At 48.3% G+C, this 57671-nt stretch carries 51 protein-coding genes (2 of these 51 running past the window's edge); 39 read left to right on the forward strand and 12 right to left on the reverse strand.

Annotation, left to right across the window (positions count from 1 at the left end; genetic code table 11):
- Positions 1-35: the 3' end of a conjugal transfer protein TraN gene (gene traN, locus AC0L4K_RS05855; RefSeq protein WP_473268561.1), read on the forward strand. It extends 361 nt beyond the left edge of the window; 35 of the gene's 396 nt are visible here — the last part of the coding sequence; its start codon lies off the left edge, out of view; its stop codon occupies positions 33-35.
- A gap of 107 nt (positions 36-142) precedes the next feature.
- Here the strand turns inward: traN and AC0L4K_RS05860 are convergent, their stop codons facing one another.
- The 3 genes from AC0L4K_RS05860 to AC0L4K_RS05870 form a co-directional block, all read right to left on the reverse strand.
- A complete protein-coding gene (locus AC0L4K_RS05860; protein ID WP_473268562.1) occupies positions 143-1459 on the reverse strand; it encodes a type II toxin-antitoxin system HipA family toxin in 1317 nt (438 codons plus the stop codon).
- On the reverse strand, positions 1453-1776 hold the full coding sequence (locus AC0L4K_RS05865) for a helix-turn-helix transcriptional regulator (RefSeq protein ID WP_417228394.1): 324 nt from the start codon (positions 1774-1776) through the stop codon (positions 1453-1455). The genes AC0L4K_RS05860 and AC0L4K_RS05865 overlap by 7 nt, the downstream gene beginning before the upstream one ends.
- A gap of 211 nt (positions 1777-1987) precedes the next feature.
- Entirely contained in the window at positions 1988-2374 is a 387-nt protein-coding gene (locus AC0L4K_RS05870) for a hypothetical protein (protein WP_473269262.1), read from the reverse strand.
- On the opposite strand from AC0L4K_RS05870, the gene AC0L4K_RS05875 reads away from it, so the two are divergent.
- Positions 2348-2569, forward strand: coding sequence for a DDE-type integrase/transposase/recombinase (locus tag AC0L4K_RS05875; protein ID WP_473268563.1), 222 nt, complete (start codon positions 2348-2350; stop codon positions 2567-2569). The genes AC0L4K_RS05870 and AC0L4K_RS05875 overlap by 27 nt on opposite strands.
- A 238-nt stretch (positions 2570-2807) precedes the next feature.
- Here AC0L4K_RS05875 and AC0L4K_RS05880 read toward each other — a convergent pair whose 3' ends face one another.
- Positions 2808-3446 (reverse strand): response regulator, encoded by a 639-nt coding sequence (locus tag AC0L4K_RS05880; protein ID WP_473268564.1) that lies wholly within the window; start codon positions 3444-3446, stop codon positions 2808-2810.
- Between the two features lie 276 nt (positions 3447-3722).
- Here AC0L4K_RS05880 and AC0L4K_RS05885 point away from each other — a divergent pair, with 276 nt between their 5' ends.
- From AC0L4K_RS05885 to AC0L4K_RS05925, 9 genes are all read left to right on the forward strand, one after another.
- Positions 3723-4886, forward strand: coding sequence for an ABC transporter ATP-binding protein (locus AC0L4K_RS05885; RefSeq protein ID WP_417228391.1), 1164 nt, complete (start codon positions 3723-3725; stop codon positions 4884-4886).
- On the forward strand, positions 4867-5814 hold the full coding sequence (locus AC0L4K_RS05890; RefSeq protein ID WP_417228390.1) for a carbohydrate ABC transporter permease: 948 nt from the start codon (positions 4867-4869) through the stop codon (positions 5812-5814). Before AC0L4K_RS05885 ends, AC0L4K_RS05890 begins: the two co-directional genes overlap by 20 nt.
- Positions 5811-6644, forward strand: a complete 834-nt coding sequence (locus AC0L4K_RS05895) for a carbohydrate ABC transporter permease (protein WP_473268565.1) — start codon at positions 5811-5813, stop codon at positions 6642-6644. The genes AC0L4K_RS05890 and AC0L4K_RS05895 overlap by 4 nt, the downstream gene beginning before the upstream one ends.
- 59 nt (positions 6645-6703) lie before the next feature.
- On the forward strand, positions 6704-7966 hold the full coding sequence (locus tag AC0L4K_RS05900) for an ABC transporter substrate-binding protein (protein ID WP_473268566.1): 1263 nt from the start codon (positions 6704-6706) through the stop codon (positions 7964-7966).
- A 92-nt stretch (positions 7967-8058) separates the two neighbouring features.
- Positions 8059-8868: a phosphodiesterase gene (locus AC0L4K_RS05905; RefSeq protein ID WP_473268567.1), complete on the forward strand. Its 810-nt coding sequence runs from the start codon at positions 8059-8061 to the stop codon at positions 8866-8868.
- Positions 8865-10013: a phosphonoacetaldehyde reductase gene (locus AC0L4K_RS05910; RefSeq protein WP_473268568.1), complete on the forward strand. Its 1149-nt coding sequence runs from the start codon at positions 8865-8867 to the stop codon at positions 10011-10013. Before AC0L4K_RS05905 ends, AC0L4K_RS05910 begins: the two co-directional genes overlap by 4 nt.
- The gene (locus tag AC0L4K_RS05915) at positions 10010-10768 is read left to right on the forward strand and encodes an HAD-IIA family hydrolase (protein WP_417228385.1); all 759 of its coding nucleotides are present in this window, start codon (positions 10010-10012) and stop codon (positions 10766-10768) included. Before AC0L4K_RS05910 ends, AC0L4K_RS05915 begins: the two co-directional genes overlap by 4 nt.
- 71 nt (positions 10769-10839) lie before the next feature.
- On the forward strand, positions 10840-12426 hold the full coding sequence (locus tag AC0L4K_RS05920; protein WP_473268570.1) for a hybrid sensor histidine kinase/response regulator: 1587 nt from the start codon (positions 10840-10842) through the stop codon (positions 12424-12426).
- 1151 nt (positions 12427-13577) lie between these two features.
- On the forward strand, positions 13578-14408 hold the full coding sequence (locus AC0L4K_RS05925; protein ID WP_473268572.1) for a hypothetical protein: 831 nt from the start codon (positions 13578-13580) through the stop codon (positions 14406-14408).
- 331 nt (positions 14409-14739) lie between these two features.
- Here AC0L4K_RS05925 and AC0L4K_RS05930 read toward each other — a convergent pair whose 3' ends face one another.
- Positions 14740-15645, reverse strand: a complete 906-nt coding sequence (locus AC0L4K_RS05930; RefSeq protein WP_473268573.1) for a MurR/RpiR family transcriptional regulator — start codon at positions 15643-15645, stop codon at positions 14740-14742.
- Between the two features lie 201 nt (positions 15646-15846).
- Between AC0L4K_RS05930 and AC0L4K_RS05935 the strand changes: the two genes are divergently transcribed.
- From AC0L4K_RS05935 to AC0L4K_RS05965, 7 genes are all read left to right on the forward strand, one after another.
- Positions 15847-16641 (forward strand): enoyl-CoA hydratase/isomerase family protein, encoded by a 795-nt coding sequence (locus tag AC0L4K_RS05935; RefSeq protein WP_473268574.1) that lies wholly within the window; start codon positions 15847-15849, stop codon positions 16639-16641.
- A gap of 1 nt (position 16642) precedes the next feature.
- Positions 16643-17614, forward strand: coding sequence for a CoA-binding protein (locus AC0L4K_RS05940; RefSeq protein WP_473268575.1), 972 nt, complete (start codon positions 16643-16645; stop codon positions 17612-17614).
- On the forward strand, positions 17562-18785 hold the full coding sequence (locus AC0L4K_RS05945) for an acetate--CoA ligase family protein (protein WP_473268576.1): 1224 nt from the start codon (positions 17562-17564) through the stop codon (positions 18783-18785). The genes AC0L4K_RS05940 and AC0L4K_RS05945 overlap by 53 nt, the downstream gene beginning before the upstream one ends.
- Positions 18782-19600 carry an enoyl-CoA hydratase-related protein gene (locus AC0L4K_RS05950; protein WP_417228294.1) on the forward strand — a complete coding sequence of 273 codons (819 nt, stop codon included), beginning with the start codon at positions 18782-18784 and terminating at the stop codon, positions 19598-19600. Before AC0L4K_RS05945 ends, AC0L4K_RS05950 begins: the two co-directional genes overlap by 4 nt.
- Before the next feature lie 93 nt (positions 19601-19693).
- Positions 19694-20677 carry a TAXI family TRAP transporter solute-binding subunit gene (locus AC0L4K_RS05955; RefSeq protein ID WP_417228293.1) on the forward strand — a complete coding sequence of 328 codons (984 nt, stop codon included), beginning with the start codon at positions 19694-19696 and terminating at the stop codon, positions 20675-20677.
- A gap of 158 nt (positions 20678-20835) precedes the next feature.
- Positions 20836-23463 (forward strand): TRAP transporter permease, encoded by a 2628-nt coding sequence (locus tag AC0L4K_RS05960; protein WP_473268578.1) that lies wholly within the window; start codon positions 20836-20838, stop codon positions 23461-23463.
- A gap of 71 nt (positions 23464-23534) precedes the next feature.
- Positions 23535-23966, forward strand: a complete 432-nt coding sequence (locus tag AC0L4K_RS05965) for a universal stress protein (protein ID WP_417228291.1) — start codon at positions 23535-23537, stop codon at positions 23964-23966.
- 145 nt (positions 23967-24111) lie between these two features.
- Here the strand turns inward: AC0L4K_RS05965 and AC0L4K_RS05970 are convergent, their stop codons facing one another.
- Entirely contained in the window at positions 24112-24819 is a 708-nt protein-coding gene (locus AC0L4K_RS05970) for a FadR/GntR family transcriptional regulator (RefSeq protein WP_473268579.1), read from the reverse strand.
- Positions 24820-25199: 380 nt separating this feature from the next.
- Between AC0L4K_RS05970 and AC0L4K_RS05975 the strand changes: the two genes are divergently transcribed.
- The 5 genes from AC0L4K_RS05975 (at position 25200) to AC0L4K_RS05995 (ending at position 30765) form a co-directional block, all read left to right on the forward strand.
- Positions 25200-25919, forward strand: coding sequence for a ribonuclease activity regulator RraA (locus tag AC0L4K_RS05975; RefSeq protein ID WP_473268580.1), 720 nt, complete (start codon positions 25200-25202; stop codon positions 25917-25919).
- A gap of 116 nt (positions 25920-26035) precedes the next feature.
- The gene (locus AC0L4K_RS05980) at positions 26036-27001 is read left to right on the forward strand and encodes a Bug family tripartite tricarboxylate transporter substrate binding protein (RefSeq protein ID WP_417228288.1); all 966 of its coding nucleotides are present in this window, start codon (positions 26036-26038) and stop codon (positions 26999-27001) included.
- 54 nt (positions 27002-27055) lie between these two features.
- Entirely contained in the window at positions 27056-27535 is a 480-nt protein-coding gene (locus tag AC0L4K_RS05985) for a tripartite tricarboxylate transporter TctB family protein (RefSeq protein WP_473269212.1), read from the forward strand.
- A 3-nt stretch (positions 27536-27538) separates the two neighbouring features.
- A complete protein-coding gene (locus AC0L4K_RS05990) occupies positions 27539-29068 on the forward strand; it encodes a tripartite tricarboxylate transporter permease (protein ID WP_473268581.1) in 1530 nt (509 codons plus the stop codon).
- A gap of 119 nt (positions 29069-29187) precedes the next feature.
- A complete protein-coding gene (locus tag AC0L4K_RS05995; RefSeq protein ID WP_473268582.1) occupies positions 29188-30765 on the forward strand; it encodes an aldehyde dehydrogenase (NADP(+)) in 1578 nt (525 codons plus the stop codon).
- A gap of 196 nt (positions 30766-30961) precedes the next feature.
- Here AC0L4K_RS05995 and AC0L4K_RS06000 read toward each other — a convergent pair whose 3' ends face one another.
- Positions 30962-31555 (reverse strand): class I SAM-dependent methyltransferase, encoded by a 594-nt coding sequence (locus AC0L4K_RS06000; protein ID WP_417228284.1) that lies wholly within the window; start codon positions 31553-31555, stop codon positions 30962-30964.
- A gap of 433 nt (positions 31556-31988) precedes the next feature.
- On the opposite strand from AC0L4K_RS06000, the gene AC0L4K_RS06005 reads away from it, so the two are divergent.
- The 5 genes from AC0L4K_RS06005 (at position 31989) to AC0L4K_RS06025 (ending at position 37205) form a co-directional block, all read left to right on the forward strand.
- Entirely contained in the window at positions 31989-33200 is a 1212-nt protein-coding gene (locus AC0L4K_RS06005; RefSeq protein WP_417228283.1) for a TsoY family (seleno)protein, read from the forward strand.
- Positions 33201-33312: 112 nt separating this feature from the next.
- A complete protein-coding gene (locus AC0L4K_RS06010) occupies positions 33313-34203 on the forward strand; it encodes an MBL fold metallo-hydrolase (protein ID WP_417228282.1) in 891 nt (296 codons plus the stop codon).
- Positions 34204-34216: 13 nt separating this feature from the next.
- Positions 34217-34639, forward strand: coding sequence for a protein tyrosine phosphatase family protein (locus AC0L4K_RS06015; protein WP_417228281.1), 423 nt, complete (start codon positions 34217-34219; stop codon positions 34637-34639).
- 25 nt (positions 34640-34664) lie between these two features.
- Entirely contained in the window at positions 34665-36383 is a 1719-nt protein-coding gene (locus AC0L4K_RS06020) for a SulP family inorganic anion transporter (protein WP_473268584.1), read from the forward strand.
- 168 nt (positions 36384-36551) lie between these two features.
- Positions 36552-37205: a peroxiredoxin gene (locus AC0L4K_RS06025; protein ID WP_417228279.1), complete on the forward strand. Its 654-nt coding sequence runs from the start codon at positions 36552-36554 to the stop codon at positions 37203-37205.
- A 478-nt stretch (positions 37206-37683) separates the two neighbouring features.
- Here the strand turns inward: AC0L4K_RS06025 and AC0L4K_RS06030 are convergent, their stop codons facing one another.
- Positions 37684-39618 (reverse strand): FAD-dependent monooxygenase, encoded by a 1935-nt coding sequence (locus tag AC0L4K_RS06030; protein ID WP_473268585.1) that lies wholly within the window; start codon positions 39616-39618, stop codon positions 37684-37686.
- Positions 39619-40163: 545 nt separating this feature from the next.
- Here AC0L4K_RS06030 and AC0L4K_RS06035 point away from each other — a divergent pair.
- Positions 40164-42068: a sensor domain-containing diguanylate cyclase gene (locus tag AC0L4K_RS06035; RefSeq protein ID WP_473268586.1), complete on the forward strand. Its 1905-nt coding sequence runs from the start codon at positions 40164-40166 to the stop codon at positions 42066-42068.
- A gap of 104 nt (positions 42069-42172) precedes the next feature.
- On the opposite strand, the gene AC0L4K_RS06040 is transcribed toward AC0L4K_RS06035, so the two are convergent.
- Positions 42173-42523 carry a DUF3127 domain-containing protein gene (locus AC0L4K_RS06040; RefSeq protein ID WP_417228276.1) on the reverse strand — a complete coding sequence of 117 codons (351 nt, stop codon included), beginning with the start codon at positions 42521-42523 and terminating at the stop codon, positions 42173-42175.
- Between the two features lie 422 nt (positions 42524-42945).
- Entirely contained in the window at positions 42946-44847 is a 1902-nt protein-coding gene (gene thiC / locus AC0L4K_RS06045) for a phosphomethylpyrimidine synthase ThiC (RefSeq protein ID WP_473268587.1), read from the reverse strand.
- A gap of 308 nt (positions 44848-45155) precedes the next feature.
- Here thiC and AC0L4K_RS06050 point away from each other — a divergent pair, with 308 nt between their 5' ends.
- From AC0L4K_RS06050 to AC0L4K_RS06060, 3 genes are all read left to right on the forward strand, one after another.
- Positions 45156-46187: a YeiH family protein gene (locus AC0L4K_RS06050; RefSeq protein ID WP_417228274.1), complete on the forward strand. Its 1032-nt coding sequence runs from the start codon at positions 45156-45158 to the stop codon at positions 46185-46187.
- 350 nt (positions 46188-46537) lie between these two features.
- Positions 46538-46819, forward strand: a complete 282-nt coding sequence (locus AC0L4K_RS06055) for a hypothetical protein (RefSeq protein WP_473268589.1) — start codon at positions 46538-46540, stop codon at positions 46817-46819.
- Positions 46810-47442: an EamA family transporter gene (locus AC0L4K_RS06060; protein WP_473268590.1), complete on the forward strand. Its 633-nt coding sequence runs from the start codon at positions 46810-46812 to the stop codon at positions 47440-47442. Before AC0L4K_RS06055 ends, AC0L4K_RS06060 begins: the two co-directional genes overlap by 10 nt.
- A 72-nt stretch (positions 47443-47514) precedes the next feature.
- Here AC0L4K_RS06060 and AC0L4K_RS06065 read toward each other — a convergent pair whose 3' ends face one another.
- The gene (locus AC0L4K_RS06065; RefSeq protein ID WP_473268591.1) at positions 47515-48312 is read right to left on the reverse strand and encodes a thiazole synthase; all 798 of its coding nucleotides are present in this window, start codon (positions 48310-48312) and stop codon (positions 47515-47517) included.
- 51 nt (positions 48313-48363) lie between these two features.
- Positions 48364-48567: a sulfur carrier protein ThiS gene (thiS, locus tag AC0L4K_RS06070; RefSeq protein ID WP_417228271.1), complete on the reverse strand. Its 204-nt coding sequence runs from the start codon at positions 48565-48567 to the stop codon at positions 48364-48366.
- Positions 48568-48917: 350 nt separating this feature from the next.
- Here thiS and AC0L4K_RS06075 point away from each other — a divergent pair, with 350 nt between their 5' ends.
- The 7 genes from AC0L4K_RS06075 to thiM all read left to right on the forward strand — a co-directional run.
- Positions 48918-50309, forward strand: coding sequence for an aminotransferase family protein (locus tag AC0L4K_RS06075; RefSeq protein ID WP_473268592.1), 1392 nt, complete (start codon positions 48918-48920; stop codon positions 50307-50309).
- Positions 50310-50675: 366 nt separating this feature from the next.
- A complete protein-coding gene (gene pdxR / locus AC0L4K_RS06080) occupies positions 50676-52151 on the forward strand; it encodes a MocR-like pyridoxine biosynthesis transcription factor PdxR (RefSeq protein ID WP_417228269.1) in 1476 nt (491 codons plus the stop codon).
- 338 nt (positions 52152-52489) lie between these two features.
- On the forward strand, positions 52490-54253 hold the full coding sequence (gene xsc / locus AC0L4K_RS06085; RefSeq protein ID WP_473268593.1) for a sulfoacetaldehyde acetyltransferase: 1764 nt from the start codon (positions 52490-52492) through the stop codon (positions 54251-54253).
- Between the two features lie 238 nt (positions 54254-54491).
- A complete protein-coding gene (pta, locus tag AC0L4K_RS06090; protein WP_473268594.1) occupies positions 54492-55490 on the forward strand; it encodes a phosphate acetyltransferase in 999 nt (332 codons plus the stop codon).
- A 436-nt stretch (positions 55491-55926) separates the two neighbouring features.
- Positions 55927-56226 carry a DUF6506 family protein gene (locus tag AC0L4K_RS06095; RefSeq protein WP_417228265.1) on the forward strand — a complete coding sequence of 100 codons (300 nt, stop codon included), beginning with the start codon at positions 55927-55929 and terminating at the stop codon, positions 56224-56226.
- A 10-nt stretch (positions 56227-56236) separates the two neighbouring features.
- A complete protein-coding gene (locus tag AC0L4K_RS06100) occupies positions 56237-56881 on the forward strand; it encodes a LuxR C-terminal-related transcriptional regulator (protein ID WP_473268595.1) in 645 nt (214 codons plus the stop codon).
- Positions 56882-56901: 20 nt separating this feature from the next.
- On the forward strand, positions 56902-57671 hold the 5' portion of the coding sequence (gene thiM / locus AC0L4K_RS06105; RefSeq protein ID WP_473268596.1) for a hydroxyethylthiazole kinase. It continues 49 nt past the right edge of the window; only the first 770 of its 819 coding nucleotides appear in the window; the start codon lies at positions 56902-56904; its stop codon lies beyond the right edge, outside the window.

The raw sequence follows: 57671 nt of genomic DNA on the forward strand, positions 1-57671 counted from the left end.
AGGATGCGACGGAAGAAACTTTGGGGAATAATTGATTTGATAATTCACCGTATCCGTGTGTGTTAAATTGTTGTTTGGTTCGGGATGTCCTGAAATCAGAGACCATCCTTTTTGCTCACAGGAATAGTCACTTTACTACTAACTAAATATCGAGCCGCAAGTTTTCTTGTATTTCATCTATCAGTGTTTTTGGTACATCCCATTCCTCAGCAAGCTGACGCCAAGTTGATACGTGCTCAATCGTTGCATCAATAATATTGTCGATCTTTTTCTTGTTAAAAACAGGGCTAAGTTTCTCTAAACTATAGAAATCACTTCGTGTAAAGTTATCTCTTTTACCATTCAAGCTCATCCAATGGCTGTTCACCCATTTGCTGCCTGGTTTATAGCTATAAGCTAAATCATAAGCTGGTGCGAGAGACCATTTGTCTTTTTTCAGAATAAAGGCAAAGTTCTTTGAGTGGTCGTCATGATTTCGAGCAATGATATTGAACGTCATGCGCTTGAATAGCTGCTCAGCTTCAACAGCAGAAAGCTTCAACTGTCTGGCAATGCCAAATAACTCTGCGTAAGAAAATGACCCCGGCTTTTTATAATCAACGTGGGCAAGCCCGTTTAGCGTTTGTACGTGTACCTTGCTGTTTTTAATTCGATCAAACCGTTGTGTAATAAAGTGGCGTCGATTGCCTTCATGGAGTAAGCGGCATGGCATCATATCGACACCGCATTTGTTAGCCATTAAATGATAAACAAACTCCATTGCTCCATAGCCTAATGGGTCACCGAAGGTTTCTTGATTTTTGTTATGTTCACTAACGCCGTCAAATTTCATCAAATAATGAGTAAAACCACTTGGCGCTTTAGCTTGGCCGGAGCGAACTTGAGTAAAATCTTCATTAAATGCTAATACGGCTTTCGGTCGTGCTCCTCCCGCACTCATGCCAACAGATAATAAAGACATCATTGCCTCTTTATCGTCTTGGTCATTTTGTTTGAGTTCTACTTCAAAACTACCTCGTGAATCTAAGATTTCTTGTGCAATTGAAACGAGCGACTGGATTTCTACTTGTTGTGAAGCATTTAAACTTCGTAACTTTGTAGCTGGCGCATACTCAAGAGCTCCCATGCCTCGCTTTCCCGTATATTGGAGGCGTTGCAGTGGTGTAATGTCACTCGGTGAACGGCCTTGACCTGCAACCCATGCGTTGAGAACTGCGTTACCAAAATCATCAGGTAAGGAGTCAGCTATTAAACCTGGTAGTCCTTTAAAGGTATTGAAATCCAGTTCGGGAAAGCTATAAATGCGATTCGATAATGGCATTTTGATCGGGGACAGCTCGACACCTTTTTTTGTGAAGCCTGGATCATATTCAAATGACCCAAGTCCCTTTTCAGTGTCAAAACTCACTGCGCCAACAGCATCGTCTTGGTATGTTATTGTAATGACTTCCATTACCATTCTAGTGTTTCCTCATCTTTGTTACTGCGCTGGCCTGAGGCTCTCTGCCTTTTCTTTCCTTGCAGTTTGGCCAGCTGTAAGGGCGAAATTTCTTGTTTAGGGAGAAATAGATCAATCTGCTGCGTGAGGTCTAATGCCATTAATATAGCAATCATGATGTCGAGCTGAACTTTTCCCTTTTCTGCATTCAAAACCGTTTTGCGCGCAATGCCAGCAAGCTCGGCAACTTCAGATTGTGTTAGGTCTCGATTTAGTCGAGCTTGCTTCAATCTGTCGCCGATCTCTTCTGCTAATGCTGTAGCTGTCACGTCTTTCACTATAAAGCCCTATTTTGGTTACATTAAGTGAGTTATTCTTACTTAATGTTCTTAATTTAGGACTTTAAGGTGATATTGTAAAGTGGTGCTTTTAGTGTCCTTCTTTGATTACATTAAGTGGCTTTTAATCTGTTAGAGTAACCAATTTTGGACTTTATGTGGTTTTCAGGAGGCCCCTTCGAGAGGGGTTGGTTGATGGGAGCCTAGCTGGCTAGTTGGAGGGAGTATCTGTTTCTTCTTCAGTGATATCGTCATCGGTTGAAGGCACCGCTTGTTCAACTTCTGCTTCTTTACCCTTAGCTTGAGCAGATTTCCGTGCTCGAATTTCGATATCAATAATGCGTCGAGCAAGTTTGATAATGCGCTGTTGCCATCTACACGTTGTTTGTTGATAAGCACGCTGGATAACACAGAGTGTGTCCATTGAGATCATTAACGCATCGAGTTTGCGAACTAAGCCGGCAAACTGGCCAACCTGAAGCGAGCTGATTCTGGCATTGAAGGTAATCGGGTCGGTGTAGTCAGGTACTTCATCGATGCCGTTGGACTCCATCAGTTTGTCCGAACGAGTTTGTTCGCTGTCTACCGCCTTAGACATCGGGACGGCAAGACGGCTAAGCGGTTCTTTAGACGGTTACTGCAAAGCCACGTTAGTGATTTGAGGAAAATAGTAACGGATAAATTGCGAAGTTATGGTGTTGCTCATCGAGAATTGATCTTTGAGACGATTACCACTACACGGGATAGTTTGCCCACAATAGAGCAGAGCTGTCACATCAACTGCCCCGGATGAGAGGGCGGGTAGTGCGGCGGATCAAGTCACCCAGGCTGGCTCAGCATTTTGTCAGTGTCCACGCTGCTGTTTACAACCTGTTCAATCTCGGGCGGCATTTTGTTGCGGTTAAGTACATCCGAAATCTTAGGGTAAACGGGGATTCATATAATAAGTGCGACATTTTTGGCTAAAGGTCGTGGGTTGATACTCTTCAGAAGGCCTTCCTGTCGGGTGCTATTTAATCGTAGTCGCGCTGTCATTGAATTTGCATAAGCGCTAGCTTCGCCGCTAATGCCGCTCGATTTTCTAATTGTGTGGTACGCAAAATACTACTTACTTGATTCTTAATGGTTTGTAGAGCAAAGCCAGTTTCATTCGCAATCTCTTGATTGCTCAGGCCTGCACTCAAGAGTGTAGCGATGCGTTGCTGGGTGTGATTGAGTTTGTCAAACAATGGAAAAGCCTTGGCGGGGCTCGCGGATAAAGTAGAGGCCACACTGCCTAATAATAACTGCTGTGGAATATACACCCCGCCAGAGATGACCAAATCTAGAGCCTTAGCCATTACCTCATTGCTGGTCGATTTAGGGATATAACCAGAGGCGCCGTTTTGCATTGCCGCGGCAACAATCTCAGGGGTTTCTGCCGATGAGATAATCACCACGGCGGTGCCGGGAAACTGCTGTTTAAGTTGTATTAACCCCTCCACACCGGTAGCTCCGGGTAGGTAAAGATCTAATAACACTAGTTCTACTTCATGATCACCGGCCAGCGCGGTCATGGCCGCGGGTAAAGAGGCCACCTCAGCGATCTGCCAAGTGGCATTGAGTGCCGAAATAATCTCTTTTAGCCCCTTTCGAATCAGTTCGTGATCATCTGCCAGAAGAATTTTCATAAATAGGTTACTCAATTAATTTCAAATCTAGGTACACCGCCAAAGTACTAAAGTACCTCGCTGCTGTGACAGTGACGTTGCAATAAGTCTTTTAAGTCATACACCTGCAATCGAATTGTTATTTAGCGAGTACTTAAAAGGCTCTGTTACTCGGTACTCGAGTACTTGTTTTTTATGTAGGTACTTGAAAAATAAAGATTTTATTATAACAAAACAGTCATAATTGCCTTCTATTATCCTCAGCCATTAGCAACATTTGAAAACGAGGCATAGGTTTTGGCTGAAATTGCGATACGCAAACTGAACAAGTCGTTCGGTGAAACACAGATTCTGGATCAGATCGATCTAACGGTCAGGGACGGTGAGTTTATGACCCTAGTTGGCCCATCCGGATGTGGTAAATCGACACTGCTGCGCATTATTGCCGGTTTAGAGTCCCAGACGAATGGCCAGATCAATATCAGCGGACAGCCGGTGGATCAGCTGCGACCGAAAGATCGTAACCTGTCTATGGTGTTTCAGTCCTATGCGTTATACCCACATCTTACGGTTAAAGAGAATATTGCCACCCCTATTCGTATGCGCAGCTATCGCTGGTATCAACGTCTGCCGCTATTAGCGCAGCTGTTACCCGGTGCGGCTGAACGGCAAGCCGGTATTGATAGCAAGGTGGCCGCGGTGGCTGAGTTATTACAGATAGAACACTTATTAGATCGCCGTCCGGGTGAGCTTTCCGGTGGCCAGCGGCAGCGTGTGGCATTGGGCCGCGCAATGGTAAGAGATCCCGCGGCCTTTCTGATGGATGAACCTCTCTCCAATCTGGATGCCAAGTTACGTGTTCATATGCGTACTGAAATCGCTCAGCTACATAAGCAGCTCGGTACGACATTTATCTATGTCACCCATGATCAGGCCGAAGCGATGACGATGTCAGACCGAATCGCTCTGATGATGGATGGCGAGCTGTTGCAGGTGGCGACCCCAGAGGAGATCTACCGTAACCCAGTGGATGTGCGGGTGGCGGAATTTATTGGCAGCCCCAAAATCAATCTACTGCCAGGGGAGGTCAACAATGCTGGTCGTGTGGTGGTTTGTGGATGCCCTCTGCGTGTTGCCACTTTGCCTGGACTGGCAAACATCAGGGTAGGGGTGCGCCCCGAGAACGCTACTGTTTGTCGCGCCGAGCAGGGTGATATTCAGGGACGGCTGATCTATTTAGAGAACATGGGCGCTGAGTTTTTTGCCCATATCACGATCGATACTCTCGCCGAGCCGATGCTGGTGCGTTGCGATGTTGAACAAGGGCAGCAATTGCTCTTGGGGGCCACCGTTGGTATCCGTATTAAACCGAAACATACCCTAGTGTTTGATCAACAGGGCCGTCGGGTTGTCTCAGAAAAAGTCGCTGCGGAGGTGCATCATGAATCTGTCACAGCCTGAAACATCGCCGAGTTTGCCTCGCCGTCCTCGCCGCTGGCGTCTCTATCGAGGAGCCGAACAATATGAACGCTTGCTAGGTTGGTTTCTCTCGCTGCCCGCCGCTGGGCTTATGTTGCTGTTTCTGATCGGACCGATTGCTGCGGTATTGCTGCTCTCCTTTACGGATTGGCAACTGGGCATGAGTGCTTTTGAATGGATTGGCTTGGATAACTATGCTGAGCTGTTTAGCGATTCGACCTTCTGGCAATCGTTAAAAAATACCATGATCTATGTTGCCATCGTGGTGCCCGGTTCTGTTTTTCTAGGATTGGGGGCTGCCATGCTGATCGAAGCAGGTAAGCAGGGTAAATCGTTTTATAGGGCGGTCTATTTTTTACCGGTAATGGCTACGCTTATCGCTATGTCGATTGTCTGGCAGGTGATACTTCATCCTGATTTTGGGTTATTGAACCTGATACTAAAAGAGCTTGGCATCACTGGACCTAACTGGTTACAAGACGGTGACTTGGTGCTGTATGTGCTCTGCGGAATTGGTATTTGGCAGCAAGTGGGATTCAATTTAGTGCTGTTCCTCTCCGGCTTAATGACCATCCCATCACATCTTTATGAGGCTGCTGAGATGGATGGAGCAAGCTCTGCATGGGATCGTTTTCGGCTGGTCACCTGGCCACTGCTCGGCCCGATCACTCTATTTGTTGTGGTGATCACTTCTAGCAAGGCATTTCAGGTGTTTGATACGGTGCAGGTGTTAACGAAAGGGGGCCCTAATAAAGCCTCGGAAGTGTTGCTATACACCATGTATACCGAAGCATTTGAGTATTTTCGCACTAGTTATGCTGCGGCCATCACCGTCGTTTTCCTATTCTTTGTGCTGCTGCTAACCCTGCTTAAAACCCGTTTCCTTGAACGTAAGGTGCACTACTCATGAATCGTCAACCTTCCTTGTTGTTTCGTTTGTTCCGGCATTTAGTGCTTATGAGTGGAGCGGTGGTCATGCTGATGCCGTTTATCTGGATGTTGCTGACTTCGGTTAAGCCACCAGATGAGATTTTTAGTTCAGAGCTGACATTGTGGCCACAACACTGGTATTTCATTGAAAACTATAGCGAAGCTCTGACGCGTATACCATTAATGAAGTTTTTGCTAAACGGTATTGTGGTCACCGTGGCTATCTTTTTATGCCAAGTCAGCATCGCCGTGCCAGTGGCATATGCCTTAGCAAAGTTGCGTTTTAAAGGAAAGAAAACCCTGTTTGCGGCGGTGCTGTTTTGTTTGCTTATTCCACCACAGGCGGTCTCTATTCCGTGGTATCTGCTGATGTATCAGTTTGGTTGGCTCGATAGCTATATGGCGTTAATCGCGCCGTTTAGTATCTCGGTATTCGGCATCTTCTTGATGCGGCAGTTTTTTATGACCATTCCTAATGACCTGATTTATGCCGCTCGTATGGATGGTTTTAGTGAGCTAGCCATTGTTTGGAAAGTCATGCTGCCTACAGCGATGCCAGCGTTGGTGTCATTCGGCATCTTCTCGGTCGTGGCTCACTGGAACGATTATTTCTGGCCACTCATCGTGCTGAACTCACCGGATTATTACACTCCACCGCTTGGTTTGGTGAATTTTAGGAATGACGATACCGGCAACGATTATGGCCCATTGATGGCCGCGGCCACCATCGTTATCACCCCGCTGGTCGGCGCATTTTTATTGGCTCAAAAACGTTTTATCGAGGGCATCACGCTCTCGGGCATGAAATAAATATCGACTAAAAAAGCATCCATTAAACAGTCTCTTTATATCTATTTAGGAATATAACAATGACACGTAAATCTCTTCAGCGCTTAATCGCGGCCTGTACGCTAACCCTTACCGGCAGCACCTTTGCCGCCACCGAACTGGTAGTGCAATATCCCTATGGCGGTACCTTTAAAGAAACCTTTGCCGAGATAAAAACCGGATTTGAAGCCCAGTATCCCGATATTAAACTGAATTTTCGGGCTCCTTATGAAAACTACGAAGACGCCACTCAAAAGGTAATGCGCGAGGCGATCACCAAGCGTTTGCCCGATATCTCATTTCAGGGCCTCAACCGAGTCAGACCTCTCGTCGATCGAGATATTGCGGTTTCATTAGAGCCTTTTATTGCCAAAGAGCAGGGCTTTGATAAAGAGGGCTATCACAAGGCGATGCTGGATATAGGCACTTACAATAATGAAGTCTATGGTCTGCCATTTGCCGTGTCTCTGCCGATCGCTTATTACAATATGGATTTAGTACGGCAAGCGGGTTGGGATGAACATAACCTGCCGAAAACCTGGGATGAGGTGATTCAGTTAGCGCAGGAAATCGATGCCCTGGGTGATGATGTCACTGGGATGGTTTATGGCTGGCAGATCACTGGCAACTGGTTATGGCAAGCACCGGTATTCTCGCAAGGTGGTTCGATGCTGAGCGCCGATGAAAAAACCGTGAGCTTTGGTGGAGAAGAGGGACAGTGGGCATTAGAGACCTTCGCCCGCTTCTTTAAAGAGGGCGGCATGAAAAATTACTCTAGCGCAGATGGCCGACAGTCTTTTATTTCGGGTAAAACCGGTATTTGGTTCTGGTCAACCTCGAACGTGACCAAAGCTGAACAGCTTATTGGTGACAAATTTGAGATGAAAACGAATTCCTTTCCCAGCGTGAAATCGGAAGGCAGCCTGCCAGCTGGGGGCAACGCCATCGTCATGTTAACCAAAGATGCAGCCAAACAGGATGCTGCCTGGAAATTTATCAAGTATTCAACATCGGGTAAGGGGGCAGCCATCGTAGCGCAAACCACCGGTTATATGCCGCCAAACAAGAAAGCCAATGAGGAGTATCTTACCGATTTTTATCGTAACCACCCCAACCATTACACTGCAGTGAAACAACTGCCATTAATGACCGATTGGTATGCTTTTCCCGGCAAAAACGGTCTGAAGATTACCCAGATTATTCATGATCATATGCAATCGATCGCCAGCGGCGACCGGGTGAATGAGTCTGGCGCGGTGCTTAACGATATGGTTACCGACGTTCAAAAATATTTGCCGCGTTAATAACATTATTCATCGAGCCGCCATCCTTTTAGGGTGTGCGGCATCGCCTCACCGAGCTTCCGGCTCAGGTATACAGATAACGAGAATATACCATGAAACTGATCCACCTAACCGATACACATTTAACATTGCCGGGACTGGCATTGTATGGCTCCTTTCCTGCCGAACGGTTACGAGCCTGTATCGCCTCTATTAATGCTGACCATGCCGATGCTGATCTCTGTGTGATTACCGGTGATTTAGCCCACGCCGGTGAGCCAGAAGCTTATGCTGAGTTCGCAGAGATTATTGCCGAGCTGAAAGTGCCTGTGCAATTAGTGGTGGGTAATCATGACCATCGTGGCCGCCTCGCGGCACAGTTCCCAACGCTGCAACAGGATGAACATGGGTTTGTGCAATCGGTTATCCATAACAATAGTGGCAGTTTTATCTTTATGGATTCGGTTAAAGAGGGCACCCATGCCGGTGCCTATTGCGAGAAACGGCAGCATTGGCTGGCGCAGCAATTGGCACAAGCAAGTGGCGATGTTTACCTGTTTATGCACCATGCCCCCTTTAAAACAGGCATTAAACCGATGGATAAAATCGGTCTCGATCGGCAAGATGCAGCCAACTTACAAAGCCTGTTACATCACCATGGCCGGGTAAAACACCTCTTCTTTGGCCATTACCATCGGCCTATGCATGGTTCTTGGGCGGGTATTGGTTTTTCGACACTGAGAGGCTTAAACCATCAGGTGGTATTGGATTTTCAGGAGGAAGATCAATACCTGTTCAACCATGAACCGCCGGCCTATGCGATCGTCTTTATCGATGACGACAATGTGGTTGTTCATAATCATGATTTTCTAGATCCATCAACACCGTTTAATGCCTTAACCGAGCCGGAGTGGAATGCATGAAAACAGTGGCATCAAAGTCTTGGCAGTTTGCTAACCCGGTGCGTATTCAGTGCGCTAATGGCGCTATCGATCAATTATCAAACCTCATTAATGGGCGGCCCTATATTCTGGTTACCTATGCTGAGCCGGTGTTTCAACAGTGGGCCGAGCGTATTGCGCGGCAGGCACAGCCATTAATGGTGATCGATTCTATCCGTGCCAACCCCGATTTAGATGATATTAAGCTGCAGTGCGAGGCGCTGGCTAGCTTAACCCAAGCGCCGCAGCTGGTTATCGCTTTAGGCGGTGGATCGGTGCTGGATACAGCGAAGGCCTTAGCCGCTTCGCGGGGAGACTTCGACCATTTTCATCAAGGCCTGCTCGAAGCGGAAGATGTCACCGCAAGCTGGCCGATTATTGCGCTCCCCACCACGGCGGGTACCGGCTCTGAAGTGACCTGTTGGGGGACCATTTGGCATAGACGTAGCGGTAAAAAATATTCGGTGAAAGGGCCGTCACTCTATCCAGAATGGGCAGTGATCGACCCCGAGCTTAGCTTAAATCTACCCTTCGAACTGACTCGGCAAACCGGTTTGGATGCCCTCAGCCATGCGTTAGAAAGTATCTGGAATGTTAACCGAAATCCGGTTAGCAATACTTTTGCCATTAAAGCCGCTAATACAATTCTTAATGTATTACCTAAACTATTAGATGATCTGACTAACCGTGACTTACGGCGGCAGATGGCCGAAGCGGCACTCTTGGCGGGGTTAGCGTTTTCTAATACTCAAACAGCCATTGCTCATGCATTATCCTATCCGCTGACATTGAAATATGACGTGCCCCACGGGATTGCATGTTCATTTACTCTGCCGCAGATTTTAACCGCCTCCAGCGGTATTCATCCTGATATCGATCAGGTGTTGATGACTATTTTTGGCAATCTCAATACCGCCGAAGCGACCTTAAGTGCGTGGCTGAAACGGCTAGGTGTTGCTACTGATCCAGAGCACTATGGTGTTGATCCTGTACGTTGGCCCGGTTTGGTGAATGAGGCGTGTTATAACCCTCGGGGACAAAACTGGAACGGTGATGCCAGCGCTTTAGAACTGTTGTTAATTCGTCATGCGCAACAAATGGATCAACCACAAGGGTTATCTCGATGAAGCCATTTAGTGCGTTAATCGCCGAATCTGATGCGGTATTGGTTGATATGGATGGTTGCCTGATTGCCGGTCAGCAGGTGTTACCCGGCGCAGCCGACTTGATTGAACAGGCGGCGGATAAGTTCTGGTTAGTGTCGAATAATTCCAGTCATAGTGCCGTTGAACTCAGTCGTCGCTTAGTAGAGTTAGGGTTGCCGATTGCACCACAGCAGATGTTGTTAGCCGGAGAGGCGGTGCTAGCCGAGGCTTATCAGTGCTATCCGGCGCAGGGGGCGATGTTGCTCGCCCGTCAAGCACTAAGAACCTATGCTGCTAGTTTAGGCATTATTGAAGATGATGAGCAGCCAGCGGTGATTGTATTAACCCGTGATACCGATCTTTGTTATCAGCGTTTAAGCTTGGCCATTAAGCACCTCAGCCGTGGTGTGCCCTTATTAGTGGCCAATCCGGATTTTTCACACCCCGACCCCGACGGTGATCCGGTGCCTGAAACCGGCAGCTTACTGGCTTTATTAATCAGCATTATTCCGCAACTGCAATATCGAGTGATGGGCAAACCCGAAGCGGGGTTGTTTCAGATGGCACTGGCCAAAGCCAACGCAGATCCGCATAACTGCGTTATGATTGGCGATAACCCTCGCACTGATCGTGATGGTGCCGAAGCGCTGGGTATTCGGGCGTTTTTAGTGGGTCAACATCCCGAGGCGGACGCCATCAATTTGAACGCCTTACTCGACAAAACCTTGAGCCATTAGCGGGCAGGGGGATTAGCCTATTTGTCATAAGACTGACATACCATAGTGAAAAAACATGATGGAACTCTACGATGCATACCAGCCCCCTTAGCCCGGCCATTAAAACCGCTCATCCTGATTTAGTCGACCCCGAGGTTAGGACACTGCTCAGCAGCGAGGCTAGTTGGTTGTTGGATGCTATTGAGAATATTGCCGAAGCCTTTGTTTATTGGGGGCCGGATGATCGACTGGTGATGTGTAACAGCCAATATCCTTCACAATTTATGGAGCCGGATAAAGTCAGGCCTGGGGTGCATTTTTCTGAGTTGGTAGAACAGAATATTCGAACCGGTCGAGTGGTGCGCTTTAATGATATTAATGATGTGCCAGCATCCCCCGAGGCCTATCGTGAAAAACGGATGGCGATGCATCACAGTGGTCACGGCACCTTCGAAGTCGAGAATTATTCTGGTAAATGGCTGCAAGCCAGAGAGCGTAAAACCCGGGATGGCGGCACGGTGGGCATCTACACCGATATCACCGGGATTAAACAGGCAGAGCAGCGAGAACATCAGGCAGCCATCGCTGAAGCCCAAGCTAATCAGGGAAAATCACGCTTTCTGGCCGCAGCTAGCCATGATCTACGCCAGCCGTTGCATGCGATGGGGATACTTGTCAGCGCGCTGTCTGGGCGATTAAAAGCCCCGGAAGAGCGTGATCTGCTCGCCGGTATCGATACGTGCCTAAATACCATGCAAAGCCTGTTTGATTCATTATTAGATATCTCTCGATTGGATGCGGGTGTTATCGAGCCAGAACAACAGCCTCTTGATTTGAGCCAACTGTTAAAACATGTCGAACAGGAGTTTTCACCGCAAGCGCAGAGCAAAGGGTTAACCTTAACCGTGCGTGGCACCGCGCACTATAGTTACAGTGATACTTCGATGCTGGGGCGCATATTACGCAACTTAATGGCCAATGCGATTAAATATACGGATGCTGGACGGGTGCTGGTTGCCGTCAGACCCCATGCGGATGCATTAGCGCTGGAAGTGTGGGATACCGGTATTGGTTTTCCAACAGCCCAGATCGATACCATGTTAGGTGAGTTTAAACAGCTTGAGGTGGGCAAGGTCAGAAGGCAAGGTTTAGGGCTAGGATTATCGATCGCTAGTAGGCTCTGTAATATGTTGCAACACCCGCTAGAGATTCGCTCGATAGAGGGCCGTGGTTCGATGTTTAGGGTGGTTATCCCGCTACATCAACCTAGCCAAACGGTTGCGGTCACCGCCACCGCTCAGCCTAGGTGTTACTCCGATATGAGCCAGCGCTATATCGTTGTATTAGATGATGATCAGGATAACCTTAAAGCAACCGCTCTGTTATTACGCGATTGGGGTTGCCGAGTGGAGACAGCGGCGAACCTCACCGAGATTGAGCAGATCAAATACTGCCCAGACCTTATGTTAGTCGATCACCACCTAAGTGATAATGAAAAGGGTACCGACGCCATTGATCTATTAAGCGCCAAATTCGGTAAAAAAATAGCGGGCTTAGTGATCACCGGCGATACCGAGCCAGAGCAACTGCAACAGATTAAAGCTCAAGGCTATCCGGTGGTGCATAAACCACTTAAACCGATGAAATTAAGAGCGTTATTGCAGCAGCGATTTTCTTAGTCGCTCGGGGATTTATATAATAAGCGCGCCACTTTTTAATTAAAGGGAGAGGGGCGTGAATTCAATTCAAAGTCTAAGTGCCAGCCAGCCAAGCAAGCTTGTTGTTTGAAATGAGGCTATGCATTCTATTTCACAGTAAATTGCTCATCATTTAAACGGATATTTCATGCCTTCAAGAGCCTGAGGCTCTGTACGAAGTTCGTTATCGAAAGCTTCAAAGGTTATTGCTACAAGAACAAAATCCCGCTGTTCGGCCAGGCACGTTATGTGCTTCATTGAGAATGAAAACGATCCTAGTGACCTTTATCAGGCTTGTTGCGGCATCGATAATGTCTCTCACCGATGACAGTACACTGATGTTGATTGGGTCTGTTTTTGTGGCCATAACACTATCCCGTATATCAATTTAATACACAGTCACAGTGATAGGCACCCTAGCAAGACGGAAATAGGGGGACGGTTAAGCAAATATAAGAATCGATTCAGACTCCGGTGCGTATCCTTTCAGTTGATCACGATCTACAAATGCCGTTAGCTGCGATAAAGGGGTGGTGATTATGGCAGTTTTGAGTGTGTGCTGCTCATCGAAAAAGGGGCCGTGTTACTGACAAATAAGACGCTTTATTGGCCAAAAAATGACACCGATTAGTTGAGCAAAAGATGTCTATTTATAGGGGTGTAAATTGCTCATTTGTGGCACAAAAAATCTTGATTTGTAGCACAAAAGTGCTACACTTTTGTCTTAGCGTATTTTTAACTTGTTGATAAATAAGTGGTTTCATTTCTGTGGGAGCCCCCGCTAGGCTCCACCAATTCCTTCGTAGATCCGTTATACATAAAATGAAGTGGAGAAATGCCCGCTAGTATTGATGCGAAACTCGATAAAATAATTAAGCGGTATGCTACCTCCTTTGGGCTTGTCGTATAAACCTCTCCTTTTGAGGCAATCTTGACCTGTAATATTTTCAACAGCAAGGCAGAGAACATCAACTCAATTTCGCCGACCGTCTTATTTGAAGCCCCAAATCTCGGTATACTTTCGGGTAGAGATATATAGAAAATCGCCACAGTGCTCGTTTATTGCGAGCAGAATAACAGAAGCAATATGACGCACCATAAAAAGGTCTTCACTGCATTTCAAGGATTCATATATGTTTAAACTGGTAAATTCAACATCAGAAGGGGCTGTGCTTAGAATTGTCTGCTTTTCTTCCGAGTTTAAGACGCTTCCTGTGATCGTTGGGTGCCATTATCTCGTTATTGATGATGTGACAGGGGAAATGGTTGATTGGCGTTGGGTTGGGGCTGAAAATGGTGATGAAAGCGGTACGTATAAAGCATCTGATAGTGTGGCGGTTACGGATGATGTGCTTAATAGCCTGTTGGAAAACACGGATCTAGCTGTCTTTTTATGTAGTGATACCCACTCATGGCGTAAGAAGGTGATTGAGCAATTAGGGCGCTATGATGCGGATATCTTATTTATCGCGGTTCATTGGTCTGCAGATAAAATTGATGATGTGCGAAGCTTCATAACGTCTGAATATAAGGCCTTGTCTTATGATGGAAATCTTATCTGTGGATCTCTTGAGGATGCCGTTAGCGCCGTGCGTGGCATCATTGAATTGATCATGGATTCGAGTTTGGTTGCTATTGATTTTGCTGATATTCGTTCCGTGTTAAAGAGCAATGATACCTTGCAATTGCAGGCGTCTGTTGGGCGCTCAACCGGTGAAGGAGCAGCCTTACGTGCCATAACAAACGCGTTAAATCAGATTTCACTATCGCCGTTAGAAGTGATGCTCGTTACTATTTATGGAGGGCCCGATATAAACCTTCAGGCGTTTTCAGTTGTAACCGAGGCTGTTGAAAATTTTGTAATACCCGAAGGAATGGTTGTTGTTGGTATGGTTCGTCGCCAGGAATTTGCAGATAACAACGGCATAGAAGTTAGTCTCGTAGCTGGTTGTACTGGTATGTAGTCATGAACGTTTTGCCAAGCCATCGGCTTTACCAACAGAGCTATTCCTGTTTTCGATCATATGGCAGAAATTAAGCAGGAAAGTGTTGGGGATGGCATGGATTATTACTCTATCAATTCAAAGTGGATGCAGAGGATACTCAGCCATTTTGCCCTGTGGCTCTGGATAGCAACAGTTTGCGTTAGGTCCAGGTTAGAGGCGGTTTTTCATAAATGGGCTCTTAAGTAGGTGTTAGGTGGCCAAATTCACTATGCCGCTACAATGATGACTGAAAAATTCAGAGGTGTAACCAGTCACTTTTTATGATTCAGGCTGTCGGACGTTACAGTCATCAAGGCGTGTAATAACCACCTAAACGGCGAAGGTTTTCTTCAAATTGATCAATATTACGCACTATCTCACTTCCTCCCAACGAGACACAAACAGATAGTAACGCTTCAATGAGTGCTATCACGGGCACGAGTGTGCCGAAAAAATGGGGTGTTTCATTGTTCAGGGTGAAAACGATCTCGGCCTCGGCGGCGAGGGGAGATCGCAGACTGTCGGTCACGGCAATGATTTTCGCGCTGGCTTCCCGCACGATCTTGATCGCATTAACCGTGTCGATGGCATAGGGATCTGAACCAAACACGACCACTACATCTTGCGCATTAATCTCGGCCAGTTCACTTAATAATGTGCCCTGATAGCCGCGGATGAGATTGATATGCGGGAATGCGATTTTGCCAACATAGGCAAAGTGGTGGGCGCAAGCAAAGGTATCTCTAAAACCTATCACGAAGACTTTACGGGCATTAACAATCATAGGTGCCGCGAGTTCTAATTTAGCTAAGGTCTCTTCCTGAAAGCAGTGCTCTAGATTGTTGAAGGTGGTGGTGGAAAATTCGGATAACACATTGTTTTCAGTGTTATTACTTGCGAGGTTTTGTAACGACTCCGCACGCTGGCTGAACGAAGAAGGCGCTTTAGCGTGTATCGCTTCTTGGAACAACTGTCTGAAACTATCGTAACGCTCAAAGCCTAACGTTTTCGCCAGCCGTGTCATGGTTGAGGGGGTGACGGATGCGGTTTCGGCACTTTTACGGATAGACAGCAACGCGATTTCCACCGGATGCTCTAGGACAAAATCAGCCGCTTTTTTCAGTTGTGGTGTCAGTGTTGGGTAAAGCGAAGAGAGTTCTTTTAATACTCGATCGGCATCACTTATGTGCTGTGGCTGGCTGGTTTCTGTCGTCATCGTTTTACTTCGATCTCTGCATTATTCACGTTTAGCTATGCACCTCATTTTAACGAGATCACACAGATAAAACACATAAATATTTTTTTGATACGTTTGTATTGACATAATACATATGTATTCTATTATTCAAATATAAACACATATGTATTATTGTGGGTTTTGTAACAATCACAATAATAAATTAGACAGGTACTACTGATGACTACACCCCGCTATGAAACGCTGATCTACATGAAGCAACAGAATTATGCAGAGATTCGTTTCAATCGACCGCATCGTCTAAATGCTGTTGTTGAACAGTTCTATAAAGAACTGCTCAGTGCTTTGGCTCAAGCTGAAGCTGATGCTGATGTGCGGGCGATTTTATTGACCGGTGAAGGCCGTGCCTTCTGTGTCGGCGCTGATATGAAAGAGCATGGGGCGGGTGAGCGTACCCAGTACCAACGCCGTGAATATCTGCAATTAGGTAATGATGTATGCGAAGCGATTTTTCGCGCCACTAAACCGGTGGTTGCAGCAATCAATGGTTATGCTTTAGGCGCGGGTGCCGAAATGGCGTGTTCATGTGATTTTGTGATCATGGCTGAAAGCGCAAAAATTGGTTTCCCTGAAGTCAGTATTGGCACCTGTGTCGGCGGTGGTGTTACGCAGTTTTTAACCCGGTTGGTGGGGCTAGCAAAAGCTCGCGAACTTATTTTCCTCGGCACTAAGATCGATGGCAATGAAGCGCTGGCTATTGGTCTGGTGACTCTTTCAGTGCCAGCAGATGATTTACAGCAACAAGCCGAAGCCTTTATCGCAGAGCTGGCGACGAAAGCGCCGATCTCGATGCGGTTTGTTAAAAAGTTATTAAACAATGCTTCGCATACCGATTTAGATGCTCAACTGCAGCAGGAGTTAGATGGGGTGTTCACCTGTACAACCACGAAAGATTGGCAAGAGGGCGTTGATGCTTTTGCTGAAAAACGTTCGCCCGCGTTTAAGGGGCACTAAAATGAAAAGTTCACTACATGATTTTCTAGCCCCTAACTCAATCGCAATTGTTGGCGCATCAGCAGACCCCACTAAACGGGGTTATAAGGCGATGGTTGGTCTATTGAATGATGGTTATCAGGGCACGATCTATCCGATCAACCCGAAAGTCGATGAGATCATGGGCGTCAAAGCTTATGCTTCGCTCACAGATCTGCCGGCTGCCGCGGATATGGCGTTGATCTGTACTCCGGCGAAAACACTCCCCGCTTTGTTAAAACAGTGCGGCGAGAATGGTGTTAAAGGCGCCATTATTCTGGCCAGTGGTTTTGCTGAGGTGGATGCAGCGGGTGCCGAGCTGGAACAACAGGTTCTTGAAGCGGCTCAGCAAGCCGGTGTGCGTATTGTCGGCCCAAATACGTCGGGTATTTTCAACCTTCATAAGAAAGTTAATTTGCTGGCGTTGGATAACGTTAAACCCGGCGATATCGGCATTATCTCTCAATCGGGCAATATGTTGTTGTCGCTGGCGCTGGAAGCACAGCATAACGGTTATATCGGCTTCAGCACCTATGCAGGGCCGGGCAATCAAACCGATGTCGACTTTGCTGATTATCTTCAGTATCTGGGTGAAGAAGAAAACACCCGTGTGGCTACCTTTTATGTCGAAGGCTTTAAAAATGGCCGTGCCTTTTTAGATGTCGCGCGACAAACATCGAAATACAAACCTGTGGTTGTGTATAAATCGGGTAGTACAGAAGCCGGGCAGAAAGCTGCGAGTTCCCACACCGGTGCCCTTGCGGGCAGCTATCAGATGACAGTCGATCTATTGCGACAGGTCGGCGTCAATGTGGTCGAAAATTCAGATGAAATTTTACCGGTTGCTGAAGGTTTAGGTCTGTTGCAGCAAGCGGCGGGTAAACGGGTTGCAGTGTTGGCGGATGGGGGGGCAGGCGACTATTGCGTCCGATCGAATTTCAGAAGCCGGACTTGAACTGGCGGAACTTACCGAGTCAACACGTCAAGCATTGGCCAGTATTCTGTTTCCTCAGGCATCCCTAGCAAACCCCATTGATGTCGCGGGGAGTACCGATGCACATCCGGCGTTGTTAGCCGACTGCATGGAGATTCTAGCCGCCGACGACAATGTTGATATGGTCTTTTTAGTAGGTATGTTCGGTGGCTACGGTATTCGTTTCGCTGAAGAACTGAAAGAAGAAGAGTTGGCTGGTGCGGATGCGATTATCGAGTTATCCAAGCGCACGAGCAAACCTTTAATTATTGATAGCCTCTACGCGCATATCAAACCGGCACCCTTGCAACGTCTGCGTGAAGCTGGACTGCCGATCTATGCTTCGATTGAGCATGCGGTAAAGATCATGGCGGCGCTGGGCGAGCGGGGAGCTTATATTGAAAGCAGTCAGCAGGCTGAAAATAACGTGCCATTAGTAATTAATGACGATTGTTCAGCCAGCTTTCGTAAAGCTCGCGCCGAAGGGCGTGATCTATTTGAGTTTGAGGCAAAGTCTTTGCTGCGTGGTTACGGCGTCGATGTGCCTTTGGATATGATTGTTCGCAGCGAGGCTGAATTGGTTGACGTAATCAATGAGTTTGGCAATACGCCATTGGCGATGAAAGTGGTTTCCAAAGATATCTTACATAAGTCCGATGCCGGCGGCGTTAAATTGAATGTCGTGGGTGAAGCGGCACTTAACGTCGCCCGCGATGAGATTCTGGCCTCCTGTCAGCATTATAAAACCGATGCCGAGATAGAAGGTGTGCTAGTCACGCCGATGGCCCGCAAAGGCACTGAAGTCATTATTGGTATGAGCCAAGATCCGATCTTTGGTCCGGTATTGATGTTTGGTCTGGGTGGCATCTTTGTCGAGATTCTTAAGGATGTCACGTTCCGAGCGATTCCCCTGAGCCGTCATGATGCACGTTCGATGATCGATCAGATCAAGGCTCGTAAGATTCTCGACGGCGCTCGTGGAGAAGCGGCGGTTGATAAAGAAGCATTGGTTGATTTGTTAATGAAAGTGTCTGCCATTGTTGAGGCTCATCCCGAGATTGCTGAGCTCGATCTTAACCCCGTTATTGCTTATGACGATGGTTATGCGGTGGTCGATGCCCGCGTCATTGTTAATCAGGAGACACACTCATGAGCTCGATAAATACGAATAACTTGCCACAACTGACCGATGCTTTGATTACGCTGGACAATCGTGTCGCGATCCTAACCCTCAATCGCCATGATCTGCGTAATGCCCTCACAGGGTCACATTTAATCGAAGATATTATCGCAGTGGCCGAGTGGGTGAATCATTGTGATGAAGTTTCCGTACTCGTGATAACGGGGGCTGGATCAGCCTTTAGTGCCGGTGGTAATATCCGCGACATGGCAGAGCGTGGGGGTGATTTTGCGGGTGACGTCGCAGAATGCGCTGACCGCTATCGCAAGGGGATACAGCGTATTCCTTTGGCTCTGCAAGCTGTTGAAGTGCCCATTATCGCTGCCGTGAACGGTGCGGCCATCGGTGCGGGTTTCGATCTGGCGAATATGGCGGATGTTCGGTTTGCTTCCGAGAAAGCCAAATTCGGTGAAACCTTTCTTAATCTTGGGATCATTCCCGGCGATGGCGGTGCTTGGCTAATGCAACGTTTGATCGGTTACCAGCGAGCGTTTGAACTGACGCTATCTGGTCGGGTTATCGACGCTGCGGAGGCCAAAGAGCTGGGGATCGTGATGGAAGTGGTATCTGCCGATGAGTTGCTGCCAACGGCGATGAAACTGGCTACCCGTATAGCGAGTCAACCACCTAAAGCGACTCGTTTGACCAAGCGGTTAATGAAGATGGCACAGCGGATGGAGTTAAAAGATTTCCTCGATGTCTGTGCGGTATTTCAGGGTATGTGCCACAATGAACCTGAGCATTTGACGGCAGTGAATAAAATGTTGGCATCAATGGCGAAAAATTAATAGCAAGGGTTTCACCTTGCTTAACGAGAAGTAGAAAGTAAGTAAGAATGTAGCCGGTTATACCGGCTCGATATAACAATAAGGATGCAAATAATGAAATTAAAGAAACTATTTACTAATACCGTGGTTGCTGCTGGCATCGCGATAGGGATTCAAAGTGGTGCCGCATTTGCTGCGCCACCGTCATCCTATGTAACGATTGGTACAGGCGGCCAAACGGGCGTCTATTACGTGGTAGGGCAGTCTATCTGTCGTTTGGTTAACCGTGGTAATAAAGATCATGGTATTAAATGTACTGCACCGTCTACGGGTGGTTCAGTGGCTAACCTGAATGCCATTCGTGCGGGCAACCAAGATATGGGTGTGGCCCAGTCTGACTGGCAGTACCACGCTTATAACGGCACTAGTAAATTTGCCGACCAGGGTGCTAACAAAGAACTCCGTGCGGTCTTTTCTGTTCACCCTGAACCCTTTACCGTGATTGCTCGAGCTGATGCTGGCATTAAGAGCTTTGACGATCTGAAGGGCAAACGGGTCAATATCGGTAACCCCGGTTCTGGCCAGCGTGGCACCATGGAAGTGGTCATGGAGCGTAAGGGTTGGACTAAAGATGATTTCAAACTGGCTTCCGAGCTAAAAGCATCTGAACAATCCCAAGCACTGTGTGACAATAAGGTTGATGCCATCATCTACACTGTTGGGCACCCTAATGGTTCGATCAAAGAAGCAACAACATCATGTGATGCAGTATTGGTACCGGTAACCGGCCCAGAGATCACTAAGTTGATCGATGATAATGCGTTCTACGCTGAAGCGATTGTTCCCGGTGGTATGTATAACGGTAATGAGGCTGATACTACTACCTTTGGTGTGGGTGCGACTTTCGTATCTTCAACTAAAGCTGATCCTGAAGTGATCTATCAAGTTGTTAAGGCCGTGTTTGATAACTTTGACCGCTTCAAGCGTTTGCACCCAGCCTTTGCCAATCTTGAACCTGCGAATATGATCAAAAATGGTCTGTCTGCTCCGTTGCATGAAGGCGCGATACGTTACTACAAAGAACGTGGCTGGATGTAATAATACACTCCTGACCGGCGGCTCCGCCGTCTATCTCGACTATCCCAGAGTACCCCTGGGATAGTCCTTTCTCAGTTCTGGCGTGACCTTTTGGGCCTTGCTGGAGCGTACTAATATTTACCGGCGGTAACGCTGGGAGTGTTGGATCGGAGAGTATTATGACTGAACTGAATTCAAAAGAACCTACTAAACTCAGCGAAGCAGAGCTCCAAGATTTAGTCGCGTCGACGGATAGTGGTGCCCGCGACCCTAAAGGTGCTCAACGTCTTTTACTGTTAGCCGCTGCGCTGTGTTGGTCACTATTCCAGCTGTGGATCGCCTCGCCGCTACCGTTTTATGATTGGCCGTTGATCGGCAGTTTTGGTGTATTTAACGATACCGAAGCTCGTTCAATCCACCTTGCCTTTGCTGTATTCCTCTCTTTTATGGCTTATCCCGCTTTGGGCGGCTCTCCTCGTGAACGAGTGCCTTTGCCGGATATGATCATGGCGGTATTAGGTGCTTTTTGCGCCGGTTACCTGTTTATCTTCTATGTACAAATATCTGACCGTCCGGGTTTACCGACGACGTTAGATATCGTCGTTGCTATTGCTGGCGGGATTCTCTTGTTAGAAGCAACCCGGCGTGCACTCGGGCCACCGCTCGTGGTCGTTGCGTCACTCTTTTTGTTTTATACCTTTGCCGGCCCCTATATGCCGGAAATTATTGCCCATAAGGGCGCCAGTCTAAAAGAAGTGGTTAATCACCAGTGGATCACCACCGAAGGTGTGTTTGGTATCGCACTGGGCGTATCGACGAGTTTCGTGTTTCTGTTTGTCTTGTTTGGTGCTTTGCTGGATAAAGCCGGTGCCGGTAACTATTTCATTAAAGTCGCTTTTTCACTCTTGGGGCACCTGCGTGGCGGCCCCGCTAAAGCGGCTGTTGTTGCGTCGGGTATGACCGGGCTGATCTCCGGCTCTTCCATCGCTAACGTGGTCACCACCGGTACTTTTACCATTCCAATGATGCGCCGCGTGGGTTTCAGCGCGGAAAAAGCCGGCGCGGTCGAAGTAGCCTCGTCGGTGAATGGCCAGATTATGCCACCGGTCATGGGCGCTGCTGCGTTTTTGATGGTTGAGTATGTGGGTATCTCCTATGTTGAGGTGATCAAACATGCCTTTCTGCCGGCATTGATCTCTTATATCGCGCTGGTTTACATCGTTCATCTCGAAGCACTTAAACAGAATATGTATGGTCTGCCTCGGCGTAGCGCAGCTAAGCCTTGGATGGCGCGCTTGATGGGCGTGTTGATTGGCTTTTTTGCCACCGCCGCCGTGTCGATGGTGGTCTATTACGGTATTGGCTGGATCAAACCATTGTTTGGTCAATACGCCAGCCTAGTGATTGGCGTCTTGTTGTTGATTGTCTATGTTTTGCTGGTGCGTTTTTCTGCAGGTTATCCCGACCTTGAATTGGATGATCCTAACTCTGATGTGGTAGAACTGCCGGAAGTTGGGCCAACCGTTAAGTCTGGATTGCATTTTATTCTGCCGGTCATTGTGCTGGTGTGGTGTCTGATGATTGAGCGCTTGTCGCCTGGGCTCTCGGCGTTCTGGGCAACCATGTTGATGGTCTTTATCCTACTGACCCAAAAATCTTTATTTGCGTATTTCCGTAATGAGGGAGGTCTGGGTCGACAGTTTAGGAAGGGCTTTAATCAGTTGATTGATGGCCTAATCGTCGGTGCCCGTAATATGATCGGCATCGGTATCGCGACGGCGACCGCCGGTATTATCGTCGGTGTGGTATCGCAAACCGGGGTAGGTTCAGTGCTGGCCGATCTGGTTGAAGTGTTGTCGATGGGTAACCTGTTGTTGATGCTTGTTCTGACCGCTGTACTCAGCTTGATACTGGGCATGGGCTTGCCGACGACCGCCAACTATATTGTGGTGTCATCTTTACTCGCACCGGTGATCGTGACCTTGGGTCAAGAGTCTGGCCTGATCGTCCCCTTGATTGCCGTGCATCTGTTCGTGTTCTACTTCGGCATCATGGCCGATGTGACACCGCCGGTGGGACTCGCATCCTTTGCCGCGGCGGCGGTATCTGGTGGTGATCCCATCCGTACCGGGTTTGTCGCATTTTTCTACAGTTTGCGAACCGCTATTTTGCCGTTCCTGTTTATCTTCAACACCGATCTGCTATTGATCGATGTGACCTGGTGGCAGGGCATTATGGTATTCGTGGTATCGACGGCGGCGATTTTGTTGTTTACCGCTGCGACCCAAGGACATTTTCTGGTGCGTAACCGTTTATACGAAACGGCGCTACTGATTCTGATTGCCTTCTCACTATTCCGTCCCGGTTTTTGGATGGACATGGTATCACCGCCATTTAAAACGGTCGCCGCCAGTGAGCTGATGGGTAATAACTTGGATCTTCCTGCTGGCGCTGAATTGCGGCTGCATCTGATTGGTGAGGATGATGTCGGTAATCCCCGTGATTTTGTCGCGCTCTTTGAGCTGTCTGATGGGGCGAATACTCAGGAACGCTTGGTCAATGCCGGCTTAGAACTGGCTGATCTTGATGGCAAGGTGGTGGTCGATATGGTGGGCTTTGACAGTCATGCAGAGAAAGCGGGTTTGATGTTTGATCAGCAAATAGGGCAGGTGGAAGTACCACAGGGTCAGCCGCCTAAAGAGTTGATGTTTATCCCTGCGTTGTTACTGCTGATACCTGTTGTGCTGTTCCAGCGTCGTCGCCGTCGGGTTGACGATGATCAGGCGCCGATCCCAGCAAATACTTAAGCTAAAACCGAGGTGGCTTTTGTTAGGCACCTCGGTTTCGATTGCTATATTTTGTGGTAAAGGAAGGATTTATGTTTAAGCAAATTATTGTTCCGGTTGATATTGAAGAACCGTCTTTTTCGGATCAGGCGATTGAACTGGCGTTGCGGGAAGTGGATAGCGCGGGGGGCACCATCCACCTGATGACGGTTATCCCTGGGTTTAATTCACCGCTGGTTGCCTCCTACTTTAAAAAATCAGTGGTTGAGAAGGCGCACGAAGCGGTCGAAAAGCAGCTGCAAGCACTGGCTCAGAAAATGTTACCGGCGGAGGTTAATCGCACCCTTTCAGTTCATCAGGGTAATCCGGCTGAGCGCATTATCAAACAGGCCAAGCGCTGCAATGCTGATCTGATTATTATGACGGCACATCACCGTGGCAAAGTTGATCACGTTTTGCTGGGGTCTAACTCCTCGCGAGTGGTTGAGCGTGCGGGTTGCTCGGTATTGGTGTTGCGTCCTTAAGGCTAACTTATTGCTGCTAGGCTAGACTTTTCGACCAGAGGCGCTGGTGCAAAACCAGCCCTGAATTGACGAGTGAGAACTCTGTGTCGTGTTAAGTGATAATCTTAGATCGAGTAGAGTAGGCGCATTAATTATAAGGTTAAATTTAGCCTTCAAACATGCGGATACGCGCACTGTCTAAATGGTTTTTCATTGCGGCTCTGGCAGCGGCTGAATCGCCCTCTTTAATGGCGGTGACGATGGCGTGATGCTCTTGTTGCACTAGCTGTAAGCGCGAGGCAGGTTTTAACAACGATAGATTTCGGGTGATATTAATGCCGCCCCTAATGCTATCTTCGAGCAATTCCAACACCGTATTATAGAAATGGTTATTAGCCGCCTCAGTAATGGCTAAGTGAAAAGCAAAGTCTTCATCGGTCGCTAGCTTACTTGATGCATTGGCATCATTCATTTTTTCATACGCTTTTTCAATGGCTTCTAACTGGGCACTGGTTCTTCGTTTTGCCGCAAGTGCCGCCGCTTCTGCTTCAAGGTTGGAGCGGAATTCAAAACAGCGTTGTATATCGGCAATACTGGATATCGGAGAGAACTGTAGTACTCGATTATCCGGCTTTTTGATTACATAGCTGCCAGACCCCCGTCGCGAGGTGATCAATTCATCCTCGCGTAACCGCGCTAGGGCTTCACGTAAAATAGGCCGAGAGACGTTGAACTCTTTACATAACTGGGCCTCTGACGGCAGTTTTGTATTGAGTGCGTAGGTACCGTCCATGATAACGGCCAGTATTTGCTCATAAACCATGGCGCCAAGTGATTGCTGGGTCTTTTTTTGAGTAGTTACCTTACTCATCATCTGTTCACCGATATTTAATAAATGTTGTGATAAAGCCGCTGAGGTTACGCTTTCAGCTTGGCTTTTTATTCAGTCAGTCTGGCGGCGATAGGCGCTAACAATGCTGTGGGCTGGCAACAACGTATCCCTGATTTACCCTTGGCTTTAACCGCTACCAATGCAATACAAACCCGACTGGCTACTTAACTTATTTTTACAACTTTATCCTCTCTATCTTGAAAATACAAACAAAGCTTTAAAAACAAGGCATTAATAGAGGTGAAAAGTGTTGTTAGAATCGATAATTAGTAAATAGTTGTAAAAATTAGTTTGATTTGTAATTTTTGTGAAGGTATTGTTGTTCGGCGTTGTAAAAAAATAAGAGATCAAGGTGAAGAACGATGACGGAAAAATATCAAAAGCTGGCTAGTGATGTACTCGAGCGACTAGAAGCCGTGTCAACGGCCACGTTGCATACAGCCCTCTTTAAAAAAGGTTTGCGCAATACCTACATTCAAGGGATCAGCCGAGTTAACAGCCAGAAAGTGAAAATGGTAGGGCAAGCATTTACGTTACGTTATATCCCCGCGCGAGAAGATTTAGATACCGTAGCGGCGTTTAAAGATCCTGAGCATCCACAGAGGCTGGCGGTTGAAACCGTGCCTGCAGGGATGATTATGGTGTCGGATTGTCGGCAAGACGCATCGGCAGCGAGTGCCGGCAGTATTCTGTTAGCACGACTTGAAACGCGTCAGTGTGGTGGTTTTGTCTCCGATGCCGGCATTCGTGATTTTGATACGGCGATGGATATGGCGATGCCTATCTTTTGTACTAAGCCTAGCGCGCCAACCAACCTTACCAAGCACCATGGTGTTGATCTTGAAGTGCCAATCGGTTGTGGCGGTGTTGCGGTCTATCCTGGTGATGTGCTGGTCGGTGACGGTGACGGCGTGATTGTGATTCCATTAGCGTTAGCTGATGAAATTTCACAAGAGGCGTTAAGAATGGAACGCTTTGAAGATTACGTTATCGGTAAAGTGCGCACAGGTAGCCCTGTTATCGGCCTTTATCCGCCAAATGAGACGGCTCAAGACGAGTATAATAAATTTATTGCAGGCTAAGGTGAATCTAGCGAGTACGTATGAATACGGATTATTTTTTGTATTCAATCTGTTCAAATAACAGATAATTTTTTACCCATATCGACCCTAATAATAAGTAAAAAAAAGAGATTATTATGTTAACTAAAAAAATAAAAAAAGCGCTGCTTTGTGCTGTTAGTGCGTGCGTTCTCAGTTCTACTGTTTCTGCTGCAGACTTTCCCTCAAAAGATATTCGTCTGATTGTGCCTTGGCCTGCAGGTGGTGGAGCCGATGCGATTTCACGTAAAATCAGTAGTATTGCGGAACAAGAGCTGACGCAATCGATCTACGTAGAGAATATAGGTGGTGCGGTCACTGCTACCGGGTTAATGCAAATGACCCGTGCTCGCCCAGATGGGCATACTATCGGCGTGTTAACCTATGACAGTGTTATCACTCTGCCACGCGGTAAAATGGTGCCGGGCTATTCGCTAGAAAAAATGCAACCGATCGCCCGCATTACCCGTGAGGCAGATGCCTTAGTGGTGTCTAAACGCTCGGGCTATAACAGCTTTGATGAACTGATTAGTGCGGCAAAAGCAAACCCTAATACTGTGCGTGTTGGTGTTGCACCTCGAGGATCAGGCCCCTATCTTGCGGTACGCCGCTTAGAAAAAGAAGCCGGTGTTCGCTTTAATGTGATTACCTATCCTGGCTCATCGAGTGCTGAAGCAGAGGCTTTACTCTCCGGTGAACTTGATGCTGCAATCTCAAGCCTAGGTGATTTCAGTGGCATCATTCAGTCTGGGGATGCCAAAGGGGTGGTTGAATTAACCTCTGAACAAAACCCATCGTTTCCTGATGTCCCCCCTGTTAGTACCTTCGGCTATCATTTAGAAACCGGTAGTTTTATCCTACTCGCCGCGCCTAAAAACACTCCAGAGGCATCACTGGCTAAGCTTGAATCTGCCTTTAAAACCGCTTTTGACAGCTCAGAATTCCAAGTGTGGGTGGCAACCGTTGGTGTGACCCCAAGTTGGTTAGGTTCTGTTGATGTTCAACATTGGATTGATGAACTGCAAACCAGCACGTTTAAAGTAATGGATGATCTAAACCTGTAGGGATTAACGATATCAGTCCCGGCTTATGTCGGGGCACTTATAAGGTAGATTATGATGTTATTAAACAAAAGGTTTGCGTTTCAATTTTTGGTTTTTTTGTTTTCTGTTGGCTATTTGTTAACGGCGGTGAACTTAGGGATGCCACTGTCTAATAATAGACTTGAACCTTCGTTTTTTCCGTTATTGGTTGGTTTTTTTGCGGTTATCTTTAGTACTGTTTTATTGTTTAAAGAAATCGTTTTAATCAAGCAGAAAATCAAATTTTCTCAGTCGGGAAAAGAAGAGAAGAAGATGAGTAATAAGACGGAGTATGCTCCTCTTCTTATCATACTATCGATCTTTGTGTACATTCTTGCGTTTTCGATAGCTGGATATTTTATTTCATCTTTTCTGTTTGTACTTTCTATTATTGTTATTTTCTCATCGTTAGAAAAGATAATACAGAAACTACTGATATCAATAACTATAGTCTTTGTCGGGTATCTGCTTTTTGAACAGATATTCGGTGTTAGACTCCCAGCGTTGTGGGGGTAGGTGATGGAATTTATGAATCTGGTGGTGGGCAGCTTTGGCACGCTGTTCGAACCGTTAAATCTTGCTTATATTGTTGCCGGTTTTTTAATCGGAACAATTTTTGCTGCGATTCCTGGTTTAACGGCAACTTTGGCGTTAGCGCTGTTATTACCGCTAACTTATAGCTTAGATGTGACTACCGCGCTGATGGCTTGCGCCAGTATCTATATGGCGGGTATGTGTGGCGGTAGTATTACGGCAACAACCATTAATATTCCCGGTGCTCCGTCATCGATGATGACCGCGCTCGATGGCTATCCTATGCAGCAGCGGGGCAAAGGGGCATTGGCTTTGGGGCATGCGTCGGTTGGCTCGATGATTGGTGGTGCACTGGGTGCAATATTGCTAATTGCGGTGGCCCCGTTTGTTGCTGAAGCTTCATTATTGGTTAAAACCACGGGTAAGTTCTCGTTACTTGCCTTTGCTATCGTCATTATTATCATTGCGCAACGTGGCAAGATGATTAAAGCGGCCATGGCCGCTTGTATTGGCTTGATGTTAGCAACGGTTGGCTTGGATGCGATGGAGCCCGTCACGCGTTTTACCTTCGGATTGAGTGAATTAACTGCCGGTATTGATCTGATGCCAGTGATTATCGGTACCTTTGCGATTAGCGAAATTTTGATTCAAGCGAACTCGTCGGTCGATACAAAAAAAGCCGCTGAAGCCTTTAGCAAAGTGAAGATTCGACGTCGTGATTTTCTTCCACCGCTGTCTTCCATCCGTGAAATTGGCGTGATGTGCTATATCAAGTCGAGTTTAATTGGCTATTTTGTTGGTACTCTACCCGGTGCGGGTGGTTCGATGGGCAGCTTCCTTGCCTATGCTGAAGCCGTACGCACCTCGACTAACCCCGATAGCTTTGGTAAAGGCAACCCGAAAGGTATTGCGGCATCAGAAAGTGCTAATAATGCGGTGTGCGGTGGTGCCTTAGTACCTATGTTAACCTTTGGTATTCCGGGTGATCCGATTACGGCAATCATGTTGGGCGTATTAGTTATTAATGGTATTCAGCCAGGCCCTCAGCTGATGTCTGGCCAAGCGGAGTTAATTGCTCCAATGCTGGCTTCGTTGTTATTCAGCGCGGTTGTTTTGATTCCCTTAACCCTATTTTTACTGGGTCCTTACTTTATTAAAATTGTCTCAATTCGCAAAGATGTACTGTATGGCATGATCGCTTTGCTTGCGGTCGTGGGCAGCTATGTCGCCACTTACTCTAGCTTTCAGATGATGATGGCATTGGCATTAGGGGTATTAACCTATTACCTCAGGAAAAATGATTTTCCGATTATCACTTTACTATTGGGTTTTATTCTTGGTCCAAATCTAGAGGAGTTTTTACGTCGCTCTTTAGCGCTGTCAAATGGCAATCCAATGACTTTTTTCACTAACCTAGATAGCTTGTTCTTTATTGTTCTGACGCTGGTATTTGTTTATTTCCTAGCGATTAAAAAACCACTGAAAAGCCCTATAAAAAAAGCCGCCGTTAATTAACCTTAGGGCTAGCTTATTAATCCATTTCGTACCGATTTTTGGTTAGGCGTCTGCGCACGCCTAGTCGATAAGTTATAACGATCGAAAGGTCATCTTTATTAAGTATTTAGGAGTAGAACATGAATTTAACGGGCCAATTACTGATAGGTCAGAATAACCTTGTTGCAACCGGCGATAAAGTTTGGGCGACTAATCCCGCGACCGGTGAAAAACTTGAACCCGGTTATCATGGTGGTGGTCTTCCAGAGGTCGACCAAGCTTGTGCATTGGCCGAGGCGGCCAGCGTTGCTTTTCGTCATACCTCTTTAGAGCAACGGGCGATCTTTTTAGAAACGATCGCTGTTGAAATTGAAGCGATCGGTGCGCCTCTGGTTGAGCGCTGCATGTTAGAAACGGGTTTGCCGCAGGCCCGTATTGAGGGTGAACGTGGCCGAACCTGTGGTCAGTTACGCTTGTTTGCATCGGTGGTGCGTGCGGGTGAATGGCTTGATCGACGTATCGAACCTGCGATGCCTGAAAGACAACCGTTACCACGCGCCGATTTACGGCAGCAAAATATAGCGCTGGGTCCCGTTGCTGTGTTTGGTGCGAGCAACTTTCCGCTGGCCTTTAGTGTTGCAGGTGGTGATACAGCATCGGCTTTAGCAGCGGGCTGCCCCGTGGTTGTTAAAGCGCATTCGGCTCATCCGGGTACCTCTGAGTTGATTGGGCGTGCGGTCCAAACGGCGGTGGCGAAGTGTCATCTGCCCGAAGGTGTTTTTTCTTTATTGTATGGTTCCGGCACTGTACTGGGGCAAGCGTTGGTATCGGATGCTCGCATTAAAGCGGTAGGCTTTACGGGATCTCGCTCGGGCGGTTTGGCATTAATGGCAACGGCTCAGGCGCGTCCGCAGCCGATTCCGGTGTATGCCGAAATGAGTAGTATCAATCCGGTGTTTTTATTGCCCCAGGCGATGGCCAGTCGTGGCGCTGAGCTTGCCGAAGGTTTTATCGGTTCGCTATCGATGGGGGCAGGGCAGTTTTGTACTAACCCAGGTTTGCTTTTGGCTGTGCGCGGCGAAGCGCTGGATAATTTTTTGCAGGCGGCCAGTAAAGCGATTGTTAATGTTGCGGCACAAACGATGCTGACACCCGGTATTCATAAGGCGTACCTGCAGGGAGTCAGTGCGTTAGCGAATAATGCTAAGGTTAAGCTGCAGGGCTGTGGTGAAATCCGCCTTGCGCCAAACCTGTGTCAAACCCATCTGTTTACCACCACCGCGAATGATTTTTTAGCGGATAAAAGTCTAACCGATGAGGTTTTTGGTGCATGTTCTTTGCTTGTCGTTTGTGATGATTTGGCACAAATGGCACAGGTTGCAACGCAGTTAGAAGGGCAGTTAACCGCTACATTACAAATGGATGATGACGATCTGGAGGCGGCTAAAAAGTTACTGCCAGTGTTGGAGGAAAAAGCGGGCCGTGTGATGGTGAATGGCTGGCCAACCGGTGTTGAAGTGTGTCATGCGATGGTGCATGGCGGGCCTTTCCCGGCAACCTCTGATGCACGAACAAGTTCGGTGGGTAGTGTTGCCATCCAGCGTTTTTTACGTCCTGTTTGTTATCAAAACCTACCTCAGGGATTGTTGCCAGAAACACTACGTGAAGAGAATCTCGTGGCAAGTTCCTATTTGATGGACGGTAAACGGGTGGGTTGAAGCATGGATTGAAGCATGGATTGAAGCATGGATTGAAGTTAGGGAGGCATGAGTTGAGCATCATCGTTTAGTGAGCATCCACTGTTTACCAAGCGGTGATGTTGCATCGCCCCTTCATCTAATTTGTGCAACGACCGTGCGATTGCTGCTTTAACGCTTCTATTTTAACCCCTCTATTTTTACATTTTTAGCTTTATCAGTCTGGTTTGATGCCGACTAGCTGAATGACACTGCATTCGCCACGATGAAGCTCGCCTTCGTTGACGGGTCTAAGACACTCACGGGCAATTATGAGTTCTAGTTCGGCGAGTTCTTGTTTCAAATCGTGCAGTGCCATCAGCATATCGGGGTCTTTGGGGCCACCTAAACCGCGGCTATTCAGTTGATTGGGACTAAAAGCCTCGAGAATGAATACCCCTCCAGGTTGCAGGCCTGAAACAACCTTTTGATGTAGCTCTCGCCGTAAAGGCGAAGGGCTATGGGCAAAAATTGAAACAATCCCGCTCCAGTTTTCTGGGGCAATCTGAAGGTGGGTCAAATCGCCGACATCGTAGTGTATCTTCATGCCTGTTTTTGTCGCCAAGCTCATTGCTTTATCGCGAGCAACTGCTGATTGGTCGATGGCATACACGTCATAGCCTTGTTGTGCTAAGTAAACCGCATTGCGTCCTTCACCCTCTGCTAGGCAAAGGACAGCTCCTCGTGGTATTCGGTAGGCTTGCTCTACTAGGAACTCATTCGGCTCGGTGCCATATACAAAACTATTACCACTGTAACGTTGATCCCACATAGGTGCCTCTTTAGTGCGTTAAACGTGCATGTTTGAACGTGAATTTTGCCTCAATAGCGTCAACCACTGATAGTGGTCGATCCTCATCGGGAGTCAGTCTCAAGATAGGTCTTATTGTTGGTTGCTATGTTGAATACGTAAACCTACTTTTACCGTGTGAAAATTGAAGATATTCACTGATCAATATCACCGTATTGTCATACAGTGATTTGGTATTAAGATAATCTAATATACTATGTTTTATAGCAACGCTTGCGTAATGTATTCGTCTGCGTTTGGTCCATTACAGGCTTAAGTTGATAACCGCTGACTCAACCATGATTGGATGTTATTAGCCCGTAAGCTTCGACCTATGGAGTCCGATGATTGTGGCTGAACCCTCAATGACTTCTGACTCTTGTTCGGCACAACTTCAAGGATAAGGAGATTGCTGATGTTAAGACGAGATCTGGACCAACCCTGGCACCCTAGCTACTGGCTAGCAGCGCTAGGAGCTGGTGGACTTTCTATCTCATTTTTTATGTATCTGATGTGGCTAGTCCCTCATCAGGGGTTTCCTATGCCAACGTGGCAGCATCTTGACGCATTGCTAGCGGGGGATACATCACTGCCAGCAGGGGTGCGATCAGTCGCTATAGTGGCGACGTTGTTAATGCTGTTACTGGCCTTGTTGCACTTTACGCTGCTGATCTGGAATATTCGTGAGTACCGAGCGGCCCGGACAACCGATGCATATCAACGGTTACTGGATTCTCCGAGCGAAGTGCAACTGATGACTCAACCGCTGACGTTTGCGATGACCGTCAATGTTTGCTTTGCATTGGGTGCGCTGTGTGTACCGGATTTATGGGCAATTGTGGAATACCTGTTTCCTATCGCTTTGTTAGCTTTTGCGGCTATCGGTGTTTGGTCGCTTAAACTCTATGGCCGTTACCTGAGTCGGATGCTAGTTAATGGCGGTTACCGACAGGAAGAGCACAATCACCTTTCTCCGTTAATGGCTGTTTTTACCTTTTCCATGTTATCTGTTGGTTTTGCTGCACCCGCAGCCATGTCCCACTCCGTGTTGGTGGCCGCGTTAGCGGCGACGCTATCGATTTTATTTCTAGTGATCGCGGTGGTTTCCGGTGTGCTGATTTTGATCTCCGGCCTACAAGCGATGCTACAGTATGGTTTACAAACGCAGGCGACTCCTAGTATCTGGATGTTGATTCCTATCATGACATTGCTTGGGATTGAGTGGGTTCGAGTACAGCACGGTTTGAGTCATCACTTTGCGGCACCCGTAGAACAGGGGAAATTGTTTGTCGTGCTAACGGCCATTTTCATGTTGCAGCTAGGCGTTATGTTGTTGGGTTATCGTGTTATGCAATTGAATGGTTATTTGACCGCCCACCTTTTAGGTGGGCAGCGTCATCCCGTTAGTTTCGGGCTGATCTGCCCCGGTGTCGCGCTGTTTGTAATGGGCATGTTCTGGTGGCATTTGGTCTGGGTGCAAGGGGGAATCGTTACTGCTTTTGGGGTGGTCTACTGGTTAGGTATTGCGGTGTTAGCGGTAGTGCAATTTTTAACGCTGGCGGCATTACTACGCCTCAGCCATCGCTTGCTGAGACATAAATCTATTCAGATCGCATCGATGGAGTAGATGTACTGTAGCTATTAGGGTCATAGTTAAATTTAAATGGTGCAAAGCAGACAGCTTCCACTATTTCATTTAATATTAGCATTATCTAATATTAAGCAGCAGGAGATATACCATGAGTGAAGTACAAGTTTCCTCGTGTGTGCCTCAGGTGAAAGCCTTTTTCGATGAGCCTACGAATACATTCAGTTACGTGGTGCGGGATCCTGATTCTCATGCCTGTGCCATTATCGATTCGGTGCTGGATTTTGATTATGCCAGTGGCTGTACTGATGTGCGCTCGGCAGATGAGATCATTGCTTATGTGCGTGATAACGATCTCTCGGTTGAGTGGATTTTGGAAACCCATGTGCATGCAGATCATCTGTCGGCAGCGCCTTATTTGCATCAAGCGCTGGGTGGTAAGACAGGTATCGGGGCTATGATTACTCTGGTGCAGGATACCTTTGGCAAGGCATTCAATGCCGGTACTGAGTTTGCGCGTGATGGTAGTCAATTTGATCACCTGTTTGAGGAGGGTGACGGTTTCCGTATTGGCCAGCTCGAAGGGTATGTGTTGCATACACCGGGACATACGCCAGCTTGCTTGACCTATGTGATCGGTGATGCGGCATTTGTGGGCGATACTTTGTTTATGCCGGATTACGGCACCGCCCGTTGTGATTTTCCCGGTGGTGATGCCCGTACGCTGTTTCACTCGATTAAAAAAGTGCTCAGTTTGCCGGGTGAAACGCGGATCTTCCTCTGTCATGACTATAAAGCGCCGGGACGTGAAGAGTACTGTCATGAAACAAGTGTGACTGAACAGCGCCAGCATAATGTGCATGTGCATGAAGGCATTACCGAGGCTGAGTTTGTGCGCATGCGCACCGAGCGTGATGCAACGTTGGACATGCCAACACTGATCTTGCCATCGGTACAGGTCAATATGCGAGCGGGTGAAATGCCACCGGCAGACGATAACGGCCAAGTGTATCTAAAAATACCGCTTAACCTATTTAAATAACACCGAGGAATTTATGGATATAAAGTTACTTGAGCCTGGTTTTTCCATCTGCCATGCGATTTACCCAAGTGATATGAAAGCGCTGAAAGCACAAGGCTTTCGGGCGATTATTTGTCATCGTCAACCGGGTGAAGCGGATGATCATATTGACGATTCTGCACTACGCCAAGCAGCAGAGGCTGAGGGTATTGAATGGGTCGAGATTCCTGTGACGCCGGGTGAATATACACCGGCAGCGATTGAGGCCTTTGGTGCCGCTATTGATCGGCTGCCGACGCCTATTCTGGGATTTTGTCGCAGTGGCCGCCGCGCGGTGTCCCTCTGGGTTCATAATCAAGTGCAGCAGGAAAACTGTGATATTGGGCAATTACTGCAGGCGGCCCATGCTGCCGGTCATGATTTACATGCAGAAAAGGATAGCTTTATTAAGGGCTGATCTTGAGTGCTCGTAAGGGGTTTAAGTGAATATTAAAAAATACCTGCCGATTTTGGCATGGCTACCGAACTACCGCTTGGCCATCTTTAATCAGGATTTGATGGCGGCCATGATTGTGACGGTAATGCTAGTTCCGCAGTCATTGGCTTACGCCATGTTGGCAGGTCTACCGCCCGAAGTGGGGCTATATGCGAGTATTGCCCCCTTACTGATCTATGCCGTTTTAGGCACCAGTAGTGCCTTATCGGTGGGGCCGGTGGCGGTTATTGCCTTGATGACGTTCACGACCGCGAGCAGTATTGTTTCGCCAGAGGGTGATGCTTATCTGACCACCGTTATTTTGCTGACCTTTATCTCCGGTATTATGTTGACCTTGATGGGGTTATTTCGTCTGGGGTTTCTTGCCAACTTTCTCAGTCATCCGGTGATTTCTGGCTTTATCACGGCTTCTGCAATCATCATTGCTGTCAGTCAGTTCAAGCATCTGTTAGGTGTCTCGGTGAGTGGTCATAGCCTTCCGGAGTTGTTGCTCGCGTTGGTTAAGGCGTTACCAGAGCTGAATATGATAACGCTCTTACTGGGCAGCGGTACTTTGTTGTTTCTATATGCAAGTCGGCGTTGGCTAGGACCGCTTTTGACTCAATTAGGTTTTAGCCGAACCATCGCCAGCAGTGTCGGACGCTTAGCGCCGATCCTAGCGGTGGTTGCGACCACGGGAATCGCCGCTTATTTTTCGTTAAATGAGCAGGGGGTTGCGGTGGTCGGCAATGTGCCGGCAGGCTTGCCGCCCTTGGCGATACCGTCTTCCGATATCAACCTCTGGCAGCAGCTCTGGGTTGGGGCGTTGTTGATCAGTATTGTTGGCTTTGTCGAGTCGGTGTCAGTAGGGCAGACATTGGCTGCCAAACGGCGCGAACGTATCGATCCAGATCAGGAATTGATCGGTCTTGGTTGCGCCAACCTTGGTGCGGCCGTTAGTACGGGTATGCCGGTAACAGGCGGCTTTTCTCGCTCGGTGGTCAACTTTGATGCTGGCGCACGTACTCCCGCCGCAGGTGCTTTTACCGCCTTGGGTATTCTGGTGGTTATTCTCTGGTTAACGCCCTTACTGCAGACACTGCCTATCGCCACCTTGGCGGCGACGATTATTATCGCGGTACTTTCTTTAATTGATATCCATGCGATCAAGCACACTTGGCGTTATTCCAAGGCTGACTTCTCAGCGATGCTGCTAACGGTCGTGATCACGCTGCTGCAAGGGGTTGAAGCAGGTATTCTCTCCGGTGTGGGGTTATCGCTAGCGTTACACATTTATCGTACCAGTCGTCCGCATACGGCGGTCGTAGGACGGGTTGCTGGTAGTGAGCACTTTCGTAATATCGAGAGACATGCGGTGGAAACCAGCCCAAACATGCTGATCATCCGGGTCGATGAAAGTCTTTATTTTGCTAACGCTCGTTATCTGGAGGATCAGATACAGGCGCTGGTGAGTCAAAACCCAGCCCTTAAACATCTGGTAATCAGTTGTCAGGCGGTCAATCTGATCGATGCATCAGCACTCGATAGCTTAGAGTCAATCAATGCTCGCTTGAAAGATACCGGGATTCAATTGCACTTAGCTGAAGTGAAGGGGCCGGTTATGGATCGTTTGGCGTTGGTTGAATTCCCCGAGCGGCTTAGTGGTGAAATATTTATCAGTACGTTTGCTGCTTGGGAACGTCTGAAGAGCGGCGGTAAGGATTAACCGTCGCGTTTAGTTAGAGGCTTTAAGGATGCATAGCAATCAGATGATAAGTTTCGACTATGGTGTGTATTGCTAGACTTAATTTCCTTGAGTTATAAGCTTATATTATTATGTTATTAATCAAGGGCAAATATGCCCACTAAAGTAACACTACTGGAGAAATGAAAGATGGCACTTCGAATCAATGACATCGTACCTAACCTCGATTTGAAAACCGATCTAGGCGACTTCAAATTACATGATTTCATCGGCGACAGCTGGGCTATTTTATTCAGCCACCCGAAAGACTTCACACCTGTTTGTACAACTGAGTTTGGCGCAGTAGCTCAGCTAGCGGCTGAGTGGGAAAAGCGCGGCACTAAAGTGATCGGCCTGTCGGTAGACGGCGTTGATGAGCACGTTAAGTGGAAAGCGGATATTGAGAAATACTCTGGCGCACCGGCGAAATTCCCAATCATTGCGGATGACGATATGGCGGTTGCCAAAGCATTAGATATGTTACCAGCGGATGCTTATCTGCCGGATGGCCGCACCGCTGCTGACTCTGCCAGTGTACGTGTAGTCTTTATCTTCAGCCCAGATAAAAAGCTGCAGCTGTCGATGACCTATCCAATGTCTGTTGGGCGTAACTTTGCTGAAGTCCTGCGTGCTCTGGATGCACTTCAAGCAACCGCTAAAGGACCGATCGCGACACCGGCTAACTGGCAATCAGGCGAAGATGTGATCGTAGGTCTGTCGCTGAATGATGATGAAGCGAAGGCTAAGTTCGGTAATATCGATGTAAAACTGCCTTACCTGCGTACGACTAAACAGCCATCATAATGGCTTAGTTAGCATGGCAAAATTGAACGCCCTGTCTGCCGCTTCGGTTTGCTGACAGGGCGTTTTTGTATCTGTGGGTTACTCGTACTGTCCTTTCTTTAGTCGGGCCTTTCTTCAGTCGTGACAGTGTTGAGCTCACAACTCGTAGACAAACCAGTGTGTCGGTGTCAATGTCAGTTACTTTAATACGTATTAGTCCCTTCCTACGCTTTCCTCGGGTTAGTTAATGATCTTCTTAGCGTCTTAATCACCGTTGGCTCTTAAAAGTCCTCAGCCTTTATGTCGAGTAGAGGGGTTACTGGCAAATTTTGAAGTTAAGGCATTTGTAGAAAGGTGGCCGCTTTAATAAGCAATTTGATAATGCCAATCGCTGTATTCGATAGTGTTGTAGTGGAAGTTTGCGCCTACTGGAAAATAAAAAGCCCACAAGATTCTACCTGGTGGGCTTAGATGTGCATTTTATGTCAGGATGGTTGGGTTATTTCTGTTCAATCATAAAGACATCAAAGAACTGCTTAAGCTCCTGATGTGCCGTCAAGGGTAGGATAGACGCGATATGCTGGTCAGGTCTGACAATGACTATGCAGCCAGCGGAGCGGTCAATTTCGCGAAGGTCATAGATGTCATTGCTTGGTTCAGCTCGGAATACTTTTTCATAGTCACGCAGTCCATATTTTCCTTTGGCTGGCCATAGGAAGTCATGTAGGTCGTGCATCGACAAATCCTGTTGCTGGAATACCGCGTAGGTATCAATGACTGAGTCGACATCAGCGTTCTTTGGTGTGTATTTCTGCACCGGTGAAGATTCATCATTGGCTAAAAAGTCGACGAATTGGTAGGCCGCTGATGAAGGCTCTCTCGGGTCTTGCGCATCGCCAAACAGGAAGATCCTCCAGCGACCATCCGCTTTGACCAAGTGGCCCAAGTGCTGGCTTCTACCGTCAGCGACACGTGTCGCTTCAGCCGAGTGGATGCGTTGGCCAATGTGGAAGCCCTTGGCTAAATGTTGGTTTTCCTGGTCCGTGCAAATGTATGACGGGAAGTATTCAATCGATGTGCCAGAGACAAAGCCGCTTTGTCGTTTCATGAAGGCTTCGATTTTGGCCGTATCAACAGTTGATTGCTGAGAGTCATCGCCTGCGGTTGGTCGTGTCGCCACCAGTCTAGACAGTTCGCGGTCAGCGTCGATCAACTGTTGCGCTACTTTGCGTCGCTCCGTGCTGTAGGTGCTCAGCAACTTGGGATGGCTTTTCCCTTGGAGTACAGCAGCCATCTTCCAACCTAGGTTAAAGGTGTCAGGCAGAGAGGTGTTCAACCCCCAGCCGCCTTTAGGGCTGTGCGTATGACAGGCATCACCGGCGACAAATGCACGGGGGATAATATCGTCTGAACTGCCGACTGGGCGATTATCGAAGCGCTCTGCCAGGCGTTGGCCAACCTCGTAGATCGACCACCAAGCCACTTCTTTTACATCCAGCGTATAGGGATGAAAAATCTTTTGAGCTTTGGCGATAAGGTCTTGTTCGGTCAGGTTGGTATCCTTAACGCGTTTGTCTTTGCCAAGCAGATCCATCTCAACATAGAAACGGCAAAGATAGCCGCCCTCACGTGGGATGGTCATAACGGCGCCGTGGTCTTTGGATTGGATAAAACTTTTGACGCGGATGTCCGGGAAGTCTGTGTTCAACAGAATATCCATAACGCCCCAGGCTTTGTTGGCCGAGTCGCCTTCTAGAGGGATATCCATGCTTCTGCGAACGTTACTTCTGGCACCATCGCAACCCACGATGTAGCGGGCTTTAACCGTTTCTGTTTTACCTTCGCCTGCTTCGTCGGCTCTTTTGAAGGTCGCCGTAATCGGGTAAGCATCGAGATCTTGAGTGAGGCTTTCGTCAATGTTCATCTCAACCAGTTGACGGCTGTAATGGGGAAGGAGATGGGTAACCGATCTTTCCATACCATCAAGCAGTAGCTCATGCAGACGTGCTTGGTTGACAATACCGTGGACAAACTCGGAAAGCCCCGCGCGAGCATCGGCAATCTTATGCGTCAGTTTGATGTTCTCTGGGTTGGCCTCATCCGGCTCCCAAAAGGTATTTTGTTTCAGTTGGTAGGTCTCTTTAACCACCATTTCGCTGCTATTAAAGGCTTCCATGATCTCCATGGTGCGGCAAGATATACCGTCTGCGCGGCCAAACAGTAGAGGACCCGGAGCCATATCAACAATACATGTTTTGATGTCGCAGAACTCAGATAACTGTCGAGCCATGGTCAAACCAGCAGGTCCGGTACCGATGATCAGCACATCAACTTCATTAGGCAGATCCACAATCGGCGGTTCAGGGTAAGGCTTTCTAGCCTCATCGGGAACCTGATAATTACCGGGTTTGAACCCGTTCAGATGATATTGCATGATGCGATCCTCCTTGTTGATGGCCTTATTATTAATGTATTGACCAATAGTTAATATGTTAATGATATTCAGAGAGTGCTACACAATGCAAGTACATTATGAGCAGTGGCGTATCATAAAGTGTAGTTCATCGCCGGGTGCGGGGCCGTCGGAGCGTTACCAGTAAGCGTTTTCGGAGTATCAAAGAGACTATCTATTGTTTCAAACCCTCAAGCATCTTAGCTATAGGTTGATGAACAAGTGCAGTTGATCCGATCGATTAGCCTGGATTGCGCTTCGAATTTTACCTTTGTCACACCTCAGCGAGGCGTTGGCTAAATAGTGATGCGCCAGCCAAGAGGCCCATGAACTAGGTTCGGTTAAATCGATCCAGTAAATAGAGTACCCAAAATGGAGAGACTAAATGCATGAAGGGGCTAATCAGTACTAAGTCAGTGATAGTCTACCAGAGAGTCTCAATAGGCTGAGGGTAATATGATGCTACTTGTTGGTTATTCATAGTTATACCCATCCGAACCGCACTTTTAGGCATTTTGATTATAATCATGGGTATTCCAGATTTTAGTATTATCAATGGCCGCCGGGAGATGAGTAACCGACTTCGTGTGGGTCTTTTGGCTGAGCATCTAACGCACGTTTGCGTGCTATTCATGTTACTTATGCTCAGTGCTGTTTGTCAGGCTCAGTCGCCAATCAATTTGTCATCGAATATGGCAGGGGTTGGCACCCGTATGAATGTGTTTTATCTCCAAGATGCCAGCCAAGCTTATACCTTCGAGCAAGTGCAGAGCGAGCCACTGGCATCACATTTTGCGCCGTTGCCGAATAATAAAAGTAATTTTGGTATCACAGGTGCCAATTACTGGTTGCGTATTGATTTGAAAAATAGCGGTCAGGAACCGTTATCATGGTTGTTGGAAGTGGTTCACCCCAACTGGGATTTCGTCACCTTTTATAGGCAAGGTGTTGCGCCCCAAATAGGCGGCGATCATATCCCATTTGTCGAACGTGCGGTCGCTGCCGAAAGCAATCTTTATCCTGTAAACACTCCCGCCGGTGCGGTACAGCGAATATGGGTTAAGCTTTCCTACGTACAACCCGGCAAGGCTGAGACGCAGCTATTACTATGGACCCCTGATGCCTTTTCGCAACACTACGCCAATCGTTATTTCGTTATTGGCACTTTTATCGGCATCGGTCTGCTGCTGGTGTTCTCTAATTTCTTGATTGGTTATTCCACACGTCTGCCGGAATATAAATGGTATACCTTATACATTATCTCGGCGATGCTGGTGTTGCTGACCAACACTGGCCTTGGCTATCGTTATTTGTGGCAAGAGTATCATTGGTTTGCCGATTTTGCTCCGATCATTTTTGCCGTGTTGACGCTGGTGTTGGCAACGCAGTTTACACGTTGTTTTCTGAACACCCGAGAGTCAGTGGTCGTTGATCGGCTACTGCAATCCCTTCTGGTTTTAGGCGGCCTCTGCGTGCTCTGTTATCTTTTGGGTGGTCGAGAAAATGCGTTAAAGCTTACCCTGCTATATGCGTTGTTGACGGTGTTATTTCCATTGATTGGAATATGGCAATATAAAAAGGGCAGGGGGGATGCTCGGTTTTATGTGCTGGGTTGGAGTGTTTGGAGTTTGGCCGTTTTTATTGCCGTGACGCGTAATGTTGGTCTCATTCCTGCTGAGTTTAGTACCAACTTTTCCCCGCCGCTGGGATTGTGTATTGAGGGGGTGCTGCTCTCCTTGGCGTTAGCGGATCGTATTAACCATCTGACACAAGAGAAAGAGACGGCAGAGCTGCAGCATATTGAGCACCTACAGCAGGAGCAGGTGATGCTTGAGCGATTGGTGTCGGAGCGAACGGTAGAGCTCGAAAAGGCGATGAAGCATGCCGAGTTGCTGGCGCAGACTGACTCGTTAACCGGAGTCTTTAATCGCCGAGCTTTCTATGAATTTAGTGAGCGAGAAGTCAGCAGGGCCCAGCGGTTTAATACGTCGCTGGCGGTGGTTATGATTGACTTAGATATGTTCAAGCGGGTCAATGATAACTACGGCCATGCGACAGGGGATATGGTGTTGATGGCGGCAATCAATGCACTACAAACGATCATGCGCGACGTCGATATTATTGGGCGTATTGGTGGTGAAGAGTTTGCCGTGCTTCTGCCGCAGACGAGTTTGAATGATGCAACCGAGCTAGCTGAACGCCTCAGGCTGGCGCTAGCGCAGATGGAGGTCAGTGTCGGTGAACTGACACTTAACGTCACCGCCAGTTTCGGTGTGGCGGCAGTTGATGTCGCCAACGAATCGCTAGCTGATTCAATGCGTCGAGCAGATGCCGCGCTTTATCGTGCTAAATCCCATGGCCGCAATCGTGTTGAGCAAGCGGATGCCTCCGAGCAGGTATCTAACGTCGGTCATTTAGAAAAGAAAGCTTAAGGTTGTGATAATAGATAGCTTGATAACTACTTACGCGTACTAATGTACGATTGTATTGCTGTGATGATGCCCTCCCAGCGCTAGGCGGGCATCTGCACTATCGGTCAGAACGGCACGTCGTCATCGAAGGTGACATCGGGCACACTTTGATCATAGGCGGGTTGCTGATCAATGTGTTGACCGCCAGAGGTTTCAGTTTGAATTTTCCAAGCCTGAAGGTTGTTGAAATAGCGGCCGTTATACTCGCGCCCGCGGATATCAAAGGTTACGGTGACACTTTGTCCTATCTGCAGTGAATCAAGTAAGCTTACCTTATCTTGAACAAACTCAAGGTTTATGTCCTGCGGATATTTACCATCCTCGACGGTCACCACCATTTCCCGTTTTGTGAAGCCGCTGTTAAACGTTTGGGGGTCTTGAATTACTTTAACTTTGCCTGACAATTCGTAAGCCATTATTACTTGCACCCTACTTTTAATAAGTCTCTTTCGAGGATGAATTAAACCAGAAAGTGACGCATATTGCTTCTGCTTTATCCCTGTTTTAAGGGCGAGGGTTTAACTCGCTATGTCAGCCTGCTCACTAGGTTGAGAGGGCTATATGCTTGATAGATGGTGTTTGGATGTATCAACAGTGATGATGAAAGAGAGGGGATTTAGGCCGCCGAGATAAAACTTAAGGGCTCTAAACGGTGTTGTAGGTTTGGTGGTAAGCATCTGTTGGCATTAAAAAAAACACTCTCACGACGCACGTTGGGAAGTGATGCGGCGTGAGGGTGTGGCCAGAATGGCTAAGGGCGGAAGAGAATGAAGCGGGTCTTTATAAGCCCGTTTTCATCTACGGGCTCCGCTATGGTGGATTTGATTCGGCGGTTGCGTCAGACCTTATGATAGATTTCAGCGCCGGTTTCTTTGAACTCCTGCGATTTTTCCTGCATCCCTTTATCGGCCGCGGCCTCTAGTGTTGCGATCTGGCTAGCATCGAGATTACGAACCTCTTGGGATATTTTCATGGAGCAGAACTTTGGCCCACACATGGAGCAAAAATGCGCCACCTTCGCGGATTCCTTCGGCAAGGTTTCATCGTGGTAGGCGCGGGCGGTATCCGGGTCTAGACCAATATTAAATTGATCTTCCCAGCGGAACTCGAAACGTGCTTTGGACATTGCATTATCACGGATCTGTGCACCGGGATGGCCTTTGGCCAGATCGGCAGCATGAGCGGCGATCTTATAGGTGATAATGCCGGTTTTAACATCGTCCTTATTCGGCAACCCAAGATGCTCTTTTGGTGTTACATAGCAAAGCATGGCACAGCCATACCAGCCGATCATCGCTGCACCAATCCCTGAGGTGATATGATCATAGCCGGGTGCAATATCGGTAGTCAGGGGCCCAAGTGTATAGAAGGGCGCTTCTTGGCACTCGGTCAGCTGTTTATCCATGTTCTCTTTGATCATGTGCATCGGCACATGACCTGGGCCTTCAATCATCACCTGCACGTCATGTTTCCAGGCTACTTTGGTCAGTTCGCCTAGTGTTTCGAGTTCGGCAAATTGAGCTTCGTCGTTGGCGTCGTAAACAGAACCCGGACGTAGGCCATCCCCGAGTGAGAACGAGACATCATAGGCTTTGCAGATCTCGCAGATATCTTCAAAGTGCGTGTAAAGGAAGTTCTCTTCGTGGTGCGCCAAACACCATTTAGCCATGATAGAGCCACCGCGGGAGACGATGCCGGTCATCCGTTTCGCTGTCATCGGTACATAGCGCAGCAAGACACCAGCATGAATGGTAAAGTAATCCACCCCCTGTTCAGCTTGTTCAATCAGGGTGTCGCGGAATACTTCCCAGGTCAGGTCTTCGGCTACGCCACTAACTTTTTCCAGTGCTTGATAGATCGGTACTGTGCCGATAGGCACGGGTGAGTTGCGCAAAATCCATTCTCGAGTCTCATGGATGTTCTTACCGGTGGACAGATCCATAATGGTGTCAGAACCCCAGCGGATTCCCCAGGTCATCTTCTCGACCTCCTCTTCAATAGAAGAACTCAGTGCCGAGTTGCCGATGTTACCATTAATTTTCACCAAGAAGTTGCGGCCAATAATCATCGGCTCCAGTTCCGGATGGTTAATGTTGGCAGGAATAATCGCTCGGCCTTCGGCCACTTCTTGGCGAACAAATTCAGGGGTGATTTGATCGGGCAGTTTCGCGCCAAAGCTATGGCCTGGGTGCTGCTGCGCGACAATATTGCCTTCAGCTTGGGATTTAGCCAGTTTCATGTTTTCGCGGATGGCGATGAACTCCATCTCTGGGGTAATAATCCCTTGGCGGGCATAGTGTAGCTGGGTGACGTTTTCACCGGGCTTAGCTTTGAGCGGTTTGCGGGTCAGCTCAAAGCGTAAATGATCAAGGCGTAGGTCTTGCTCACGACCACGGCCATATTCCGAGCTTAGCCCCGCGAGTTGTTGGGTATCGTCACGCTCTTTAATCCAAGCGGTTCGCAGCGTCGGTAGACCTTTACGCACATCGATTTCAGTTTGCGGGTCAGTGTATGGGCCGGAGGTATCATAAACGTATAAGGGCTCGTTTTTCTCGCCGCCCATATCCGTAGGGGTGTCATCGAGGCTTATTGCACGCATCGGTACACGGATATCGGGACGGCTGCCTTCAATAAACACTTTACGCGAGCAGGGGAAAGGCTGCACGGATGCTTCGTCGACCTGTGCGCTGCGGCTAAGCGCGAGGGTGCTATGGTTTTGGCTTGTAGCGTTATCGGACATAGTACAACCACCTTATTTGTTTGTTGTTATTGATGAAGCTAGCCAGAGATTAACTGGCCTTTAGGTAAATGTGTCGCTCTTGCGAATCACTATAACGACACCGGCAGCCCTCTGATTAGTGCCAGAAATGGTTGCCGCTCAGGGCCAGTCACTAGCAGTATCGATTGAGCAGCCGGTCTTATGGTAGTCGGCATGACTGGCACTATATGCGACTGGGTTCTGTCTCTATGGCTTTTGGCGCAGCTCCATATACTGGGATGCGAATCAGAATCAATTTATTGATTCCCCCCAACGTTTAGGAGGTACCTATGTCGGCTATACAGAAGGCGCTGCCGTTTTCTAATACAGCAGTAAAACAGTGGCTCGCTTTAATTATGCCGGGCTTGATGCTTTGTCTTGTCGTGGGAATGGCTGGGAAATTTGTCTCGGAACACTACGGCGGCCCGATTATTTTGTATGCCTTGCTGATGGGGATGTCGCTTAATTATCTGTCGCAGGAAGGTCGCTGCATGGCGGGAATTCAGTTTGCGGCGAAGTCAGTTCTTCGTTTTGGCATCGCCTTACTCGGCGCTCGTATTACCTTTGAACAGTTGCTCGGCCTTGGTTTTACGCCGATCGCTATTGTCATGGTGGGGGTGCCTGCGACGATTCTCTTTGGTTATGTTTGTGGCCGTTGGTTAAAACTGAGTAAGTCGCAAAGTATTTTATCAGGCGCATCGGTCGGTATCTGTGGCGCGTCGGCGGCCTTGGCGGTTTCTGCCGTATTACCCGAGAATAAAGACTCTGAGCGTAATCTGATTTTTACGGTGATTGGCGTCACTGCCCTGAGTACGGTCGCGATGATTGCTTATCCGCTGATCGTTACTGGGTTGAATCTCTCCGAGACGGAGAGTGGTATTTTCCTTGGTGCAACGATTCATGATGTTGCTCAGGTGGTCGGTGCCGGGTATATGATGTCTGACGGTGTTGGTGATGTGGCGACCTTTACCAAACTGCTACGGGTGGCCGCCTTGGTGCCGGTGGTGATTGTGATCTCGCTGCTTGTATCCCGCCGGGGTGGGGCGCAAAAAGAGGGCGCATCGAAGCTGCCATTACCGGGCTTTTTAGTTGCCTTTATTATTATCGTATCGGTCAACAGTACTGGCTATATTCCTCAGCCAGTGTTGGATGGTATGACTGAATTATCACGCTGGTGTTTAGTAACGGCGATGGTAGGGCTGGGTATGAAGGCGTCTTTCAAAGAGTTGTCAGAACTCGGCTGGAAACCCATCGCACTGCTGATTTCTGAAACCGTCTTTCTTGCGGTGCTGGTCACCATCTGGTTGTTCGCGGCGCGTTAAGTACCGCCCATTTGCCCCTGCGGCAGAGTGGATGTGTCTGTCACTCTGTCAAAAGGGCTGTCGTTTCTAATACCGTTGCTGATGCAGCCCTGCCAATGGCCGTTTCTTGCGGCCTTTTATTCATCCCGCAAAAGACTAAAGCTGTGTTTTATCGGTATTAGATTAGCCTTGCCAATATTTTAATACGCTACTGACGAGTCGTTAACCATTGTGTCGTGATGAGAGGTACCCTTTCATGGGGATATAGGTCGGTTTTATGGCGAATACACGGTTGTTGAATTGACTCTGACGGCAGTACTCGGATAATGCCGTCCTCGTTTAGTTTTAACCTCATCAATGGTAGCCCCTGAATGTCACAGCAGAATGATCAAAACGGTATGTTTTGGACGACCTTAGCTTATATCGTTTGGGGGCTGATGCCGCTGTTTTATCAATACCTGCGAGGTGTTGAGGCGATGGAAATCTTTGCGTTTCGGGTGCTCTGGTCGGTGCCGTTGATGATCTTATTATTGTGGCTAACGGTGACGCCGGTACGGGTGTTTATGTTACTACGGGAGCCCCGCACATTTTTCTGGTTGTTCTTATCGACAGGGTGTATCTCAACGAGTTGGTTTTTAAACACTTGGGGGTAACCCACGGGCAGGTATTGCTGGTAAGTCTCGCTTTTTTTCTCACGCCGTTGATCAGTATTCTGATTGGCGTATTTTATCTGCGAGAGCGGTTAACGCCGTTTCAGTTATTGGCACTACTGTTTTGCTTAGGCGGCTTTCTCTATGCCTGTGTCAGCCTGGATTCGTTTCCTTGGTTAACCATCGGGATTGCGCTGTCATTCGGTAGTTATGGCTTGATTAAAAAGCAGGTAAAGATCGATACGCTCAATGGTTTGGCGGCAGAAGCAATTTTGATGGTGCCTTTTGCACTGTTCTATCTGGTCGGCGTGGCGGGCAGCAGTAGTTATGCTGAGAACCAGGGAGATGTAAGAATCTTATTGATGCTCACGGCACCGATGACCATTCTGCCGCTGGGGTTGTTTGCGTTTGGCGTTAAGCGGATGCAGAGTCTAACCAGTATCGCGATACTGCAATACCTTGAGCCGACACTGTACTTTTTGTTGGCGGTGTTTGTGTTTAAAGAAGCGGTTGATAATGACCGCTTGATTACCTTTGGTTTGGTCTGGGTGGGCTTTTTTCTATTTACCTTGGATAGTCTGCATCGTCACCGTAAAGCACGTCGATTGCTGCTAGCTGAAGCTTGAATTTAGGTTTGAGCTTAGTTTACGGTTTAACGTTGGGCTGTGCTGGAAATCACTGCCCAACGCTAAATAACATTAGCCAATGACGCCGTCAATCGGCGATGACGCGCTAGCATACATCTTTTTCGCCATCCGTCCGGCTAGATAGCCCTCTCGGCCACACTCCACCGCTTTACGCATCGCCTGCGCCATCAATACGGGATTATTAGCATGGGCAATGGCGCTATTCATCAAAACCCCTTCACAGCCGAGCTCCATCGCGAGGGCGGCATCGGAGGGTGTGCCAACGCCGGCATCGACAATGATCGGCACTTTGGCATTTTCTAAGATCAAGCGAATATTATTAGGGTTTTGCAGTCCCAGTCCTGAACCTATCGGGGCGCCGAGAGGCATCACGGCGACGCAGCCCATCTCTTCCAAACGCTTACAGATGAGCGGGTCATCACTGGTATAAACCATCACTTTGAAACCATCGTTGATCAGGGTTTCCGCCGCCGCCAGTGTTTCGGTGACATTAGGATAGAGGGTTTTATCATCGCCGAGCACTTCTAACTTAACTAGGTCGTGTCCGTTCAGCAGTTCTCGTGCTAATCGACAAGTGCGCACCGCTTCCTCGGCGGTATAGCAGAAGGCCGTGTTCGGTAGAATGCAGAATTCATCCGGTGAGATAACATCCAACAGGTTGGGCTGACCGGGGTGTTGGCCAATATTGGTACGACGCAGGGCAACGGTGACAATTTCTGCACCACTCGCGCGAATAGCGGCCCCGGTTTCTTCCGGGTCACGATATTTTCCGGTGCCTACCATCAGGCGTGAATTGAAGCGGCGTTCGCCAATGATGAGTGGATCATTACGCTGTAAATCATGGGACATGGGGGGCTCCTGCGGGCACGGATTATGAAACATAGCGGGGGTGAATGGCGATTAACCGCCCCCAATGGCGGTAACGATTTCGATCCGGTCATCGCTACTCAAGTGAGTATTTGAGTGCTGGCTCTGGGGAATGACTTCCTGGTTAACCTCAACCGCAATACGTTTGCCTGTCAGTTCAAGCGCGTCAATTAATTCTTGTAAGTGCTTGCTGCTGGCCCACTGCATTTGTTCTCCATTAACGGTGATGTGAATCATGGTGGAACCTCATGTTGTCGCTATGTAATGGCGCTTTGTTCTTTTCTGGTAGTCATACTCGGAAATATCGGGCTTATCTTTAAGAGCCAGATATTCTCTCCCGGTGAGTCCAGCCAAGTGAATTCGCCGGTTATGGCGGCTGGCATCATATCAGTCAGTTAACTGGTTCTAACGGGGTTTTACTCAAGCCAAGTAGTTTATAAGCATGGATACGAAGTAGGGACGCAACAGTGCCTTATGACTAACCGAGTGATAGGAATGGGAGTGTTGCTGCTCTCTCCTCTGAATATACAGCCTGCCATTGAAGTCACAGGCTCGTATGAAACACAGTACCCTCAGTGGAGGCTTGTATGACTTATAGCTCTAACGAATTTGATGCGAAAGAAGTAGTTAATAATGACCGTAAGCACGTTTGGCATCACCTTTCGCAGCATAAACCCTATGAAGAAAATGACCCGATGGTGATTGTTAAGGGCGAAGGGATGCGGGTATGGGATGCGAAAGGCAATGAATATCTGGATGCCGTTTCCGGTGCCGTATGGACAGTCAACGTCGGTTATGGCCGTACTGAAATTGCCGATGCCGTGCGTGACCAACTGGTTACCTTGAACTACTTTGCTCAGACCGCCGGTAACGTCCCAGCAGCACAGTTTGCTGAGAAACTAATTGATAAGATGCCGGGCATGAGCCGGGTTTACTATTCAAACTCGGGTTCTGAAGCGAACGAGAAAGTGTTTAAGATGGTGCGCCAAATTGCCGAGAAGAACTACGGCGGTAAGAAGCATAAAATTCTCTTCCGGGAGCGTGATTATCACGGTACGACCATTACGGCATTGAGTGCGACCGGTCAGTTTGAGCGTAAAAATCAATATGGCCCGTTCACCCCTGGCTTTATTGAAGTGCCGCACTGCTGTGAGTATCGTGCTCAGGAAGGTGCCGATCTGGAAAACTACGGCGTATGGGCGGCCAATCAGATTGAAAAAGTCATTCTCGCTGAAGGACCGGATACTGTTGGCGCCCTTTGTCTTGAACCTATTACCGCAGGTGGTGGTGTGATTGAGCCGCCTCATGGCTATTGGGAGCGGGTACAGGAGATCTGCAAGCAATATAATGTGTTGCTGCATATCGACGAAGTCGTGTGTGGGCTGGGTCGTACCGGTAAATGGTTTGGTTATCAGCACTATGGTATCAAGCCGGATATGGTCACGATGGCTAAAGGTGTGGCTTCTGGCTATGCGGCCATCTCTTGTACGGTGACCACTGAAGCGGTATTCGACCTGTTTAAAGAGCCTGAAGATGGCCGGATGGATTACTTCCGTGATATCTCAACCTTTGGCGGCTGTACTGCTGGGCCTGCAGCGGCACTGGTTAACATGCAGATTATCGAAGATGAAAAACTGCTGGATAACGTGGTTGAGCAGGGTGAGTATCTTCGTGGACGTTTGCATCAGTTGATGGATAAATATCAGGTGATCGGCGATGTGCGTGGTAAAGGTTTGTTTGCAGGCTTTGAGTTGGTGAAGGATCGCTTAACCAAAGAGCCTGTTGATGAGGCGCTGTCGATGCAGATTGGGGCGCACTGTATGTCAAATGGCGTGATCATTGGTCGTACTAACCGCTCGTTTAAAGAGTACAACAATACGATCTGTTTGAGCCCTGCGCTAATTGCTACGCGCGCTGATATCGATAAGATTGTGGATGCACTGGATAACGCATTGGCGGATTTAGCACCGAATAGCTAATCGCTGAGAGTATTCTTTGTTAGGCCGTCGCCTCAGGTTGTTACAACGCTGAGGCGTCGGTTTTATAGATCCGGACGGGGTTCACCTGGGCCGGATTTATGCGTCCAAGCGCTGGTTAAAGCGTCGGTTTTTCTATATATATGAAGGCTATGCTTAATCGTTTGAGTCGTCACTGTTATTAGCGATAGACTCTGTATCACTTTAAGTGGTGATATTCACAATAATAAAAAGCACAACAACCCGCAGTACTGAGTCGCAGTAATCGGATTTATCGTTTCTCAGCTATTTGGAAGAAGCTGATAGATAAGTCCCAATGCCTGAGTGTTTGGCCGGTTGATGAATGTGCTACTGAAAAAGGTAGATTCCATGTTTCAGCTCTTCCATTTGACACCTAAGCAGGGCGGAAGCCTGCAGCAGCAGTTACGGGAACAGATTGCCTCGGCTATTCTGAACGGTAATATTCCGTTGGACCGTTCGTTGCCCTCCAGCCGTAAGCTAGCGCAACAGTTAAATGTTGCACGTAACACTGTGGTATTGGCATACGAGCACCTGCTCGATGATGGCTATCTGATTGCGCGCGAGCGCAGCGGTTATTATGTTAATGGTGATATTCTCAACGGCCAGGTAAAGACTGAAGCGTCGCTTGGTAGCGATGATGACGTTGGTGAGCACTCTTCACCCGATTGGGATCAGCGTTTTAAACTTCGTCCTAGCCAGCAAACTAATATTGTTAAACCCCGTGATTGGCAAAAATATGAATATCCGTTTATCTACGGACAGTTCGATGCCTCGCTGTTTCCTACGATCAACTGGCGTGAATGTTGTCGGGATGCGGTCAGTGGCCCTTCAATCAGTGAATGGGCCGCTGATCGGGTTGATAATGATGATCCGATGCTGGTGGAGCAGATTAGAACTCGACTATTACCCCGTCGTGGTGTTTGGGCTTCGGCGGATCAGATTTTGGTAACGGTAGGGGCGCAGCAGTCGCTCTATATGATCGCCAAACTGTTGCTAGATAAACAAAGTACCATCGGCTTGGAAGACCCGGGTTATGTGGATATTCGTAATATCGCCAGCCTCAATCCAGCGCAGATAAAGCCGATACCCGTTGATCAGGATGGCATGTTGGTTGATGAACGGCTCAGTGATTGCGATCTTATTTACACCACCCCGAGCCACCAGTGCCCAACCACCGTCACGATGCCGATCGAGCGACGTTATGAACTATTACGCCGGGCCAATGAAGATGACTTTCTGATTATCGAAGATGATTATGAGAGTGAAACCAACTTTAAATCGAACCCAATACCGGCTTTAAAAAGCTTGGATAAGAATGATCGGGTGCTCTATATCGGTAGCTTATCGAAGACCCTGGCGCCGGGCTTGCGTTTAGGGTATCTGGTGGGGCCTGCCGAGCTAATTAAAGAGGCGCGGGCATTGCGTCGGCTGATGGTGCGTCATCCGGCCGCCAATAATCAACGTTCGGTGGCGCTGTTTTTAGAACGGGGCTATCACGACTCACTGATTATGAATATCACCCGTAACTATCAGACCCGCTGGCGTGCCATGGACGAAGCCCTGACGAAGCACCTGCCTGAGTCCCATAACCTGCCTACCTTTGGTGGCTCCTGTTTCTGGGTTAAAGGCCCGGAGGGTTTAGATGCAGATGCCTTGCGTCGCCGCGCGCGGGAGCATTCAATCTTGATCGAATCCGGCGAAGTACACTTTTTGCAAAGCCCTGCGCCTAAGAACTATTTTCGCTTAGGTTACTCATCCATTTCGACCGACAGGATTGAGCCGGGGATTGCCAAACTGGCTGAGCTTATTCATGAAATGAGCTAATTGTTCGCTCATACAGGTACACACTACCGTCTGGCGTAGGCGGTAGTCTGAATCTGGTTCTATTGGTTAACTAACTGTTTTATAAAGATTTACCTGTTTTAAGTCAGGCTTATCTAGTCTGGCTCAACCTGTTTCTCAAATCTGGTTCTACTGAGAATTCGGCCCGCCTCCTAATCTGTAACCACGTTATCCGTTAAAGCGATGCTGTTTGGCATTAGCCCCGGGACGGAAATTATCGTTGCTCTAAGGTGAATCGCAGCCTTGTAGCACTTAAATCGTTTAATTTGGCTTTGGCGATGGTTGCCCCTTCGTCTAGTACAATAATAAGGAATTCAAATATGGCTCGAATGACTCCTAGTGAAGCGATGGTAGAAACCCTCGTTGCTAACGGTGTAACCGACAGTTTCGGTATCATGGGTTCAGCGTTTATGGACGCAATGGACATCTTTACTCCAGCGGGTATCCGATTGATTCCGGTTGTACACGAGCAGGGTGCAGGCCATATGGCTGACGGCTACTCCCGTGTATCAGGTCGTCATGGTGTGTGTATTGCTCAGAATGGACCGGGTATCACTAACTTTGTTACCGCCATCGCCGCGGCATATTGGGCGCACTCTCCGGTTGTTTGTATTACCCCGGAAACCGGTACTAACACTCAGTGGCTCGGTGGCTTCCAAGAAGCACAGCAACTGCCATTCTTCGAAACCATTACCAAGTATCAAGTGACCGTAACAAATAACAGCCGTATGGCTGAATATACCGCGCGCTGTTTCGATCGTGCGATGCTGGAAAACGGCCCAACTCAGCTGAACATTCCTCGTGACCTGTTCTACGGCGATATCGACTGTGAAATTCCAGAACCGATCCGTATCGAACGGGCTGCTGGTGGTGCTGAAGCACTGAAAGCGGCGGCAGAGCTGCTGGCGAATGCTGAATTCCCAGTGATGATCTCCGGTGGTGGTGTGGTTCTGGGCGATGCCTATGATGAAGCGATCGCTATTTCTGAACAGCTGGGTCTGCCGGTAGTAAACAGCTACCTGCATAATGACTCATTCCCAGCATCTCACCCTAACTGGTGTGGTCCTCTGGGTTATCAGGGTTCTAAAGCCGGTATGAAACTGATCGCTAAGGCCGATGTTGTCTTGGCGTTGGGTACGCGTTTGGGGCCTTTCGGTACGTTGCCTCAGCACGGTCTCGATTACTGGCCAAAAGACGCTAAGATCATCCAAATCGACTGCAACCCTAAAATGCTGGGTCTGGTTAAGAAAGTTGATGTGGCTATCTGTGGTGATGCTAAAGCAGCCGCTCAAGCGATCATGGGCTTAATGGAAGGCAAGCCGGCCAAGTGTCTGGAAAACCGCGCTGAACGTGAAGCTGAAGTGGCAGCGGAAAAAGCGGCATGGGAAAAAGAGCTGGATGAGTGGATCCACGAGCGCGACGATTACTCTATGGAGATGATCGAAGAGCAGTCTGGTGAAGAGGGTAACTACCTGCACCCACGTCAGGTGCTGCGTGAGCTTGAAAAAGCGATGCCTGCCGACGTGATGGTGTCTACCGATATCGGTAACATCAACTCTGTTTCTAATAGCTACCTACGCTTTGAGCGTCCACGTTCATTCTTTGCGGCAATGGCTTTCGGTAACTGCGGTTACGCTCTGCCAACGATGATCGGTGCTAAAGTTGCTGCGCCAGAGCGCCCAGGGATTTCCTACGCGGGTGATGGTGCTTGGGGTATGTCGATGATGGAGATCATGACCTGTGTCCGTGAAGATATTCCGGTCACCTCTATCGTGTTCCATAACCGTCAGTGGGGCGCTGAGAAGAAGAACCAGGTTGATTTCTACAACCGTCGCTTCGTTGCTGGCGAACTGGAAAACCCAAGCTTTGCTGAGATTGCCCGGTCTATGGGTGCTCAGGGTGTAACCGTCGATAAACTGGAAGACGTCGGTCCAGCGCTGAAAGCGGCGTTGAACGATCAGATGGAAAACCGTAAAACGACTGTTATCGAGATCATGTGTACCCGTGAACTGGGTGACCCGTTCCGTCGTGATGCGCTGTCTAAGCCTGTTCGTCATCTGGAAAAATATAAAGACTACGTATAAGTCACAGTACTTATATAACGTCTAAAACCTAGCGTCAGAGTCTTCGCAATGGAGACTCTCAGGTTTTTAATCGGAGGCTTATGGTCTCCGATTTTTCAAGTTTTCTGCGAATAAGTGATTGATATATAAGTTTTGCTTCCGGTTTTTTGACGACTGACAGCATGCGGTTTCAGTATTTTATTCACAGGTTTTCTTGGAAGTATCTTCTTAATAACAATTAAAATTAAGGCCGCTGCGAATGAAAGCATTAAATAAAATTTTTACTCGGGCTGCAGAGAACCCAAAGCGTGTCGTGTTAGCTGAGGGGGAAGACCCTCGTATTATTGCCGCAGCAGTCACGGCGACCCAGCGGGGTATCGCCGCGATTACCTTGTTAGGTGACGCTGATAAAATTAACTCACTAGTGGCGGCGGCGGGATATAGCCTCGATGGTATTAATATCATCAACCCACCTGAGTCTGATGCTATCCAGTATTACGCTAAAACCTTTTATCAATTGCGTAAGCACAAAGGGATCTCTTTCGATAAAGCGGTAGAACTGATGCAAGACCCTTTGCATTACGCCCAGATGATGGTGCATCTCGATGATGCGGATGGTTCTGTGTGTGGTGCTGTTTATACCACGGGCGAAACTGTGCGCGCGGCTATTCAGATTATAGGTATGGCCGACAATGCGAAGATGATCTCAAGCTTTTTCTTGATGATGCTGTGTGAGCCTTTTCATCAATTGAAAGGTGGGGTGATCTTCTCCGACTGCGGTTTGGTGATCGATCCCAATAAAGAACAGTTAGCACAGATCGCGATGTCAGCGGCCAACAGCGCCCGCACCTTGCTGGATGAAGAGCCAAGAGTGGCCATGTTATCTTTCTCGACCAGCGGAAGTGCCCACCATGCTGCCGTGGATAAAGTGGTCGAAGCAACTAAGATCGTCAAGCAGCAGATGCCTCATTTGGCGATCGATGGTGACGTGCAACTCGATGCCGCTATTGTCTCGGAGATTGCCGAGCGCAAAGTGACCGATTCTGCCACGCATGGTAAAGCGAATGTGCTTGTTTTTCCCAATCTAGAGGCGGGTAATATCGGCTATAAGTTAGCCGAGCGAATTGGTCAGGCTGATGCTATTGGGCCTATTCTCCAGGGACTGAAAAAACCGGCTAATGACCTCTCTCGGGGCTGCAGTGCCAACGATGTTGTGAATGTGATTGCGATTACGGTGGTGCAGTCACAGAGCCTCTAATCTACACTGGGGCAGGCTCACTGGCTGCGCCTGTCTGCCCATCGAGGGAGTTATACCCGGTAGGGTCGCTGTATCGCACTTCGGCGTTGAATTCGCGAAGTGCATCAATTTCAGCGCGCAGTATGCTGAGTGCCGCCACTAAAATTGTTTCATTCCTCGTTGTTGAACCTACTGCTCTGAATGCTGGCCTTTATTTAACCCCTCATTCAAACCTTTTAATGCACAGCATTGCTAATGCAAGCCGCAAACGATGATCGCTACACTCTGGTGCTGATCTCATTACGGCGTTCGCTAGAGGGCCAAATAACGTCGCTATAAGCTCTGCAGCTGTTGGTTCTAAAGTCTTATAAAGACTGGCACTAATCAGGCTGCGGCAACCGGTCTTTAATGTCAGACATCGACAGACAATAACAATAATCAGACTAGGAGATTAACGATGGCTTTAAGTCGTTACGGTTTTATCGTTAAAAGCGCAGACCTTGAAATGTTCAAACATCACTCACGGCTGCACAGTGACAATTTTGATATGTCGATTGCCGGTGTCGCCGATGTTGCTCAGGCACAGATGGTCGCCCAAGAGATGATCACCAAAGGTATTCAGCTAATCGAGATGTGCGGTGGGTTTTCCACCGATGATGCTCAGTTAGTGCGTGATGCGATTAATGATCATATCCCGGTTGGGGTGGTGCAATATAGTGAAGCAGAGCGGCAGCGCTTGGCTGAAGAGCTGAGTTGATCGGGTGTTTATGAAGATCTATATCGCGGATAACTCTCCTCTGTACTGTGCCGGTATTGAGCAGTTGCTGAAACAGCTGGGGGTTGCGGCGGCGATTGCATCCTTTAGTCATTTTGACACCCTGCAGCAGGCACTAACGCAGCGGCAAGGGGCGGTGTTGATGATCGTTGATGCGCGGTTACCGGGGCTAGATAGCCTCGAAAAACTGCAATCGTTGTTAGGTGAGCGTCGTGGGCGCTTGCTGATGCTCTCGGATCATAAAGATCTTCGCTTTATGCGTCGTTTGTTGGCTCACGGGGTTCAGGGTACGGTTGCCAAAACGGCCTCACTTGAGGAACTACAGCAAGCGATTAAAGCGGTGCTGCAGGGGCATCGCTGGGGTTATGCACTGGGCAGCGAAGGCGCTAAGGTTGATCCGGTAGGGCGTTTAGGTTATGCCATGAAGAAGCTATCCCATCAGGAAAATAATGTGCTGCGCTTTGCTTGTACCGGGCTACGGAATAAGCAAATTGCTTCCAAGATGGCGTTAACCGAACACACCATTAAAACGCATATGTCGAATATCCTGCGCAAGCTCGAGATAGAAAATCGAACCCAGCTGGTGGTGGCGATTAAACGGGTTGATATCGATCAGCCGCAGTCTGCAACGGCCTAATATTGATTCAAAGGTGACTTATGCCGATTACATTTAAAACATTTGATATTGAACCCCAGAGTAATATTGATTATGCCCGTTCTTGTGCGGCTATGTTGACGACCATTGTTAGCCAGAAGCCGCGGGTGCAGTGTATTACCAATACCGTGGCGATGGATTTTACCTCGGATATTTTGATGGCTGTGGGTGCCCGCCCCTCATTGACGATGGGGATTGATGAAATTCGAGAGTTTGTCGCTAGCAGCGACGGTTTGAGTATCAATATCGGTACATTAGATAGTGCGCGGAAGATGGCTATCAAGCCGGCGATAGAAACTGCGTTGGATTATCAGCGCCCTTGGGTGCTCGACCCGGTTTCAGTGCAAGCGTCAAATACCCGCTGCGATTATGCCCGGGAATTACTCGAGCTTAAGCCCACGGTGATTCGGGGCAATAGTGCTGAGATTAAGGCACTGCTCGGTCAGGATACGCCGGAAGCTGCATCGCTGCTCGCCCAGCAAACCGGCGCGGTAGTCGCACAAACCGGTGATACGGTGCTGGTAACCAATGGTAATACCACACTGGTGATTGCCAATGGTCATCACCTACTAACCCGGGTCTCTGCGATCGGCTGTGCCGCCACGGCGCTGATCGCTACCTTTTTATCGGTCAATCGCCGGGCGTTTGATGCGACGGTACAGGCATTACTGGCGATCTCGGTTGCTTCAGAAATTGCCGCGCAGCGCGCCAATGGGCCTGGCAGTTTGCAGATGCATATTTTGGATACGCTCTATGGGCTGAATCAGGAACA

Source organism: Amphritea sp. GJ51-11, from assembly GCF_055808735.1.

Bases quoted from the DNA above. Each gene is read 5' to 3' on its own strand.
- AC0L4K_RS05990 (WP_473268581.1), top strand. From the start codon at position 27,539: ATGGAATTTATGAATCTGGTGGTGGGCAGCTTTGGCACGCTGTTCGAA.
- AC0L4K_RS05935 (WP_473268574.1), top strand. From the start codon at position 15,847: ATGACTACACCCCGCTATGAAACGCTGATCTACATGAAGCAACAGAAT.
- AC0L4K_RS06040 (WP_417228276.1), bottom strand. From the start codon at position 42,523: ATGGCTTACGAATTGTCAGGCAAAGTTAAAGTAATTCAAGACCCCCAA.
- thiC (WP_473268587.1), bottom strand. From the start codon at position 44,847: ATGTCCGATAACGCTACAAGCCAAAACCATAGCACCCTCGCGCTTAGC.
- AC0L4K_RS05930 (WP_473268573.1), bottom strand. From the start codon at position 15,645: ATGACGACAGAAACCAGCCAGCCACAGCACATAAGTGATGCCGATCGA.
- AC0L4K_RS05910 (WP_473268568.1), top strand. From the start codon at position 8,865: ATGAAAACAGTGGCATCAAAGTCTTGGCAGTTTGCTAACCCGGTGCGT.
- AC0L4K_RS06000 (WP_417228284.1), bottom strand. From the start codon at position 31,555: ATGTGGGATCAACGTTACAGTGGTAATAGTTTTGTATATGGCACCGAG.
- pta (WP_473268594.1), top strand. From the start codon at position 54,492: ATGAAAGCATTAAATAAAATTTTTACTCGGGCTGCAGAGAACCCAAAG.
- AC0L4K_RS05915 (WP_417228385.1), top strand. From the start codon at position 10,010: ATGAAGCCATTTAGTGCGTTAATCGCCGAATCTGATGCGGTATTGGTT.
- AC0L4K_RS06100 (WP_473268595.1), top strand. From the start codon at position 56,237: ATGAAGATCTATATCGCGGATAACTCTCCTCTGTACTGTGCCGGTATT.
- AC0L4K_RS06010 (WP_417228282.1), top strand. From the start codon at position 33,313: ATGAGTGAAGTACAAGTTTCCTCGTGTGTGCCTCAGGTGAAAGCCTTT.
- AC0L4K_RS05980 (WP_417228288.1), top strand. From the start codon at position 26,036: ATGTTAACTAAAAAAATAAAAAAAGCGCTGCTTTGTGCTGTTAGTGCG.
- AC0L4K_RS05970 (WP_473268579.1), bottom strand. From the start codon at position 24,819: ATGATGAGTAAGGTAACTACTCAAAAAAAGACCCAGCAATCACTTGGC.
- AC0L4K_RS05985 (WP_473269212.1), top strand. From the start codon at position 27,056: ATGTTATTAAACAAAAGGTTTGCGTTTCAATTTTTGGTTTTTTTGTTT.
- AC0L4K_RS06030 (WP_473268585.1), bottom strand. From the start codon at position 39,618: ATGCAATATCATCTGAACGGGTTCAAACCCGGTAATTATCAGGTTCCC.
- AC0L4K_RS06035 (WP_473268586.1), top strand. From the start codon at position 40,164: ATGGGTATTCCAGATTTTAGTATTATCAATGGCCGCCGGGAGATGAGT.
- AC0L4K_RS05895 (WP_473268565.1), top strand. From the start codon at position 5,811: ATGAATCGTCAACCTTCCTTGTTGTTTCGTTTGTTCCGGCATTTAGTG.
- xsc (WP_473268593.1), top strand. From the start codon at position 52,490: ATGGCTCGAATGACTCCTAGTGAAGCGATGGTAGAAACCCTCGTTGCT.
- AC0L4K_RS05870 (WP_473269262.1), bottom strand. From the start codon at position 2,374: ATGTCTAAGGCGGTAGACAGCGAACAAACTCGTTCGGACAAACTGATG.
- AC0L4K_RS05890 (WP_417228390.1), top strand. From the start codon at position 4,867: ATGAATCTGTCACAGCCTGAAACATCGCCGAGTTTGCCTCGCCGTCCT.
- pdxR (WP_417228269.1), top strand. From the start codon at position 50,676: ATGTTTCAGCTCTTCCATTTGACACCTAAGCAGGGCGGAAGCCTGCAG.
- AC0L4K_RS05950 (WP_417228294.1), top strand. From the start codon at position 18,782: ATGAGCTCGATAAATACGAATAACTTGCCACAACTGACCGATGCTTTG.
- AC0L4K_RS06025 (WP_417228279.1), top strand. From the start codon at position 36,552: ATGGCACTTCGAATCAATGACATCGTACCTAACCTCGATTTGAAAACC.
- AC0L4K_RS05880 (WP_473268564.1), bottom strand. From the start codon at position 3,446: ATGAAAATTCTTCTGGCAGATGATCACGAACTGATTCGAAAGGGGCTA.
- AC0L4K_RS05960 (WP_473268578.1), top strand. From the start codon at position 20,836: ATGACTGAACTGAATTCAAAAGAACCTACTAAACTCAGCGAAGCAGAG.
- AC0L4K_RS06065 (WP_473268591.1), bottom strand. From the start codon at position 48,312: ATGTCCCATGATTTACAGCGTAATGATCCACTCATCATTGGCGAACGC.
- AC0L4K_RS05920 (WP_473268570.1), top strand. From the start codon at position 10,840: ATGCATACCAGCCCCCTTAGCCCGGCCATTAAAACCGCTCATCCTGAT.
- AC0L4K_RS05975 (WP_473268580.1), top strand. From the start codon at position 25,200: ATGACGGAAAAATATCAAAAGCTGGCTAGTGATGTACTCGAGCGACTA.
- AC0L4K_RS05940 (WP_473268575.1), top strand. From the start codon at position 16,643: ATGAAAAGTTCACTACATGATTTTCTAGCCCCTAACTCAATCGCAATT.
- AC0L4K_RS05860 (WP_473268562.1), bottom strand. From the start codon at position 1,459: ATGGTAATGGAAGTCATTACAATAACATACCAAGACGATGCTGTTGGC.
- AC0L4K_RS05955 (WP_417228293.1), top strand. From the start codon at position 19,694: ATGAAATTAAAGAAACTATTTACTAATACCGTGGTTGCTGCTGGCATC.
- AC0L4K_RS05905 (WP_473268567.1), top strand. From the start codon at position 8,059: ATGAAACTGATCCACCTAACCGATACACATTTAACATTGCCGGGACTG.
- AC0L4K_RS05945 (WP_473268576.1), top strand. From the start codon at position 17,562: ATGGGGGGGCAGGCGACTATTGCGTCCGATCGAATTTCAGAAGCCGGA.
- AC0L4K_RS06015 (WP_417228281.1), top strand. From the start codon at position 34,217: ATGGATATAAAGTTACTTGAGCCTGGTTTTTCCATCTGCCATGCGATT.
- AC0L4K_RS05900 (WP_473268566.1), top strand. From the start codon at position 6,704: ATGACACGTAAATCTCTTCAGCGCTTAATCGCGGCCTGTACGCTAACC.
- AC0L4K_RS06055 (WP_473268589.1), top strand. From the start codon at position 46,538: ATGTCACAGCAGAATGATCAAAACGGTATGTTTTGGACGACCTTAGCT.
- AC0L4K_RS06095 (WP_417228265.1), top strand. From the start codon at position 55,927: ATGGCTTTAAGTCGTTACGGTTTTATCGTTAAAAGCGCAGACCTTGAA.
- AC0L4K_RS05965 (WP_417228291.1), top strand. From the start codon at position 23,535: ATGTTTAAGCAAATTATTGTTCCGGTTGATATTGAAGAACCGTCTTTT.
- thiS (WP_417228271.1), bottom strand. From the start codon at position 48,567: ATGATTCACATCACCGTTAATGGAGAACAAATGCAGTGGGCCAGCAGC.
- AC0L4K_RS06050 (WP_417228274.1), top strand. From the start codon at position 45,156: ATGTCGGCTATACAGAAGGCGCTGCCGTTTTCTAATACAGCAGTAAAA.
- AC0L4K_RS05925 (WP_473268572.1), top strand. From the start codon at position 13,578: ATGTTTAAACTGGTAAATTCAACATCAGAAGGGGCTGTGCTTAGAATT.
- AC0L4K_RS06005 (WP_417228283.1), top strand. From the start codon at position 31,989: ATGTTAAGACGAGATCTGGACCAACCCTGGCACCCTAGCTACTGGCTA.
- AC0L4K_RS05995 (WP_473268582.1), top strand. From the start codon at position 29,188: ATGAATTTAACGGGCCAATTACTGATAGGTCAGAATAACCTTGTTGCA.
- AC0L4K_RS06075 (WP_473268592.1), top strand. From the start codon at position 48,918: ATGACTTATAGCTCTAACGAATTTGATGCGAAAGAAGTAGTTAATAAT.